At 68.4% G+C, this 45208-nt stretch carries 45 protein-coding genes, 1 tRNA gene and 1 pseudogene; 36 read left to right on the plus strand and 11 right to left on the minus strand.

The features are described from left to right. Positions 1 to 93 precede the first annotated feature (93 nt). Positions 94 to 852 (plus strand): 1-acyl-sn-glycerol-3-phosphate acyltransferase, encoded by a 759-nt coding sequence (locus A5736_RS03330; protein ID WP_076244511.1) that lies wholly within the window; start codon positions 94 to 96, stop codon positions 850 to 852. Between the two features lie 12 nt (positions 853 to 864). On the opposite strand, the gene A5736_RS03335 is transcribed toward A5736_RS03330, so the two are convergent. Next, entirely contained in the window at positions 865 to 2172 is a 1308-nt protein-coding gene (locus A5736_RS03335) for a glycosyltransferase 87 family protein (RefSeq protein ID WP_083667117.1), read from the minus strand. 111 nt (positions 2173 to 2283) lie between these two features. On the opposite strand from A5736_RS03335, the gene A5736_RS03340 reads away from it, so the two are divergent. From A5736_RS03340 to A5736_RS03350, 3 genes are read left to right on the plus strand one after another with little or no spacing between them, the layout of a single operon-like run. Next, positions 2284 to 3144 carry a hypothetical protein gene (locus A5736_RS03340; protein WP_170874504.1) on the plus strand — a complete coding sequence of 287 codons (861 nt, stop codon included), beginning with the start codon at positions 2284 to 2286 and terminating at the stop codon, positions 3142 to 3144. A 28-nt stretch (positions 3145 to 3172) separates the two neighbouring features. Continuing rightward, positions 3173 to 3682: a polyadenylate-specific 3'-exoribonuclease AS gene (locus A5736_RS03345; RefSeq protein WP_076124548.1), complete on the plus strand. Its 510-nt coding sequence runs from the start codon at positions 3173 to 3175 to the stop codon at positions 3680 to 3682. 44 nt (positions 3683 to 3726) lie between these two features. Beyond that, positions 3727 to 5112 carry a class II 3-deoxy-7-phosphoheptulonate synthase gene (locus tag A5736_RS03350; protein ID WP_076124546.1) on the plus strand — a complete coding sequence of 462 codons (1386 nt, stop codon included), beginning with the start codon at positions 3727 to 3729 and terminating at the stop codon, positions 5110 to 5112. 18 nt (positions 5113 to 5130) lie between these two features. Here the strand turns inward: A5736_RS03350 and A5736_RS03355 are convergent, their stop codons facing one another. After that, positions 5131 to 6375, minus strand: a complete 1245-nt coding sequence (locus A5736_RS03355) for a protein kinase (protein WP_139333110.1) — start codon at positions 6373 to 6375, stop codon at positions 5131 to 5133. Between the two features lie 91 nt (positions 6376 to 6466). On the opposite strand from A5736_RS03355, the gene A5736_RS03360 reads away from it, so the two are divergent. Further along, the gene (locus A5736_RS03360; RefSeq protein ID WP_076124563.1) at positions 6467 to 6871 is read left to right on the plus strand and encodes an Rv2175c family DNA-binding protein; all 405 of its coding nucleotides are present in this window, start codon (positions 6467 to 6469) and stop codon (positions 6869 to 6871) included. Here A5736_RS03360 and A5736_RS03365 read toward each other — a convergent pair. Together A5736_RS03365 and idsA2 are read right to left on the minus strand one after the other, a co-directional pair. Continuing rightward, complete coding sequence (locus A5736_RS03365; protein ID WP_076244513.1) at positions 6865 to 8397, minus strand: alpha-(1->6)-mannopyranosyltransferase A; 1533 nt, start codon at positions 8395 to 8397, stop codon at positions 6865 to 6867. The genes A5736_RS03360 and A5736_RS03365 overlap by 7 nt on opposite strands. 4 nt (positions 8398 to 8401) lie before the next feature. Beyond that, positions 8402 to 9451: a bifunctional (2E,6E)-farnesyl/geranyl diphosphate synthase gene (idsA2, locus tag A5736_RS03370; protein ID WP_076124540.1), complete on the minus strand. Its 1050-nt coding sequence runs from the start codon at positions 9449 to 9451 to the stop codon at positions 8402 to 8404. A gap of 181 nt (positions 9452 to 9632) precedes the next feature. Here idsA2 and A5736_RS03375 point away from each other — a divergent pair, with 181 nt between their 5' ends. Then, positions 9633 to 10553: a mycobacterial-type methylenetetrahydrofolate reductase gene (locus tag A5736_RS03375; RefSeq protein ID WP_076244549.1), complete on the plus strand. Its 921-nt coding sequence runs from the start codon at positions 9633 to 9635 to the stop codon at positions 10551 to 10553. Here the strand turns inward: A5736_RS03375 and A5736_RS03380 are convergent. After that, the gene (locus A5736_RS03380) at positions 10550 to 11194 is read right to left on the minus strand and encodes a DUF3153 domain-containing protein (protein ID WP_076124559.1); all 645 of its coding nucleotides are present in this window, start codon (positions 11192 to 11194) and stop codon (positions 10550 to 10552) included. The two genes, A5736_RS03375 and A5736_RS03380, sit on opposite strands and share 4 nt — an antisense overlap. 102 nt (positions 11195 to 11296) lie before the next feature. Further along, entirely contained in the window at positions 11297 to 11905 is a 609-nt protein-coding gene (locus A5736_RS03385; RefSeq protein WP_076124538.1) for an N-acetyltransferase, read from the minus strand. 320 nt (positions 11906 to 12225) lie between these two features. On the opposite strand from A5736_RS03385, the gene A5736_RS03390 reads away from it, so the two are divergent. The 20 genes from A5736_RS03390 to A5736_RS03485 all read left to right on the plus strand — a co-directional run bounded on the left by A5736_RS03390 (position 12226) and on the right by A5736_RS03485 (position 34686). Beyond that, positions 12226 to 12627 (plus strand): DUF3040 domain-containing protein, encoded by a 402-nt coding sequence (locus A5736_RS03390; protein ID WP_076124536.1) that lies wholly within the window; start codon positions 12226 to 12228, stop codon positions 12625 to 12627. 366 nt (positions 12628 to 12993) lie between these two features. Beyond that, positions 12994 to 13425: a division/cell wall cluster transcriptional repressor MraZ gene (gene mraZ / locus A5736_RS03395; RefSeq protein WP_076062437.1), complete on the plus strand. Its 432-nt coding sequence runs from the start codon at positions 12994 to 12996 to the stop codon at positions 13423 to 13425. Then, positions 13400 to 14614, plus strand: a complete 1215-nt coding sequence (rsmH, locus tag A5736_RS03400) for a 16S rRNA (cytosine(1402)-N(4))-methyltransferase RsmH (protein WP_139333111.1) — start codon at positions 13400 to 13402, stop codon at positions 14612 to 14614. The genes mraZ and rsmH overlap by 26 nt, the downstream gene beginning before the upstream one ends. Continuing rightward, the gene (locus tag A5736_RS03405) at positions 14611 to 15780 is read left to right on the plus strand and encodes a hypothetical protein (protein ID WP_076244515.1); all 1170 of its coding nucleotides are present in this window, start codon (positions 14611 to 14613) and stop codon (positions 15778 to 15780) included. Before rsmH ends, A5736_RS03405 begins: the two co-directional genes overlap by 4 nt. After that, positions 15777 to 17828 (plus strand): penicillin-binding protein 2, encoded by a 2052-nt coding sequence (locus A5736_RS03410; RefSeq protein WP_076244517.1) that lies wholly within the window; start codon positions 15777 to 15779, stop codon positions 17826 to 17828. Before A5736_RS03405 ends, A5736_RS03410 begins: the two co-directional genes overlap by 4 nt. 113 nt (positions 17829 to 17941) lie before the next feature. Beyond that, complete coding sequence (locus A5736_RS03415; RefSeq protein WP_076244519.1) at positions 17942 to 19489, plus strand: UDP-N-acetylmuramoyl-L-alanyl-D-glutamate--2,6-diaminopimelate ligase; 1548 nt, start codon at positions 17942 to 17944, stop codon at positions 19487 to 19489. Continuing rightward, complete coding sequence (murF, locus tag A5736_RS03420; RefSeq protein ID WP_076244521.1) at positions 19486 to 21048, plus strand: UDP-N-acetylmuramoyl-tripeptide--D-alanyl-D-alanine ligase; 1563 nt, start codon at positions 19486 to 19488, stop codon at positions 21046 to 21048. Before A5736_RS03415 ends, murF begins: the two co-directional genes overlap by 4 nt. Continuing rightward, a complete protein-coding gene (mraY, locus tag A5736_RS03425) occupies positions 21045 to 22124 on the plus strand; it encodes a phospho-N-acetylmuramoyl-pentapeptide-transferase (protein WP_076124522.1) in 1080 nt (359 codons plus the stop codon). Before murF ends, mraY begins: the two co-directional genes overlap by 4 nt. A 1-nt stretch (position 22125) precedes the next feature. Next, on the plus strand, positions 22126 to 23595 hold the full coding sequence (gene murD, locus A5736_RS03430; RefSeq protein WP_076244523.1) for a UDP-N-acetylmuramoyl-L-alanine--D-glutamate ligase: 1470 nt from the start codon (positions 22126 to 22128) through the stop codon (positions 23593 to 23595). 6 nt (positions 23596 to 23601) lie between these two features. Then, the gene (gene ftsW / locus A5736_RS03435) at positions 23602 to 25320 is read left to right on the plus strand and encodes a putative lipid II flippase FtsW (protein ID WP_076244525.1); all 1719 of its coding nucleotides are present in this window, start codon (positions 23602 to 23604) and stop codon (positions 25318 to 25320) included. Continuing rightward, positions 25317 to 26537 carry an undecaprenyldiphospho-muramoylpentapeptide beta-N-acetylglucosaminyltransferase gene (gene murG, locus A5736_RS03440; RefSeq protein WP_076244527.1) on the plus strand — a complete coding sequence of 407 codons (1221 nt, stop codon included), beginning with the start codon at positions 25317 to 25319 and terminating at the stop codon, positions 26535 to 26537. The genes ftsW and murG overlap by 4 nt, the downstream gene beginning before the upstream one ends. A 65-nt stretch (positions 26538 to 26602) precedes the next feature. Beyond that, positions 26603 to 28045 (plus strand): UDP-N-acetylmuramate--L-alanine ligase, encoded by a 1443-nt coding sequence (gene murC, locus A5736_RS03445; RefSeq protein WP_217695726.1) that lies wholly within the window; start codon positions 26603 to 26605, stop codon positions 28043 to 28045. Further along, entirely contained in the window at positions 28042 to 28995 is a 954-nt protein-coding gene (gene ftsQ, locus A5736_RS03450) for a cell division protein FtsQ (protein ID WP_076244529.1), read from the plus strand. Before murC ends, ftsQ begins: the two co-directional genes overlap by 4 nt. A gap of 237 nt (positions 28996 to 29232) precedes the next feature. Further along, entirely contained in the window at positions 29233 to 30390 is a 1158-nt protein-coding gene (gene ftsZ / locus A5736_RS03455) for a cell division protein FtsZ (protein ID WP_076244554.1), read from the plus strand. Between the two features lie 91 nt (positions 30391 to 30481). Further along, complete coding sequence (pgeF, locus tag A5736_RS03460; protein WP_217695725.1) at positions 30482 to 31210, plus strand: peptidoglycan editing factor PgeF; 729 nt, start codon at positions 30482 to 30484, stop codon at positions 31208 to 31210. 17 nt (positions 31211 to 31227) lie between these two features. Continuing rightward, positions 31228 to 32019: a YggS family pyridoxal phosphate-dependent enzyme gene (locus A5736_RS03465; protein WP_076244556.1), complete on the plus strand. Its 792-nt coding sequence runs from the start codon at positions 31228 to 31230 to the stop codon at positions 32017 to 32019. A gap of 67 nt (positions 32020 to 32086) precedes the next feature. Beyond that, positions 32087 to 32740 carry a cell division protein SepF gene (locus A5736_RS03470; protein WP_076124506.1) on the plus strand — a complete coding sequence of 218 codons (654 nt, stop codon included), beginning with the start codon at positions 32087 to 32089 and terminating at the stop codon, positions 32738 to 32740. A gap of 199 nt (positions 32741 to 32939) precedes the next feature. Continuing rightward, positions 32940 to 33230, plus strand: a complete 291-nt coding sequence (locus A5736_RS03475) for a YggT family protein (protein ID WP_067007636.1) — start codon at positions 32940 to 32942, stop codon at positions 33228 to 33230. Between the two features lie 274 nt (positions 33231 to 33504). Continuing rightward, complete coding sequence (locus A5736_RS27160) at positions 33505 to 34320, plus strand: DivIVA domain-containing protein (RefSeq protein ID WP_076244533.1); 816 nt, start codon at positions 33505 to 33507, stop codon at positions 34318 to 34320. An 84-nt stretch (positions 34321 to 34404) separates the two neighbouring features. Beyond that, positions 34405 to 34686: a hypothetical protein gene (locus A5736_RS03485; protein WP_076244535.1), complete on the plus strand. Its 282-nt coding sequence runs from the start codon at positions 34405 to 34407 to the stop codon at positions 34684 to 34686. Between the two features lie 16 nt (positions 34687 to 34702). Here the strand turns inward: A5736_RS03485 and A5736_RS03490 are convergent. Then, positions 34703 to 35395, minus strand: a pseudogene (locus A5736_RS03490) (phosphoribosyltransferase); the annotation flags it as partial. A gap of 127 nt (positions 35396 to 35522) precedes the next feature. Between A5736_RS03490 and A5736_RS03495 the strand changes: the two are divergent. Further along, complete coding sequence (locus A5736_RS03495; protein ID WP_076244539.1) at positions 35523 to 35729, plus strand: hypothetical protein; 207 nt, start codon at positions 35523 to 35525, stop codon at positions 35727 to 35729. Positions 35730 to 35815: 86 nt separating this feature from the next. Here the strand turns inward: A5736_RS03495 and A5736_RS03500 are convergent. Further along, positions 35816 to 35901 (minus strand) — tRNA-Leu (locus tag A5736_RS03500). Between the two features lie 124 nt (positions 35902 to 36025). Between A5736_RS03500 and A5736_RS03505 the strand changes: the two genes are divergently transcribed. The 5 genes from A5736_RS03505 (at position 36026) to A5736_RS03520 (ending at position 40317) form a co-directional block, all read left to right on the plus strand. Continuing rightward, a complete protein-coding gene (locus A5736_RS03505) occupies positions 36026 to 37408 on the plus strand; it encodes a M20/M25/M40 family metallo-hydrolase (protein WP_076244557.1) in 1383 nt (460 codons plus the stop codon). 54 nt (positions 37409 to 37462) lie between these two features. Next, positions 37463 to 37993 carry a YbhB/YbcL family Raf kinase inhibitor-like protein gene (locus A5736_RS03510; protein ID WP_076124607.1) on the plus strand — a complete coding sequence of 177 codons (531 nt, stop codon included), beginning with the start codon at positions 37463 to 37465 and terminating at the stop codon, positions 37991 to 37993. Between the two features lie 54 nt (positions 37994 to 38047). Beyond that, entirely contained in the window at positions 38048 to 38629 is a 582-nt protein-coding gene (locus A5736_RS03515) for an alpha/beta fold hydrolase (RefSeq protein ID WP_254848274.1), read from the plus strand. Positions 38630 to 38660: 31 nt separating this feature from the next. Next, positions 38661 to 38858: a hypothetical protein gene (locus A5736_RS25835; protein WP_139333113.1), complete on the plus strand. Its 198-nt coding sequence runs from the start codon at positions 38661 to 38663 to the stop codon at positions 38856 to 38858. Positions 38859 to 38925: 67 nt separating this feature from the next. Beyond that, positions 38926 to 40317 carry an HNH endonuclease signature motif containing protein gene (locus A5736_RS03520; protein ID WP_076244543.1) on the plus strand — a complete coding sequence of 464 codons (1392 nt, stop codon included), beginning with the start codon at positions 38926 to 38928 and terminating at the stop codon, positions 40315 to 40317. Between the two features lie 3 nt (positions 40318 to 40320). Here A5736_RS03520 and A5736_RS03525 read toward each other — a convergent pair whose 3' ends face one another. Genes A5736_RS03525 through A5736_RS03535 form a run of 3 tightly spaced genes read right to left on the minus strand, consistent with a single transcriptional unit; the run spans position 40321 to position 42754 of the window. After that, positions 40321 to 41403 carry a quinone-dependent dihydroorotate dehydrogenase gene (locus A5736_RS03525; protein ID WP_076244545.1) on the minus strand — a complete coding sequence of 361 codons (1083 nt, stop codon included), beginning with the start codon at positions 41401 to 41403 and terminating at the stop codon, positions 40321 to 40323. Continuing rightward, positions 41403 to 41681 (minus strand): DUF5703 family protein, encoded by a 279-nt coding sequence (locus A5736_RS03530; protein ID WP_076244546.1) that lies wholly within the window; start codon positions 41679 to 41681, stop codon positions 41403 to 41405. Before A5736_RS03530 ends, A5736_RS03525 begins: the two co-directional genes overlap by 1 nt. Further along, a complete protein-coding gene (locus A5736_RS03535; RefSeq protein ID WP_139333115.1) occupies positions 41678 to 42754 on the minus strand; it encodes a YncE family protein in 1077 nt (358 codons plus the stop codon). Before A5736_RS03535 ends, A5736_RS03530 begins: the two co-directional genes overlap by 4 nt. A gap of 110 nt (positions 42755 to 42864) precedes the next feature. Between A5736_RS03535 and A5736_RS03540 the strand changes: the two genes are divergently transcribed. From A5736_RS03540 to A5736_RS03555, 4 genes are all read left to right on the plus strand, one after another. Next, a complete protein-coding gene (locus A5736_RS03540; protein WP_076124595.1) occupies positions 42865 to 43167 on the plus strand; it encodes a hypothetical protein in 303 nt (100 codons plus the stop codon). A 94-nt stretch (positions 43168 to 43261) separates the two neighbouring features. Further along, positions 43262 to 44050, plus strand: coding sequence for a histidine phosphatase family protein (locus A5736_RS03545; RefSeq protein WP_076124593.1), 789 nt, complete (start codon positions 43262 to 43264; stop codon positions 44048 to 44050). A 63-nt stretch (positions 44051 to 44113) separates the two neighbouring features. Beyond that, entirely contained in the window at positions 44114 to 44701 is a 588-nt protein-coding gene (locus A5736_RS03550; protein ID WP_076124591.1) for a DUF3090 domain-containing protein, read from the plus strand. Further along, positions 44685 to 45208: SCO1664 family protein (locus A5736_RS03555; RefSeq protein WP_371328354.1), on the plus strand; the 524-nt coding region annotated here is incomplete at its 3' end. The genes A5736_RS03550 and A5736_RS03555, both read left to right, overlap by 17 nt.

Raw genomic sequence — 45208 nt, forward strand, 5'->3', positions numbered from 1 at the left:
GCGCCGAGAGTTCTTCGGGGGCATTGCTGCTCAGCTCGGAATCGGGGAACCGTCGATCCAGCGCCCCGACCACGTCGTGCGGGAGGGAGGGCCATGTGGTACTGGCTGTTCAAGTACGTCCTCCTGGGCCCGTTGCTGACGCTACTGGGACGGCCGAAAGTCGAAGGCCTGGAACATGTTCCAAGTTCAGGCCCGGTGATACTGGCCAGTAACCACTTGGCGGTGATGGACAGCTTCTTCCTGCCGCTCGTCGTGCGCCGCCGCATCACGTTCCTGGCGAAGTCCGAATATTTCACCGGCACCGGCCTCAAGGGCTGGCTCAGCCGGTGGTTTTTCACCGCCGTCGGGCAGGTGCCCATCGATCGTTCCAGCGCCGACGCCGCGCAGGCCGCGCTCAACACCGCCGAGCACGTACTGTCCCAGGGCAAGCTCCTGGGCATGTACCCCGAGGGCACCCGGTCGCCCGACGGCCGGCTGTACAAGGGCAAGACCGGCCTGGCCCGGCTGGCGTTGCAAACCGGCGTCCCGGTGATCCCGGTGGCGATGATCGGCACCAACGTCGTCAACCCGCCCGGCACCACGATGCTGCGTTTCGGCAAGGTCACCGTCCGTTTCGGCAAGCCCATGGACTTCTCCAGATTCGAAGGGCTGGCCGGCAATCGCTTCATCGAGCGCGCCGTCACCGACGAGGTGATCTACGAGCTGATGGGGCTGTCCGGCCAGGAATACGTCGACATCTACGCGGCCAGCATCAAGGAACGCGGCGATGGCTCGGCGGACGACTCGGATGATTCGACCGATCCGGAGTCGAACTCCGAGGCCGCCCGGATCCCCGAGACCGCCGTCGGCTAGCGGCCCCCTTGCTCAGCCGGCGGCCGTGGCCGGCGTGAGCGTTTTCGCCGCCGAGTCCCGCGAAGGCACCCGCGCGGTGACCGCGAAGCCGGCGGTGACGATGACCGCCAGCGCCCACCACACATAGGACGTCCCTACGAGCTGGCGCCACCAGTTCGCGGTCGTCTCGTGGTGCTTGGGCAGCAGATCGATCGGCGTCCACCTCATCAACGCGACGCCGACGAGGCTCACCACTGCCAGCGCGATGTTGCGGCGCCGCCAGCCCAATATCCCCGTCACCAACACCGCCGGCAGCACCCACACCCAATGGTGTGACCAGGAAACCGGCGAAACCACCAACCCGAACAGGGCGACGCAGATCAGCGCCAGCGTCGGCTCCCCGGCCCGCAGCACCCGCCGCATCGCCCAGATGGTCAGTCCCAGCACCACGATGCAGGCGGCCACCCACAGCGGAAACCGTTCGTGCTCACCGAGCCCCAGCCGGGCGAGCGCACCCGCGATGTTCTGGTCGGTGTTCAACGCCGTCTCGCCGATCCGGTCGGTGTGATGCACGGTGCGGGTCCAGTACTCCCACGAATCGCTCCACGCCAAGACGAAACCGAGCAGCGTCGCGCCCGCGAACGACGCCACCGCCGTCCACGCGGCGCGGTTGTCGCGGCGCAGCACGAAATAGAGGAGAAACACCGCCGGGGTGAGCTTCAGCGCCATCCCCACGCCGAGGAGCAGCCCCCGGGGCCAGGGTGTGCGGCGCGGCAGGCAGTCGGCGATCACCAGCGTCATCAGCACGACGTTGACTTGGCCGAAGGCGAAGTTCGAGGTGATCGGTTCCAGCCAGATGGTCGCCCCGGCCGCGATGACCACGGCCAGCCACAACCGGCGCAGCCAGGCCGGCCCGCCCAGCACGGTCGAGCGGCTCCACACGTCGAGGCTGCTCAGCAGGATCGCCGTGGAGGCGATCAGCAGCGCGGCTGTCAGCACCGTGATCGCCACGCTGGCCGCCGGCATGTGCAGCCAGGAGAACGGGCAAAAGACGATGGCGGCCAGCGGGGGATAGGTGAACGGCAGGTTCAGCCCGATCGGTGTGTGGAACAACACGTCGCCGCGGTACAGCGGGCGCCCGTCCAGCCAGGCCTGACCGCCCATCTGATAGATGTCGATGTCGATGCGGTACGGCGTGTGCCCGAACAGGCGCAGGCCCACGTAATACAGCGCCGCGGCGGCCAGCAGCCAGAGCAGGCACCACAGTGTCCACGACAGCAGCGCCCGCCGGGGGCCCCGTTCGCTTGTGAAGCCCACGCCGGGCGCCCGCCATCTACTCATGTCGCAGAACAGCGTAATCGGTGCGCACGGCGACGCGTCGCAGCGCGGCTCCAACTGCGCGGGCGCATCCGGGCGTAGGTTTCTAGGGTGCTCCACTGGTTCGTGCTCGGGGTGGGCCGCTGGTTCGCCGACGACATCGTCGACCGCGGCCGGCTGCCCCTGCTGTGCTGCCTGGTCGCGTTCATCCTGACCTTTTTCGTGACGAGAACGTTCGTGCGGGTTATCCGCCACCGCGCCGAAACCGGTCGTCCGGCCCGATGGTGGCAACCGCGCAACGTCCACATCGGGGGCATCCACATCCACCACGTGACGTTCGGCGTCGTGCTGGTGATGCTCTCCGGATTGACGTTGGTGACTCTGTCCGTCAGCGGGCAGGAGCCTGAATTCACTTTGGCCGCAATACTTTTCGGGATCGGTGCGGCGTTGGTCCTCGACGAGTACGCGTTGATTCTGCACCTGTCCGACGTCTACTGGGAGGAAGACGGCCGCACCTCGGTGGACGCGGTATTCGCGGCGGTCGCGGTGGCCGGGTTGTTGATATTGGGTCTGCACCCGCTGATGTTCTTCTTCCCGTTCTGGCACGCCGCCGATTCGGTGGCGCTGCGCGCCGGGGTGGGCGGCGCCCTGGTGGTGACCTTTCCGCTGGCCGTCGTGGTGGTGCTCAAGGGCAAGGTATGGACCGGCCTGCTCGGCATGTTCATCGTGGTACTGCTGGTGATCGGCGCGATCCGGTTGTCACGCCCACACGCGCCCTGGGCCCGCTGGCGCTACACCACCCAACCGGACAAGATGCGCCGCGCGCTGCAACGGGAACGCACGCTGCGCCGCCCCGTCGTCCGGGCCAAGCTGTGGGTGCAGTGCGCGATCGCGGGCACCCCGCGCCTGCCCGACGAACGCATGGTCGACGCCCAGCTCGACCATGACGTGCACGCGGCATCGGCGCCGACGGTGCCCATCCTGATCGGCCGATAGGCCAGAGGCTTTCCCATAGGCTTTCTGAGTGCGGTACTTCTACGACACGGAATTCATCGAGGACGGCCGCACCATCGAGCTGATCTCGATCGGCGTGGTCGCCGAGGACGGCCGCGAGTACTACGCCGTGTCCACCGAATTCGATCCCGAGCGGGCCGGAAGCTGGGTGCGCACCCACGTACTGCCCAAGTTGCCGCCCCCGGCCTCGCCGTTATGGCGCTCCCGTAAGCAGATTCGCCTGGACCTGGAGGAGTTCTTCGACGTCTTCGGGGCCACCGAACCGATCGAGCTGTGGGCGTGGGTGGGCGCCTACGATCACGTCGCCCTGTGCCAGTTGTGGGGCGCGATGCCGGGACTGCCGAAGGCGTTACCCCGCTTCACCCGGGAACTGCGGCAATTGTGGGAGGATCGCGGGTCGCCCCGGATGCCACCGCGCCCGCGCGAGGTCCACGACGCCCTCGTCGATGCCCGCGACCAGCTACGCCGATTCCGGCTGATCACGGCGGCTGACGATGGGCCCGGGGATCGTTCGCCCTGATCAGTCGAGATCAGCCGGGGGCCGTCCCCAGTTACCATGGACCGATGAACTGGACCGTCGACATTCCGATCGAGCAGCTGCCGGCGCTGCCGCCGCTGCCGCCTGACCTGCGCGCCCGCCTGGACGCCGCGTTGGCCAAGCCGGCCGCTCAGCAGCCCAGCTGGCCCGCCGACCGGGCCGAGGCGATGCGCACGGTCCTGGAGAGCGTGCCGCCGGTGACGGTGCCGTCCGAGATCGTCCGGCTGCACGAGCAGCTGGCCCAGGTCGCGCGGGGCGAGGCGTTCCTGCTGCAAGGCGGCGACTGCGCGGAGACGTTCGTCGACAACACCGAACCCCACATCCGGGGCAATGTGCGCGCCCTGCTGCAGATGGCCGTGGTGCTGACCTACGGGGCCAGCCTGCCGGTGGTGAAGGTGGCCCGCATCGCGGGCCAGTACGCCAAGCCCCGGTCCGCTGACATCGACGCGCTGGGCCTGAGGTCCTACCGCGGCGACATGATCAACGGCTTCGCCCCGGATGCCGCGGCGCGCGAACACGATCCGTCGCGGCTGGTGCGCGCGTACGCCAACGCCAGCGCGGCGATGAACCTGGTGCGGGCACTGACCTCGTCGGGGCTGGCGTCGCTGCACCTGGTGCACGACTGGAACCGCGAATTCGTCCGGACCTCGCCGGCCGGCGCGCGCTACGAGGCGCTGGCCACCGAGATCGATCGCGGGTTGCGGTTCATGAGCGCTTGCGGGGTGGCCGACCGCAACCTGCAAACCGCCGAAATCTATTCCAGCCATGAGGCTTTGGTGCTCGACTACGAGCGCGCCATGTTGCGCTTGTCGGATGTCGAGGGAACGCCGCAACTGTATGACCTGTCGGCGCACACCGTGTGGATCGGCGAGCGGACCCGCCAGCTCGACGGCGCGCACGTCGCGTTCGCCGAGGTGATCGCCAACCCGATCGGCGTCAAGCTGGGCCCGACGATGACCCCGGAACTGGCCGTCGAATACGTCGAGCGGCTCGACCCGCACAACAGGCCCGGACGGCTGACGTTGGTGAGCAGGCTGGGCAACAACAAGGTTCGCGATCTGCTGCCGCCGATCGTGGAGAAGGTGCAGGCCACCGGTCATCAGGTGATCTGGCAGTGCGACCCGATGCACGGCAACACCCACGAATCGTCCAACGGCTACAAGACCCGGCACTTCGACCGCATCGTCGACGAGGTGCAGGGATTCTTCGAGGTGCATCGGGCGTTGGGCACCCATCCGGGCGGCATCCACGTCGAGATCACCGGCGAGGACGTCACCGAATGTTTGGGTGGCGCGCAAGACATCTCGGACACCGACCTGGCCGGCCGCTACGAAACGGCGTGCGATCCGCGGCTGAACACCCAGCAGTCGCTGGAGCTGGCGTTCCTCGTCGCGGAAATGCTGCGCGACTAGGTCGCGCGGAAAAGCGAATCACAGCAGTCCGGTCAGATTGCTGCCGATCGTCCACGCCGCAGTCGCGACCAGCCCGGTGAGCGCCAGCACGAGCGCCACCCAGACCAGCACCATGCGGCGGGCGTGCTGACGCGCCCAGACGAAGTCGCTCATCGCGATGCCGGCGAATTCGCCTGAGACGGGCTGGTATTCGTAGTCGCCGTCGAGTTCGGAGTCGGACTGGGGGCTTGGCTTCGGTTCGGGCCAGTCTTCGGGCCCGCGGGTCAACTGGCGGGTGGGGTGGCGAACCGCGGCCTTGGCGGGCGCCTGCGGTTCCTGGCCGGTCGCCGGGCGCTCGCTCATCCGGCTCTGCTGCGCGGCCGCCGAACGGTGTTGCGCGGAGTTACGCGGGGCCGGCACCCGGAATTCGGGCAAGCCCAATTCGTCGGCGATAGCGTCGATGTCGGCGGCCATCTCGATCGCGTCGGCGTAGCGGCCGGCCGGGTCGCGGGCGGTCGCGCGCGCCACCAGCGCGTCGAATTGTGGTGGCACACCGTCGATCGCGGCGCCGGCCCGCGGCACGTCGGTATCCAGCCGCTGGTAAGCGATCGACAACGGCGAGTCGCCGGTGAACGGAGTGCGCCCCGTCAGCAGTTCATAGGTGAGGATCCCGACCGAGTAGACGTCGCTGCGCGGACTGCTGCTGCCGTTGCGCACCTGCTCGGGAGACAGGTAGGCCGCCGTGCCCAGAATGACGCTGGCGGAGGTGATTCCAGCGGCGGCGACGGCACGCACCAGGCCGAAGTCGGCGATTTTTACGTCGCCGTCGTCGGAGATGAGGACGTTCTCGGGCTTGACGTCGCGATGCACCAGGCCGGCCAGGTGCGCGGCCGCCAGCCCACCCAGCACTGGCCGCAGCACCGCCACCACCGCGTGGGGCGGCATCGGGCCGCGTTCGGCCAGCAGCTCGCGCAGCGTGCCGCCCTCGATGAGCTCCATCACCAGGAACGGGTGCCGGGCGTCGGTGCCCTGGTCGTAGACCGCGACGAGGCCGGGATTCTTCAGCCGCGCCACCGTGCGGGCCTCGAGCTGGAAGCGGGTCAGGAACTGCGCGTCGCCCGCGTAGCGGGAATCCATCACCTTCAACGCCACCGGACGGTCGAGCCGGGTGTCGAGACCCCGATAGACCGTCGACGTACCGCCGCTGGCGATCTTGGCCTGCACCAGGTAGCGGCCGTCCAGCAACGTGCTCTCCAACGGGTCGCCCGTGCCGGCTCGGCTCACGGGGCCATCGTAGGGGTGGCGGTCCGATTGGCGGCGAAACATTAGCTTGAACGCGCCCACTCGGTCGCGCACCAAGGCCTACACTTGCGCGGTGGGCAGTTTTCCGGCCGGCGACGATGTTCTAGAACCCGACGAGCCAACCTACGACCTGCCACGGGTCGCCGAGTTGCTCGGGGTGCCGGTAAGCAAGGTGCAACAGCAGCTGCGGGAGGGCCACCTGGTCGCGGTGCGGCGCGGCGGGGGTGTGGTGGTGCCGCAGGTCTTCTTCACCAATTCCGGCGAGGTGGTCAAGAGCCTGCCGGGGCTGCTGACGATCCTGCACGACGGCGGGTATCACGAGACGGAGATCGTGCGCTGGCTGTTCACCCCAGACCCGTCGCTCACGGTCACGCGCGACGGCAGCCGCGACGCCATGAACAACGCACGCCCCGTGGACGCGCTGCACGCCCACCAGGCCCGCGAAGTGGTGCGCCGGGCGCAAGCCATGGCTTACTGAGAGCTACTGACTCTGACCGGTTCGGGTGCCCGGTACAGCGTGCGCCACGCGATCAGCGCGGCCGCGAGCGCCAGGAAAACGTGCGGCCAGGAATACATCCCGTGCGATCCATCGGGTTTGAAGATCACCATCACCCAGGTGGAGAACCCGGCGATGGCCGCCAGTGCTCGTCGTGACTGGGTCAGCGGGGCCATGACCGCCAGCGGCCAGGAGTAGTACCACGGCAGGGCCGCGGGGACGAACAGCACCACGATCAGCATCGACCACGCGATGCCGGCGAGCGCGGCCCGGTCATCGCGCCGGAATCGCCACCACAACAGCGGCAGCGACACGGCGATGATCGCGATCCCGATGTAGCGGGTGATTCGTAGCGTGGCATAGAAATTGACCGGGAAAAACCCGCTCCCCAGGGCGTGGATCAGGTTCGCCGTCGCGGTCGGCACCGTGAGCCAGTTGATGATCTTCACCGACCCGGCCAGCGCGGTCAGCCACCCCAGCCCGACGCCCGCCACCGCGGACAAGATCGCGAAAACCACGGTGAAGATCAGCAACGACAACGCGGTCGCCGCCACGAACGCCCGCGCGGGCCGATATCCCCGTTCCTCGCGCAGATGCCGCATCCACACCCACACCAGAAACGGCAACGCGATACCGGCGGTGGCCTTGACGGCGATCGCGACCGTGATCAGGGTGACGCCGAGGGTGTGCCGGCCCTGAAATGTCAGCGCGATGCCGGCGGCCATCAGGCCGACCATCAGCATCTCGTTGTGCACCCCGCCCATCAGATGGATCAGGACCAACGGGTTGAGCACGCAGATCCACAGCGCGGCGGCGCCACTGGTGCCCAGATGGTGGGCCAGTCGGGGCGCGGCCCAGATCAGCAGCGCTAGCCCGGGCAGCATGCACAGGCGCAACAGCATGGTGCCGGCGATGACGTGATTGCCGACCGCCATCGTGACCACTTTGGCCACCAGAATGAACACCGGGCCGTAGGGCGCCGTGGTGATGCTCCAGATGGGGCTTACGTTGTCCAGCAACGCATTTGGATTGGCGACCGGGCCCACGGCGTACGGGTCGAAGCCGTCGCGCAGGAGCGCGCCCTGGGCCAGGTACGAGTAGGTGTCGCGACTGAAGACGGGCACCGAGACGAGCAACGGCGCCAACCAGAAGGCGGTGGTGGCTCGCATCGTGAACTCGGTTGCGGTGCCCGCCACCACGCGGCGGCCCAGCGCGAGCCACGCGACCAGCAGCAGAGCCACACCCGCCCACAACAGAATCGACGACAGCACTAGGCCGTGCCCGAAGCGCAGCCAGGACATGTGAATCGATTCGAGCACCGGGTCGTGCGGCTTGGTGCTGCCGGCGCCCAGCCCGCCGAGGGTGATCAGCACCGAGCCGACAAAGCCAAGCCGCGCCGGCCCGGCATCGGGAGTGGCAACGAAGGCACGCAACCGTGAAAAATATTGGACGAGTGAATGTTTCGTCGCCGACGGGCGATCGGCCGGGGTGTCCGTCGGGGTCGTCATCGGTTCAGGCGGCCCGGTCCGTGGCCATCTTGGCCAGTTCGGCCAGGCCCACCTTGGCCGCGGCGTTGATCGGTGCGGCCTCCAGCGTGGCCAGGGCCCGCTGGGTCAGCGCCGCGATGCGTTCCTCGGCCGCGGCCAGGGCACCCACCGACTCGATGATGTCGCGCAGGTTACCCACTTGCGTTTCGGTCAGGTGCTCGCCGATCGAGCCGCGTAATACGTTGGCCGCCAAGGGATCTGATTTGTCGGCCAACTCCACCGCCTCGGCCAGCAGCACGGTGCGCTTGCCGGATCTCAGGTCGTCACCGGACGGCTTGCCGGTCACCGCCGGGTCCCCGAACACGCCCAACACGTCGTCGCGAAGCTGGAACGCCACGCCGAGGTCGGTCCCGAACCGGTCGAAGACGGCCTGCACATCGGGTCTGTCGGCCGCGGCAGCCGCACCGAGCTGCAGCGGTCGGGTCACGGTGTAACACGCGGTCTTGAAGGTGTCGACGTTCATCGCCGACGCGATCGACTCCGCGGCGCTCGCCTCGGCGACGATGTCGAGGTATTGCCCACCCAGCACCTCGGTCCGGATCTCGGCCCACACGCGGTGCACGCGCCGCTGCGCCTCGGGCGATATGTCCGCCCCGAACACGATGTCGTCGGCCCAGGCCAGCGCCAGGTCGCCGAGCAGGATGGCCGCCGATTCGCCGAACTTCTCGGCCGAACCCCGCCAGCCGCGGTCACGGTGCAGCGCCGCGAAGTGGACGTGGGCCGTCGGCCTGCCGCGGCGCGTGGAGGAATCGTCGATCACGTCGTCGTGCACCAGCGCGCACGCGTGCAGCAGCTCCAACGCGGAAAACAGCAGCAGCACCTTGGAATCGGGCTCCGCGGTTGCCACCGCGCGCCAGCCCCAGTAGGCGAACGCCGGCCGCAGCCGCTTGCCCCCGCCGAGGACAAAATCTTCCAGGACGGCAATCAGATCGCGGTAGTCGTCACCGATGTAGGCGGTCTCGGTGCGCCGCTCGCGCAGGTACCGCCGAAGCCGGTCGGTCACGGCGCCGGTCAACTCGACGGTTGCCGCTGCTGCCGCTGCATCTAGGCTCAGCGCGGCGCCCCTTTCTTTCGATGGTTCGGTGCTCCACGGGCCCGACCAGTGTATTCGGCCTGGGCCGCGGGCCCCCAGTTGCTGCGCCCCTATGCTGGCGGGGTGCCTCGCCCTGGGCACTCGTCTGATGAAGAGGAGCCGCGTGACCCTCAACACCATCGCGCTCGAGCTGGTGCCCCCCAACGTGGAAGACGGTCGGGAGCGGGCGGAAGAAGACGCGCGAAAAGTGGTGCGGTACTCGGCCGAATCGGGTCTCGACGGCCGGATCCGGCACGTGATGATTCCGGGCATGATCGCCGAGGAGGACGACCGTCCCGTCGCGATGAAGCCGAAGCTGGACGTGCTGGACTTCTGGTCGATCATCAAACCCGGGCTGCCCAGGCTCGACGGCCTGTGCACCCAGGTCACGGCGTTCTCCGACGAGCGGTCCCTGCGCAAGCGGCTCACGCTGCTATCCGACGCGGGCATGCAGGGCGTGGTGTTCGTCGGAGTCCCGCGCACGATGAATGACGGTGAGGGCTCCGGGGTTGCGCCGACGGATGCTTTGTCGATCTACCGCGACCTGATCCCGAATCGTGGAGTGATCCTGATTCCGACGCGCGACGGCGAAGAGGGCCGGTTCAACTTCAAGTGCAACCAGGGCGCGACGTACGGCATGACGCAGTTGCTGTACTCCGACGCGATCGTGGGGTTTCTGACCGAATTCGCCAAGAACACCGATCACCGACCGGAGATCCTGCTGTCGTTCGGCTTCGTGCCGAAGGTGGAAAGCCGTGTGGGCCTGATCAACTGGCTCATCCAGGATCCGGGCAACGCCGCGGTGGCCGACGAGCAGGCGTTCGTCAAACGGCTGGCCGCCAGCGAGCCCGCGCAGAAGCGTCAGCTCATGGTGGATCTGTACAAGCGCGTGATCGACGGGGTCGGAGACCTGGGTTTCCCGCTGAGCATTCACCTCGAGGCCACCTATGGCGTCTCGGGTCCGGCGTTCGCGACCTTCGCGGAGATGCTGGCCTACTGGTCACCGGACCGGTCACCGGACCGGTCGCCCGACCGGCGGGTCTAGCTGGGCGGGTGATCCCGCGGCGCGGTGAACCGCTCGGAGCGGTCCCGGCCGACCCAGGCCAGTACCCCCACCACGGCAGCGGCCGCGAACGACGCGATTCCGAGCCAGACGCCCGCCCCGGTGAAGGACCGGGTATTGGGGTCGGTGTAGCGGGCCTGGGCGGTCATCGTGCTCACCACGCCCGGCTTGAGCTTCCACGACACGACGGTTGGCTCGATGTGATCGCCGTTCGTCGAGGTCACCACGCCGGGGAACGCGACGGTCAACTCGACGTCCGCGTCGTTGTCGGTCACCGACGTCAGATCCGCCCGGCCGTCCATGATCACCAGGTTGCCGCTTCTGCGCAGCGACAGATTCACGCCCTGGGCGTCGGCGTTCATATGAGCCAGCTGCGGCACCTCGGCGAACGTCAGATCGGAGAACACCGCCTGCGAGCCGACGTAGCCGTCGCTGTCGTAGTTCGACACCGCCACTTTTTGGCTGAACGGCAGGTCGCCGCCGAGCTGCGGGCCGGGGTCCTTGGGGCTTTTCGGCTTGGCCGCCGCGATGATCTCCCCGGACACCAGGTCGTCGGGTGAGATGGTCAGCGACGCTCGGACCCGCAGGCATCCCGTGGCCAGCGGGACAAGCAGCAGCAGCATCGCGATGACCAGCACGCGGCGCCGGCGGGCTGTGAATCCTCGGACTCTCAGTGATGCAGAGCTGGCGGGCACGAGGTCATCGTGCCAGATCCGGCATGTCTCCTATAGGGGCAGGGCGCGGCCCAGGATCGCGAACGCCCGTGGGTCACCGGCGAAGTGGTAGCGGCGGATAACGTCGGTGAATCCCAGCCGCCGGTACAACCGCCAGGCCCGGTTGGGCTCGCCGTTGGTTTCGGGCGTGGAGAGCAGGACGTTGCGCTCACCGCGGCCCGACAGCAGCCGCCGGGCAAGTGCCTCGCCCAGGCCGCGGCCCTGCGCGCGGGGGTGAATGTGCAATTCGGTCAGCTCGAAGTAGCTGGTCATCAGACGGGTGATCTCCTGAGACGGCAAGCCGCCGCGCTGCAGGCCCAGGACGACCTGCTGCTGCCACCACTGACCGGGGGCCCCGGGGTATCCGTAGGCCACGCCGAGCAGCGGTGCGTCGGTCAACTCCGCCGTCGAGGGTGCCGAGCCGGTTGCGTCGGCTTCGACGTCGGCTTCAACAACGGCGGCTCCCTGCCATCCCTGTCGCCGAATGTGCTCCAGCCACATCGCGGCGCGCTGGTTCCCGGTGCCTCTCGGGTAGCGCATCGCGTCGACGTAGACACCGAGGGCGTCACCGAGGCGGCGCTCCATATCGTCCGGCGGCAGATCGATGAGGAATATCGCCAACTCGCGGTGTCCTCCTCAGCCGTCCAGTGATTCGGTGTGGCGCCGTGCCGGGATCTCATCGGGGTGCCTCGGCCGTGCGCGCCTATCGCCATTATCGGACGCGGCGATGGGCGGCGGTCGAGCGGTCGCGCTAACGGGCTATCGCCGTTGCAGCCCACCTGATTGCCGGAATGATCGCCGGGCGGCGCGGGAGATAGAATCGCCGACGAACCAGTGGTACGCCGCAGATAGACCTCGTATCATCTGAGTTAGTTGCCCCCACAACGGGCATCCGCGTGATATCGATAGTTACGTGCCAAGCGGTCGGCAAGGAGGGACGAATGCCACTCTCCGATCATGAGCAGCGGATGCTCGATCAGATCGAGAGCGCGCTCTATGCCGAGGACCCCAAGTTCGCTTCGAGCGTACGTGGCGGGGGGTTCCGGGCGCCGACGGCACGGCGGCGGTTGCAGGGCGCGGCGCTGTTCATCATCGGTTTGGCGATGCTGGTGTCCGGCGTGGCATTCAGGGCGACGATGATCGGGAATTTCCCGATTCTCAGCGTCTTTGGCTTCATCGTGATGTTCGGCGGCGTGGTGTTCGCGATCACCGGTCCGCGGTTGGCCGGCAGGTCGGGCCACTCGGGTTCGATACCGGGAAGGCAGCAGCGTCGCGGCAAGGGTGGCGGGGGCTCGTTCACCAGTCGCATGGAGGACCGGTTCCGCCGTCGCTTCGACGATTAGCCGGATCGCCCGACACAGCATCACCTGACACAGCGGGGTAGCCGATGGCTACCCCGTTTTCGTGTTCGAGCCCAATTCGAGCCCGAAACGATCCGAAACCGAGCCCCACTTAGCCCCACCCGGGCGCCCCACTTGGCCCCACTGACCGACTTTGGCGCCTTGAAATGCGTGTTTCCGACGCCGCGATCGGGTCCCCGCGTGACCCCGGGCCGGCGTCGAGCGGCCCAACGTGGCGGATGACTCGGAAAACCCGGCGACGACACGGCAGTAATGGGGCGAAGTGGGGGATTGTGGGGTATGGTGGCTGAAGCGTTTGGGCGAGCGTTTGGGTGAGGCGAAAGCCGGGTCTCCATGGGAGGTGAGCTGGTGTTTCTCGGCACCTACACGCCCAAGCTCGACGACAAAGGGCGGCTGACGTTGCCCGCCAAATTTCGCGACGCACTGGCAGGGGGGTTGATGGTCACCAAGAGCCAAGATCACAGCCTGGCCGTGTACCCGCGGACGGAATTCGAACAGCTGGCCCGACGGGCGAGCAAGACATCGCGAAGCAACCCGGAAGCCAGGGCATTCCTGCGCAATCTGGCCGCCGGCACCGACGAGCAGCATCCCGACGCGCAGGGACGCATCACCTTGTCGTCCGACCATCGCCGCTATGCCAACCTCTCCAAGGACTGCGTCGTGATCGGGGCGGTCGACTACCTCGAGATCTGGGATGCGCAGGCCTGGCACGACTACCAGCAAACCCACGAAGAGAACTTCTCCGCGGCCAGCGATGAAGCACTCGGCGACATCATCTGAGGCGCATGCCCGTGCATCGTGGCCTCTGCCCGAACCGACCCTGGCGTACTTCCCCAACGCCAGGTTCGTGCGTTCGGACAGGGACCTCGGTGCCTGGGCATCCCGCCCGATCCGGGGAGGTGTTGCGGTGGTTGACGATCCAGAAGATTTGGGCCCACGAGACTTCGGCTCAGGGAAATTCGGACATGTGCCAGTCCTGGCGCAACGCTGCGTCGAGCTGCTCACCCCCGCATTGACCCGCAACCACGCGGACGGGTCGGGGGCGGTCCTCGTCGACGCCACCATCGGCGCGGGCGGGCATGCGGAGCGGTTCCTCACCGAATTGCCGGGCCTGCGGCTGATCGGGCTCGACCGTGACCCCAGCGCGCTCGACATCGCCCGGAATCGGCTGACGCAGTTCGAAGACCGAATCACGTTGGTGCACACGCGCTATGACGGGCTTGCCGCGGCGCTGGCTGAATCCGGTTACGCCCCAGCCGAATCGGTGGATGGTGTGTTGTTCGATCTCGGCGTTTCGTCGATGCAGCTCGATCGCGCGGAGCGCGGCTTTGCGTATGCCCAGGACGCGCCACTGGACATGCGGATGGACCCGGGCTCGCCGCTTACGGCGGCCGACATCGTCAACACCTACGACGAGCGCACCCTGACGGACATCCTGCGCCGCTACGGCGAGGAGCGGTTCGCGCGTCGCATTGCCGCCCACATCGTCCGGCAGCGTTCCCGCACCCCGCTGACGTCGACGTCCGAGCTGGTTGCCCTGATCTACCAAGCGGTTCCGGCACCTGCCCGGCGTACCGGCGGGCACCCGGCCAAGCGCACATTTCAGGCGCTGCGGATCGCGGTCAACGAGGAGCTGGACTCGCTGCGCGGCGCCATTCCCGCCGCGCTGGGCGCCCTCACCGCCGCGGGCCGCATCGTGGTGCTGGCCTACCAGTCCCTGGAAGACCGCATCGTCAAGCGCGTGTTCGCCGACGCGACCGCCTCGCGCTCGCCAGTGGACCTGCCGGTCGAGCTGCCGGGGCACGCGCCACGATTCAGGTCGTTGACGCGCGGCGCTGAACGCGCCGACGCCGCCGAGATCGAGCGCAACCCGCGCAGCGCCGCGGTGCGATTACGGGCCCTGCAACGGGTGCAGCCCGGGGTGGGACCGAATGCCGAAGCGCAGACAACCGGGAAGGGCGACGCATGAAGGCAAAGCGCGACACGCAGAAACGCCGCGCTGTCAATGACCGCCGGGATCGGCGCGACGGCGTCGCCCGCAAAGGCCGGCGCGCCGCCGCAGAGTCGGCATCGTCGCGGCGGACCCGGCCGGGCAGGAGCGCGGCGCCCGCCCGCGACGCCCGTGCGCCCAAATCGGGCCCGCAGACCAGCCCGATCGCCCGGCCGGTCGAGCGGGCGGCCCGTCCCAAGAGCACAAGCCAGGCCAAGGCCCGCGCAAAGGCGCGAAAAGCCAAGGCGCCCAAGGTTGTCCGGCCTCGTCTGAGCGAACGCTTGGCCAACCGGCTGGCATCGATTGACCTGCGGCCCCAGACCTTGGCGCGCAAGGTGCCGTTCGTCGTGCTGGTGATCGGGGCCCTCGGTCTGGGGCTGGGCCTGACGCTGTGGTTGTCCACCGATTCGGCGGAGCGCTCCTACCAGCTGAGCCACGCCCGGGAGAAGAACCGACTGCTGCAGCAGCAGAAGGAGTCGCTGGAACGCGATGTGCGCGAGGCGGAGTCGGCGCCGGCGCTCGCCGAGGCGGCCCGTAAGCAGGGCATGATCCCGACGCGGGACACCGCCCACCTGGTCCAGGATCCGGCCGGCAATTGGGTGGTGGTGGGCACGCCCAAGCCGGCCGACGGCGTTCCGCCGCCGCCGCTGAACACCAAGCTGCCCGAGCCGGGCCCACCGCCACCCGCGAAGCCGGCGGCGCTGCCCCCGGAGGTCCCGGTCCGGGTACAGCCCGCCCCAGCCGGCCCCGCCGGTCCTGGCGCTCCTAGTGTTCCTGGTGTTCCGCCGGCGCCGGTCAGGTCAGGGCCGGAGGCGTTGCTGCGGGCGCCCGACGGCTCGACGACGGTCGGCGGCCAGCACCTGACGCAGCCCGCTTCGCCGCTGCCCGGCATGCCCGGGGGGCCGGCCATCGGGCAGTTCCCCGGTGTGCTCCCGATGCCGGGCTTGCCGGCGCCCGCGAGTCCGGCGCCCCAAAGTCCCGCGACCGGGCCCCCCGAAGTGTCAATTCCGTTGGGCGGGCTGCCGATCCCGGCTGCGCCCCGGGTTCCCGCGCCGCTGCCCGCGGAAGTGCCGGTTCCGGTGCAACCGGGGGCGCTAGCGCCCCAGGCCGTGATGCCGGCACCGGCGATGGGTGTGCCCCGGTGACCCGCGGCGAGTCCCGGCGCGCCCGCCGGTCGCCGACGACCCGCGGTCCCGGTAGTGCGCGGGGAGCCAAGGAGATTGGGAAAACGAGGCGATCCCGCAAGCCGGAGAAAGCTCAGAAAACTCAGAAAGCCCAGAAAGCCCCGAAAGCCAAGGAGGCCAACAAGTCCCGCGCGGCGGGACGGTCCGATGCGCCGGGTCGCTCCGCACGGGAGCGACGGACCCGTCAGCTGGTGGACGCCGGCACGCGCGGCGCGTCGTTCGTTTTCCGGCATCGAGCCGGCAATGCGGCCATCTTGGCGCTGATGCTGGTGGCAGTGGTGCAGCTGTTCGTCCTGCAGGTGACGAACGCCCCGACACTGCGGGCGCAGGCGGCCGGCCAGCTCAAGGTCACCGACGTCGAAAAGGCCGTCCGCGGCAGCATCGTCGACCGCAACAACGAACGCCTGGCGTTCACGATCGAGTCGCGGGCGTTGACGTTCCAGCCGAAGCGGATTCGCAAGCAATTGGAAGAGGCCAAGAACAAGAACTCGGCCGCCCCCGATCCGCAGCAGCGGATGCGAGACATCGCCAAGGAGGTCGCGGCCCGGCTGAACAACAAGCCGGACTATCAGACCGTCCTGAAGAAGTTGCAGGGCAACGACAACTTCGTCTACCTGGCTCGCGCCGTCGACCCCGCCGTCGCCGGCGCGATCTCCGACAAGTATCCCGAAGTCGGTTCGGAGCGACAGGATCTGCGCCAGTACCCGGGCGGATCGCTGGCGGCCAACATCGTCGGCGGCATCGACTGGGACGGGCACGGCCTGCTCGGGCTGGAGGATTCGCTGGACGCCGTATTGTCGGGAACCGACGGCTCGGTCACTTACGACCGGGGCTCGGACGGCGTGGTCATCCCCGGCAGCTACCGCAACCGGCACCGGGCGGTCAACGGTTCGACCGTCCAGCTCACCATCGACGACGACATCCAGTTCTACGTTCAGCAGCAGGTCCAGCTGGCGAAGGATGCGTCTGGGGCGCACAACGTTTCGGCCGTCGTGCTGGACGCCAAGAACGGCGACGTGCTGGCCATGGCCAACGACAACACCTTCGACCCGTCGCAGGACATCGGGCGTCAGGGTGACAAGCAGTTGGGCAACCTGGTGGTGTCCTCGCCGTTCGAGCCGGGGTCGGTGAACAAGGTGATCACCGCGTCCTCGGTCATCGAATACGGCCTGTCCAACCCTGACGAGGTGCTGCAGGTACCCAACTCGATCCAGATGGGCGGGGTCACCGTGCATGACGCCTGGGAACACGGCGTGATGCCCTACACCACCACCGGCATATTCGGAAAGTCGTCGAACATCGGCACCCTGATGCTGGCGCAGCGTGTTGGCCCGGAACGCTTCTACGACATGCTCCGCAAGTTCGGGCTGGGTCAGCGCACCGGCGTCGGGCTGCCCGGTGAGAGTGCCGGGGTGGTGCCGCCTATCGACCAGTGGTCGGACAGCACCTTCTCGAACCTGCCTATCGGCCAAGGGCTTTCGATGACCCTGCTGCAGATGACAGACATGTACCAGACCATCGCCAACGACGGGGTGCGGGTACCGCCGCGGATTATCAAGGCCACTATCGCGCCCGACGGCACTCGCACCGAAGAATCCCGCCCGGAGGGGATTCGGGTGGTGTCGCAGCAGACGGCGCAGACCGTGCGGGGCATGCTGCGCGCCGTAGTGCAGCGCGACCCGATGGGGTACCAGCAGGGCACCGCGCCGGCGGCCGGTGTACCCGGCTATCAGATTGCCGGCAAGACGGGCACCGCCCAGCAGATCAACCCCGGCTGCGGTTGCTACTTCGACGACGTCTACTGGATCACCTTCGCGGGGATGGCGCCCGCCGACAATCCCCGTTACGTCATCGGCATCATGATGGACAACCCGCAGCGCAACGCCGACGGCACGCCGGGACACTCGGCGGCCCCGCTGTTCCACAACATCGCCGGCTGGCTGATGCAGCGGGAGAACGTCCCGTTGTCACCCGACCCGGGCCCCCCGCTGACGCTGCAGGCCATGTAGCGGCCGACCACCCCCGCAAATACCCAATCGAACGCGACGACACCTCACGGCCCGGCTGCGCCTAGGTAGGGTGTCATGGCTGATCATGGGGATCACGCGGCGTCTTCAGGGAGGTGACACAGGTGGTGGCCACTGGGTTGCGTCCCCGCGACACCGCGGGCGTGCGGCTGCCCGCACTGGCCGCCCAGGTGGGCGCCGTTCTCGCGGGCCAGGCCGCGACCGTGCCGGACGTGGCGATCACCGGCGTGACGCTGCGTGCTCAGGATGTTCAGCCCGGTGACCTGTTCGCCGCCCTGCCTGGCTCGTCCACCCACGGCGCGCGGTTTGCCGGTGAGGCGATCGAGCGCGGCGCCGTCGCGGTGCTCACCGACGCCGCCGGGCTCACCGAGATGAGCACCAGCAAGGGCACCAGCGTGCCCACCCTGGTCCACCCCGCGCCGCGCAGCGTGCTCGGTGGCATTGCCGGCACGGTGTACGGAAACCCGTCCGACAAGATGACCATCGTCGGCATCACCGGAACGTCGGGCAAGACCACCACCACTTATCTCGTCGAGTCCGGTCTGCGGTCGGGCGGGCGCACCCCGGGGCTCATCGGCACCGTCGGCATCCGCATCGACGGCGTCGACGTCCCAAGCACGCTGACGACGCCGGAGGCGCCCGCGCTGCAGGCGATGCTGGCCGCCATGGCCGAGCGCGGGGTCGACACCGTGGTCATGGAGGTATCCAGCCACGCGCTGACGCTGGGCCGGGTGGACGGCACCGGGTTCGCGGTGGGCGGTTTCACCAACCTGTCCCGTGACCACCTCGACTTTCACCCCACGATGGCCGACTACTTCGAGGCCAAGGCGTTGCTGTTCGACCCCAGCTCCGCGCTGCGCGCCCGGACCGCGGTGGTGTGCATCGACGACGACGCCGGGCGCGCGATGGCCGCCCGGGCGGGGGCCGCGATCACCGTCAGCGTCGAAGACCAGCCCGCCGATTGGCGAGCCGTCGACGTCGCGCCGATGGGAGCCGGGGGACAGGAGTTCACCGCCGTCGACCCCGCCGGCGTCCGGCACCGGGTCGGCATCCGGTTGCCCGGGCGTTACAACGTCGCCAATTGCCTTGTCGCGCTGGCCATTCTCGACACCGTCGGGGTCTCCGTCGAACGGGCGTCGCCGGGACTGCTCGAAACCCGGGTCCCGGGGCGGCTGGAAGAGATCGACTGCGGCCAGGATTTTCTCGCGCTGGTCGACTACGCGCACAAGCCGGGCGCGTTGCGGGCCGTGCTGACCACGCTGCTGCGGCCGGGTCGACGGCTGGCGGTGGTGTTCGGTGCTGGCGGCGACCGCGACCCGGGCAAACGGCGGCCGATGGGCGAAATCGCCTCCGAGCTCGCCGATTTGGTCGTCGTCACCGACGACAACCCGCGCGACGAGGACCCCGCGGCAATCCGGCGCGAGATCCTCGCGGGAGCGGCCGCGGGCAAGGCCCAGGTCGTCGAGATCGGCGACCGCCGCGCGGCCATCGACCACGCCGTCGCCTGGGCCGGCCCGGGCGACGTCATCGTGATCGCCGGCAAGGGCCACGAGACCGGGCAGCGCAGCGCGGGCCAGACCCGCCCCTTCGACGACCGGGTGGAGCTCGCCGACGCGATACGGGCCCGCGGGGCCGCGCGATGATCGACCTGACCGTCGCCCAGATCGCCGAGATCGTCGGCGGCACGCTGGCGGACATCTCACCGGAGACCGCTGCGCAACTCCGCGTCACCGGGAGCGTCGAATTCGACTCGCGTGCAATCGGTCCCGGTGGGCTGTTCTTGGCTCTGCCCGGCGCCCGATCGGATGGGCACGACCATGCCGGCTCGGCGGTCGCCGCCGGCGCGGTCGCCGTGCTGGCCGCCCGGCCGGTCGGGGTCCCCGCCATCGTGGTGCCGCCGGCGGACCCCGCGGACTCGCGCGCCGGCGTCCTCGAACATGACGCCGACGGGTCGGGCGCCGCGGTCCTGGCCGCTTTGGCCAAGCTGGCCACGGCGGTGGCCGCGGAACTGGTCGCCGGCGGGCTGACCATCATCGGCATCACCGGCTCGTCGGGAAAGACCTCCACGAAAGACTTGGTGGCCGCCGTGCTGCGGCCGCTGGGCGAGGTGGTGGCCCCGCCCGGATCGTTCAACAACGAACTGGGCCATCCCTGGACGGTGTTGCGCGCGACGCGGGGCACCGACTTCTTGATCCTGGAGATGTCGGCGCGTCATCCCGGCAACATCGCCGAGCTGGCGCGCATCGCCCCGCCCGCGATCGGGGTGGTCCTCAACGTCGGCACCGCCCACCTGGGTGAGTTCGGCTCGCACGAGGCCATTGCCCGCACCAAAGCCGAACTGCCACAAGCTATTCCGGAATCTGGCGTGGTCATCCTCAACGTCGACGACCCGACGGTGGCCGCGATGGCTCATGTCACAGCGGCCTGGGTGGTCCGGGTGAGTCGAGTCAGCCAGACCGAATCCGGGCCCAGCGACGTCTGGGCGGAAAACGTGTCGCTGGACGAATTGGCCAGGCCGCGTTTTACCCTGCACGCGATGAACCCGCAAGGCGCCGTCGAGGCCGAGGTGCAACTCGGCGTGTACGGCGATCACCAGGTCACCAACGCGCTGTGCGCCGCCGCCGTCGCGCTGCAATGCGGCGCCAGTGTGGAACAGGTGGCCGCCGCGCTTGCCGAAGCCGGGCCGGTGTCGAGCCACCGGATGCAGGTGACCACCCGCCCCGACGGGGTGACGGTGATCGACGACGCCTACAACGCCAACCCCGACTCGATGCGAGCCGGGCTGCAGGCGCTGGCCTGGATCGCCCACGGCGGCGAAGAACACCGGGCGCGGCCCCGGCGCAGCTGGGCCGTCCTGGGCGAAATGGCCGAGCTCGGCGACGACGCGATAACCGAGCACGATCGCATCGGCCGGCTGGCGGTGCGCTTAGATGTGTCTCGACTCGTTGTGGTGGGAATGGGGAGGTCGATGAGCGCCATGCACCACGGAGCGGTCATGGAGGGCTCGTGGGGCTCGGAGACCGGTCCGGGGGCCGATAGAGGGGCCGTGAACGTCGCCGACGGCGACGCCGCCCTCGCGTTGCTGCGGGCCGAACTGCAACCCGGCGACGTGGTGCTGGTCAAGGCCTCGAACGCGGCCGGACTCGGTGGCCTCGCCGACGCGCTCGCCGCTGAAGACACGGCCGGCGGGGCTCGCCCATGAGACAGATCCTCATCGCCGTCGCCGTCGCGGTGGCCGTCTCAATCCTGTTGACTCCAGCGCTGATCCGGCTGTTCACCAAGCAGGGCTTCGGCCACCACACCCGCGAGGACGGGCCGCCCAGCCACCACACCAAACGCGGCACGCCGTCGATGGGCGGGGTGGCGATCGTGGCCGGCCTCTGGGCCGGCTATCTGGGCGCACACCTCGTCGGGCTGGCCTTCGACGGTGCGGGGATCTCCGCATCCGGCCTGCTGGTGCTGGGCCTGGCCACCGCGCTCGGAGGCGTCGGATTGGTCGATGACCTGATCAAGATCCGCCGGTCGCGCAACCTCGGGCTGAACAAGACGGCCAAGACGGTCGGGCAGATCACCGCCGCGGTGTTGTTCGGCGTTCTGGTGTTGCAGTTCCGCAATGCCGACGGCTTGACACCGGCGAGCGCGGATTTGTCCTACGTCCGCGAAATCGCCACCGTCACACTGGCTCCCGGGCTTTTCGTGCTGTTCTGCGTGGTCGTCGTCAGCGCCTGGTCCAACGCGGTTAATTTCACCGATGGCCTGGACGGGCTGGCCGCCGGAACCATGGCGATGGTCACCGGGGCCTACGTTCTGATCACCTTCTGGCAGTACCGCAACGCATGCGTCACCGCGCCAGGGCTGGGCTGCTACAACGTGCGCGATCCGCTGGATCTGGCGATCATCGCGGCCGCGACCGCGGGCGCGTGCATCGGCTTTCTGTGGTGGAATGCCGCGCCGGCCAAGATCTTCATGGGGGACACCGGGTCGCTGGCGCTCGGTGGCATCATCGCGGGGTTGTCGGTCACCAGCCGCACCGAGATCCTCGCCGTCGTGCTGGGTTCCCTGTTCGTCGCCGAGGTCACCTCGGTTGTCCTGCAAATCCTGGCTTTTCGCACCACCGGGCGCCGGGTGTTCCGAATGGCGCCCTTCCATCATCATTTCGAGTTGGTCGGCTGGGCCGAAACCACGGTGATCATCCGCTTCTGGCTGCTCACCGCGATCACCTGCGGTCTGGGCGTGGCCCTTTTCTACGGTGAGTGGCTGGCCGCGATCGGTGCCTGACATGTCCGGGCTCGAGCCGCTGACGCCGGGCGCGCCGGTGCTGGTCGCCGGTGGCGGCGTCACGGGCAGGGCGGCTCTGGCGGCCCTGAAGCGGTTTGGTGCGGCCGCGACGCTGTGTGACGACGATCCCGCCACGCTGCGCGGCTACGCCGAGAGCGGGGTGGTCACCATGGCCACATCGACTGCCACGCAACGGATCTCAGACTTCGCCTTGGTCGTCACCAGCCCCGGCTTCGCGCCGACGACGCCGCTGCTGGCCGCCGCCGCGACTGCCCAGGTGCCAGTCTGGGGTGACGTGGAGCTGGCCTGGCGGCTGGAGGCGGCGGGCTACTACGGGCCGCCGCGCCGCTGGCTGGTCGTCACCGGCACGAACGGCAAAACCACGACGACGTCGATGCTGCAGGCCATGTTGATGGCGGCGGGCCGGCGCAGCCTGCTGTGCGGCAACATCGGCACCCCGGTGCTGGATCTCCTCGAAGAGGATTCGGCCGAGCCCGCCGAGCTGCTGGCCGTCGAGCTGTCCAGTTTCCAGCTGCACTGGGCGCCGTCGTTGCGGCCCGAGGCGGGCGTGGTGCTCAACATCGCCGAAGACCACCTGGACTGGCATGGCACTTTGGCCGACTACGCCGCGGCCAAGGCCCGCGTGCTGAACGGCCGGGTCGCGGTCGTCGGCCTGGACGACGCCCGGGCCGCCGCTCTGCTGGACACCGCGGCGGCGCCGGTGCGGGTCGGCTTTCGGCTCGGTGAGCCGGCCGCCGGCGAACTCGGCGTGCGCGGTGGCCAGCTGGTCGACCGCGCCTTCGCCGACGATCTGACGCTGTTGCCGGCCGAGTCGATACCGGTGCCGGGCCCCGTCGGGGTTCTCGACGCCCTGGCCGCCTCAGCGCTGGCCCGCAGCGTCGGTGTGCCCGCCGAGGCGATCGCGGCCGCGATCGCCTCGTTCCAGGTGGGCCGGCATCGGGCGGAGGTGGTGGCCGTCGCCGACGGGATCACCTATGTCGACGACTCGAAGGCCACCAACCCGCACGCCGCCGAGGCGTCGGTGTTGGCCTACCCACGGGTGGTCTGGGTGGCGGGTGGTTTGCTGAAGGGCGCATCGATCGACGCCGAGGTCGCGAGGATCGCATCTCGGCTGGTCGGAGCGGTGCTCATCGGCCGAGATCGCGGAGAGGTTGCAGAGGCGTTATCGCGACACGCGCCGGATGTCCCCGTCGTCCACGTTGTGACAGGCGAGGATGCTGATATGTATGCGACTGCTGTGGTCTCTGATACCCATGTGACAGAAGTGAAACTTTCGAGCGACGACCTCGGCATTCGCGTCATGACCGCGGCCGTGGACGCGGCCCGTGACATGGCAAAGGCCGGCGACACGGTGCTGCTGGCGCCGGCCGGCGCATCGTTTGACCAGTTCACCGGCTACGCCGACCGTGGCGACGCGTTCGCGGCCGCCGTGCGCGCGGCGCTCCGGTAGGCGGGTATGGGTCACGCGCTGAACCGGTTCTTACGCCGGGACAAGGGAAAGAACGCAACCCCGGCCGAGCGGGCCGAGGCCGAAGAGCCGGACGCCGCGAAGGACGCACCCGCGCCCGACGCCATGGTCGACGAGGAACTCGACGACACGGGTCCCAACGACGAGGCCTCCGAGGTTCCGGCCGAGCCCGAAGCGAAGTCCGAGGCCAAGTCCGATGCCGACGCTGAAGACGCAAAGCCGCGGGCTCAGGCTTCCGGAAGCGAAGACGGCGGCCCGCGCAAGCGCTTCGGCGCCTGGCTGGGCCGCCCGATGACCTCGTTCCACTTGATCATCGCGATCGCCGGTTTGCTGACCACGCTCGGCCTGATCATGGTGCTGTCGGCGTCCGGCGTGCGGTCCTACGGCGACGACGGCTCGGCCTGGGTGATCTTCGGCAAGCAGGTCCTGTGGACGGTCATCGGGGTCATCGGCGCCTACTTCGCGATGCGGATGCCGGTGCGGTTCATCCGCCGTGTCGCGTTCCCCGGATACGTGGTCACCATCATCTTGCTGGTGCTGGTGCTGGTCCCGGGAATCGGCAACCTGGCCAACGGCTCTCGCAAGTGGTTCGTGATCGCCGGCTTTTCCATGCAGCCATCCGAGTTGGCGAAGATCGCGTTCGCCATCTGGGGCGCGCACCTGCTGGCGGCGCGACGAATGGAGCGGGCCTCGCTGCGCGAGATGCTGATCCCGTTGGTGCCCGCGGCGGTCATCGCGCTGGCGCTGATCGTGGCCCAGCCCGACCTCGGGCAGACGGTCTCGCTGGGCATCATCCTGCTGGCCCTGCTCTGGTATGCCGGCCTGCCGCTGCGGGTCTTCGTCACGTCGCTGTTCGCGGTCTTCGTCGCGGGCGCGATCCTGGCGATGTCGGCCGGTTACCGCTCGGACCGGGTGCGCTCGTGGATGAACCCGGAAACCGACCCGCAGGACACCGGTTACCAGGCGCGACAGGCGAAATTCGCGCTGGCCCACGGCGGCATCTTCGGCGACGGTCTGGGCCAGGGTGTGGCGAAGTGGAACTACCTGCCCAACGCGCACAACGACTTCATCTTCGCGATCATCGGCGAGGAGCTCGGCTTCGTCGGGGCGTTCGCGCTGCTGGTGCTGTTCGGGTTGTTCGCCTACACCGGCATGCGGATCGCGCGCCGCTCCGCCGACCCGTTCCTGCGGCTGCTGACCGCCACCACCACGATGTGGGTGCTGGGCCAGGCGTTCATCAACATCGGCTACGTGATCGGCGTGCTGCCGGTCACCGGTTTGCAGCTGCCGCTCATATCTGCCGGCGGAACATCAACGGCCGCAACACTTTTCATGATAGGAATCGTCGCCAACGCGGCGCGCCATGAGCCCGAGGCGGTCGCCGCGCTGCGCGCCGGCCGCGACGACAAGATGAACCGGCTGCTGCGGTTGCCGCTGCCCCAGCCGTATGTGCCCACGCGCATCGAGGCGTTCCGCGATCGCAAGCGGACCCGACCCGCTGCCGGGGGCCGAAAGGCCGCCCAGGGGCCGGCCCGGAAGGCTGCCCGGAACCCCGAGCCGCCGCTGCGGCCGGCTTTCCCCCGTACGGCTGCCCGCGCGGCCCGGCGCTCAGGGCATCATGGATCTGGCCAGCGCCGCGCCAGTCAGGCTGCCGGCCAGCGTCAACCACGGCGCGCTCGTGCATTGGAAGGTCAGCGTTACGGGTGAACAACACGGTCAGGAAGGCGACCGGCGGGCGGGGGAAAAATTCCTCGCCCGCCGGTGCCGCTTTGTCGGTCGTCCTGGCCGGTGGTGGCACCGCGGGGCACGTCGAGCCGGCGATGGCCGTCGCCGACGCGCTGTCCGCACTGGATCCGCAGGTCCGGATCACCGCGCTGGGCACCGCGCGCGGGCTGGAGACCAGGCTGGTGCCCGAGCGCGGCTATCACCTCGAGCTGATCACGCCGGTCCCGCTGCCGCGTAAGCCCACGGGCGATCTGGCGCGGCTGCCGACGCGGGTGTGGCGCGCCGTCCGAGAGACCCGGGCGGTGCTCGACGCCGTCGACGCCGACGTGGTCATCGGATTCGGCGGTTACGTAGCCCTGCCCGCCTACCTCGCCGCGCGCGGCATCCCCGGGCCCTTCGGTCATTTACGTCGCCGCAGGCGCCGGATTCCGGTGGTTATCCACGAGGCCAACGCCCGCGCCGGGCTGGCCAATCGCGTCGGCGTGCGCAGCGCGGACCGGGTGCTGTCGGCGGTGCCGGATTCCGGGCTGCCGCGCGCCGAAGTGGTCGGCGTCCCGGTACGCGCGGCCATCACCGCGCTGGACCGCGCGGCGCTGCGGGCCGAAGCACGCCAGCACTTCGGCTTCGCTCCCGACGCGCGCGTGCTGCTGGTTTTCGGGGGTTCCCAGGGCGCCGTCTCGCTCAACCGCGCGGTCTCGGGCGCCGCCGCCGAGCTGGCCGCCGCGGGCGTGTCCGTGCTGCATGCGCACGGCCCCAAGAACACCCTCGAACTGCGCACACCCGAGCCCGGCGATCCGCCCTACGTGGCGGTGCCATATCTGGACCGGATGGACCTGGCCTACTCCGCCGCGGACCTGGTGATCTGTCGTTCCGGCGCGATGACGGTCGCCGAAGTGTCGGCGGTGGGCCTGCCGGCCATCTACGTGCCGTTGCCGATCGGCAACGGCGAGCAGCGGCTCAACGCCCTGCCGGTGGTCGACGCCGGCGGCGGCGTGCTCGTCGCCGACGCGGATCTGACGCCGGGCCTGGTCGCTCGGCGGGTGATCGGGTTGCTGACCGATCCGCCGCGGCTCGCGGCGATGACCGCGGCGGCCGCCCGGGTGGGGCATCCGGATGCGGCGCGGCAGGTGGCCCAGGCGGCGCTAGACACCGCACGCCAGGCCCGAAGGGCGCGGCTGGCGGCCGGGGGCCGGCGGTGAGCGGCACCGAGCCGTTGCCCCGCGAGCTGCCTCCCCAGCTACCTCCCGAGCTGCAGCGGGTGCACATGGTGGGTATCGGGGGCGCTGGCATGTCCGGCATCGCGCGCATCCTGCTGGACCGGGGCGGCCAGGTATCCGGCTCGGACGCCAAGGAATCGCGCGGCATCCACGCGTTGCGGGCCCGCGGCGCGCTGATCCGGATCGGACATGACGCGTCGTCGCTGGATCTGCTGCCCGGCGGCGCCACCGCGGTCATCACCACCCACGCCGCCATCCCGAAGACCAACCCGGAGCTCGTCGAGGCCCGGCGCCGCGGCATTCCGGTGGTGCTGCGACCGGTGGTGCTCGCCAAGCTGATGGCTGGGCGCACCACGCTGATGGTCACCGGCACGCATGGCAAGACCACGACGACGTCGATGCTGATCGTGGTACTGCAGCACTGCGGGCTGGACCCCTCGTTCGCGGTCGGCGGCGAACTCGGCGAGGCCGGCACCAACGCCCACCACGGCAGCGGCACTTGCTTCGTCGCCGAGGCCGACGAAAGCGACGGCTCGCTCCTCGAGTACACGCCCAACGTCGCGGTGGTCACCAACATCGAGACCGACCACCTGGACTTCTACGGCAGCGCCGATGCCTATGTCGGGGTGTTCGACACCTTCGTGGAGCGGCTCGCCCCGGGCGGAGCGCTGGTGGTGTGCGCCGACGACCCCGGGGCGGCGGCGCTGGCCCAACGCAGTGCCGAGTTGGGCCTCCGTGTGCTGCGATACGGGTCCGGGTCGGCGGGGGAGTCGGACCCAGACCTGGCCGGCGCGCTGCTGTCGTGGGAGCAGCAGGGCACCGGGGCCGTCGCGGACATCCAGTTGGCCGGCGAATCGCAGCCGCGGGTGATGCGGCTTTCGGTGCCCGGGCGGCACATGGCGCTCAACGCGCTGGGCGCGCTGCTCGCGGCGGTCGAGGTCGGCGCCCCCGCCGACGCTGTGCTCGACGGGCTCGCCGGCTTCGAAGGGGTGCGGCGCCGATTCGAACTCGTCGGGTCGGCGAGCGTCGGCAAGGGGTCGGTGCGGGTATTCGACGACTACGCCCACCATCCGACCGAGATCAGCGCGACGCTCGCGGCGGTGCGCACCGTGCTCGAGCAGAGCGGTGAGGGCCGCTCGCTGGTGGTGTTCCAGCCCCATTTGTATTCGCGGACAAAGGCTTTCGCGGCGGATTTCGGGCACGCGCTGGATGCCGCCGACGAGGTGTTCGTGCTCGACGTCTACGGGGCACGCGAGCAACCCCTCGCCGGTGTCAGCGGGGCCAGCGTCGCCGAGCACGTCAGCGTGCCGGTGCGCTACCTTCCGCATTTCTCGGCGGTGGCCGAGGAGGTGGCGGCCGCCGCCGGGCCCGGCGACGTCATCGTGACGATGGGTGCCGGCGACGTGACGCTGCTGGGGCCGGAGATCGTGACCGCGCTGCGGGTGCGGGCCAACCGCGCCGCGCCCGGCCAGCCCGGGGTGCCGCAATGAGCGAACCCGACGACGCCACACCGACTGCCCCGCCGACCGACCTGGCGGCCGGCTCGGACGGTTCGGACGCCGAGAACGCGGTCACCGAACCGCTGGAGGCGCAAAACGGTGAAACTCAAGCGGAGGAGCCCGAATTCGAGGGGCCGCGGCGGCGTGCCCGCCGCGAACGCGCCGAGCGCCGAGCCGCGCAGGAGCGCGCCCGCGCGATCGAGGAAGCGCGCCGCGAGGCCAAGCGCCGCGTCAGTGGGCGCATCGCCAACCAGCCCAAACCCGTTGCGCGGGGCGTTGTTCGAGGCCTGAAGATGTTGTTGGCGTCGGTGGTGATCGCCGTCGTCGGGGTCGGGCTCGGGCTGATTCTGTACTTCACGCCCGCGATGTCGGCCCGCAACATCGTGGTCACCGGGCTTTCGGTGGTGACCCGCGAGGAGGTCCTCGACGCCGCGCGGGTGCGGCCCGGCACCCCGCTCTTGCAGATCAACACCAACCAGGTCGCGGACCGGGTCGCGACGATCCGCCGGGTGGCCAGCGCGCGGGTCCAACGGCAGTACCCGTCGGCGCTGCGGATCACCATCGTCGAGCGAGTCCCGGTGGCAGTGAAGGACTTTGCGGACGGTCCGCACCTGTTCGACCGCGACGGCGTTGACTTCGCGACGGCCCCGCCGCCGCCGGCGTTGCCGTACCTGGATGTCGCCAATCCGGGGCCGACGGACCCGGTGACCAAGGCCGCGCTGCAGGTTTTGTTGGCGCTGCGTCCCGAGGTCGCGGGTCAGGTCGCTCGGGTCGCGGCGCCCTCGGTGGCGTCGATCACCCTGACCCTGGGCGATGGGCGGGTGGTGATCTGGGGTACCACCGACCGCACCGAGGAGAAGGCCGAAAAGCTGGTGGCGTTGTTGACGCAGCCCGGGAAGACCTACGACGTGTCCAGTCCCGACCTACCGACCGTGAAGTAGCAGCGCACGCACGAATGTGCGGCCAGCCGCACGCTCGGCGCCGAATGTGCGGCCAGCCGCACGTTCGATGTCACAAAAATTTGCGCGCCGCGCGTCGGCGCGCCTGCGAGATTCGCGCGCGTCATGCCCATACTGTTCTGGTTGCGCGGAACTACTTGACATAACTCTAAATCTATGGTTGAGGTTGAGAGTTTGCCAGGCGGAGACACCGAGTCCCACCAGGGAGGAAGAGAAATGATGACCCCCCCGCACAACTACTTGGCCGTCATCAAGGTCGTGGGTATCGGTGGCGGCGGCGTCAACGCCGTCAACCGGATGATCGAGCAGGGCCTCAAGGGCGTGGAGTTCATCGCGATCAACACCGACGCGCAGGCGTTGTTGATGAGCGATGCCGACGTCAAGCTCGACGTCGGCCGCGACTCCACCCGTGGATTGGGCGCCGGCGCGGACCCCGAGGTGGGACGCCGGGCCGCCGACGACGCCAAGGACGAGATCGAGGAACTGCTGCGCGGGGCCGACATGGTGTTCGTCACCGCCGGCGAAGGCGGCGGCACGGGCACCGGCGGGGCACCCGTCGTCGCCAGCATCGCCCGCAAACTCGGTGCGTTGACCGTCGGCGTCGTCACTCGGCCGTTCTCGTTCGAGGGCAAGCGGCGCAGCAATCAGGCCGAAACCGGCATCAACTCGCTGCGCGAGAGCTGCGACACCCTGATCGTGATCCCCAACGACCGGCTGCTGCAGATGGGGGATGCCGCGGTGTCGCTGATGGACGCGTTCCGCAGCGCCGACGAGGTACTGCTCAACGGCGTGCAGGGCATCACCGACCTGATCACCACGCCGGGGCTGATCAACGTCGACTTCGCCGACGTTAAGGGCATCATGTCGGGCGCGGGTACGGCGCTGATGGGCATCGGTTCGGCACGCGGCGAGGGCCGCTCGCTCAAGGCCGCCGAGATCGCCATCAACTCGCCACTGCTGGAGGCGTCCATGGAGGGCGCGCAGGGCGTGCTGATGTCGATCGCCGGCGGCAGCGACCTGGGTCTGTTCGAGATCAACGAGGCGGCATCGCTGGTGCAGGACGCCGCCCACCAGGACGCCAACATCATCTTCGGCACCGTCATCGACGACTCGCTGGGCGACGAGGTGCGGGTCACCGTCATCGCGGCGGGCTTCGACGCGTCCGGCCCCGGTCGCAAGCCGCTGCTCGGCGGCAGTGCCGACAAGGGGGAGAAGGCCGGCGCGCACCGCATCGAGTCGGCCAAGGCCGGCAAGCTGACCTCGACGCTGTTCGAGCCCGTCGACGCCGTCAGTGTGCCGGTGCACACCAACGGTTCGACGCTGAGCATTGGTGGCGACGACGACGACGTCGACGTGCCGCCGTTCATGCGCCGCTGAGGGTCTCAATTTGCTTGCCAGTCCGCGACAAACCGGCCGCGGCGGGACGTCGCTGACACCTGAACGGCAACGGCGTCCGGATACTGGGCATGTGAGCGTTCGCATCCGGCGGGTGACCACCACCCGCGCGGGCGGCGTCTCGGTGGCGCCGTTCGACTCCTTCAACCTCGGCGACCACGTCGGCGACGACCCGAAGGCCGTCGCCGCCAACCGCGCCCGGCTGGCCGCCGCCATCGGCCTGAGCGTTAAGGGGGGCACCGACCGGGTGGTGTGGATGAACCAGGTGCATGGCGATCGAGTCGAGGTGGTCGACGAGCCACAGAGAGCCGCCGTCGGCGGCGGGGTGGGCACCGACGCGTTGGTGACCACCACGCCCCGACTGGCGCTCGCGGTGGTCACCGCCGACTGTGTGCCGGTGTTGCTGGCCGACGCGCGCGCGGGCGTGGCCGCGGCGGTGCATGCCGGCCGCGTCGGGGCTCAGCGCGGCGTGGTCGCCCGCGCGGTGGAGACGATGCTGCGGCTGGGCGCGCACGCGGTCGACATATCGGCCCTGCTCGGCCCGGCGGTCAGCGGCCGTCACTACGAGGTGCCCGAGGCCATGGCCGACGAGGTCGAGGCGGCACTGCCGGGCAGCCGCACCACGACGGCGGCCGGGACGCCCGGACTCGATCTCCGCGCCGGAATCGCTTGCCAGCTAAAGGATTTGGGTGTCACGTCGATCGACATCGATCCGCGCTGCACGGTGGCCGACCCGACACTCTTCAGCCATCGCCGGGGTGCGCCGACCGGGCGGCTGGCATCACTGGTCTGGATGGAGTGACCGCTGTGGCGGTGGACATGGGGGCGGCGGGGTCGAGTCAAGGAAACCGCGAATCGGAATTGACTCATGCGTTGGCGGCGGTGCGTTCGCGACTCGCGATGGCCGCGGAAGCGGTGGGTCGCAATGTCGGCGAAATTGAACTTCTCCCCATTACCAAATTCTTTCCAGCAACCGATGTTGCGATTTTGTCTCGATTGGGTTGTCGGTCCGTTGGCGAATCGCGCGAGCAGGAAGCCGCGGCAAAGGTGGCCGAACTCACTCGATTGTCAGAAGCTGCGGGTCGAACTGATACGGGGCACGCGGATTGGCGGGAACTGCACTGGCACATGGTTGGGCGGATTCAGCGGAAGAAAGCCCGTTCCCTGGCTCGCTGGGCCCACACCGCCCACTCGGTCGACAGCGCGCAGCTGGTTACCGCGCTCGACCGGGCCGTCGCAACGGCCCTGGCCGAGGGCAGCCGCCACAACCCCTTGCGGGTCTACGTGCAGGTGAGCCTCGACGGCGACGCGTCGCGCGGCGGGGTGGACGTCCGGGCGCCGGGGGCCATCGACGACCTCTGCGGCCGGGTTCAGCAGTCGAAATGCCTGGAGCTGGTCGGACTGATGGGCATCCCGCCGCTGGACTGGGACCCGGACGAGGCCTTTGGCCGGCTGCAATCGGAGCACCGTCGGGTCCTCGAATCGCACCCGAACGCGGTAGGCCTGTCCGCCGGCATGTCCGACGATCTGGAAATTGCCGTCAAACATGGTTCGACGTGTGTGCGTGTCGGTACCGCGCTATTGGGTCCGCGGCGGTTACCGTCACCGTGAGTAGTCACTGTAGTCACACCTTCATCACAGACACCAATAATCCCAGGGGCTAGAAGGGGTCAACGCAATGAGCACACTGCATAAGGTCAAGGCCTACTTCGGTATGGCCCCCATGGACGACTACGACGACGAGTACTACGACGACCACGCTCCCTCGCGCGGCTTCCCGCGCCCCCGCTTCGACGACGGGTACGGCCGCTACGAGGGACGCGACTACGACGATCCACGCGGGGACCTGCGCGGTGACCCGGACTACCCGCCGCCCGGTGGCTATCGCGGCGGCTACGGCGACGAACCGCGATACAGCCCCGTCCATCCCCGCGACTTCGACCGGTCCGAGATGAGCAGGCCGCGCCTGGGGTCGTGGTTGCGCAATTCCACCCGCGGCGCACTGGCGATGGACCCACGCCGGATGGCGATGATGTTCGAAGAAGGCCACCCGCTGTCGAAGATCACCACGCTGCGACCCAAGGATTACAGCGAAGCCCGCACCATCGGCGAGCGGTTCCGGGACGGTACCCCGGTCATCATGGACCTGGTGTCGATGGACAACGCCGACGCGAAGCGGCTGGTCGACTTTGCGGCCGGCCTGGCCTTCGCGCTGCGCGGCTCGTTCGACAAGGTTGCGACCAAGGTGTTCCTGCTGTCGCCCGCCGACGTCGACGTCACCCCGGAGGAGCGCCGCCGGATCGCCGAAACCGGCTTCTACGCTTACCAGTAACCCTCACCAATAACCCGTAGACCAACAGCCAGGCGACCCGCTTGAGCTGCGATGCGGCCCACACTTGGTGTGTGACTGTGCGAGCAGTCGGTACGCTGGCCATTGCCGCGCTAGCGTGCGGCGACTGACATCAGGCGACTGACACCGTCAGTTACGGTCAGTCACCGTCAGTCTTCTTATCGGTAAGGTCGGGCTCTCGTTGGTGCTGTTCTTTCAGATCCTTGGGTTTGCGCTGTTCATCTTCTGGCTGCTGCTCATCGCTCGGGTCGTCGTCGAGTTCATCCGCTCGTTCAGCCGTGACTGGCGGCCCACCGGCATCACCGTGGTGATCCTCGAGATCATCATGTCGATCACCGATCCACCAGTGAAGCTGCTACGTCGGCTGATCCCCCAACTCACCATCGGAGCCGTGCGCTTCGACCTGTCCATCATGGTGCTGCTGCTGGTCGCGTTCATCGGCATGCAACTGGCGTTCGGCGCCGCGGCATGACCCACCCGCATGCAACACCTACCCGCATGCCACACCTACCCGCATGCAACGGGCGACGGTTCGGCCACGGTTCGACGTCGGTTTGATGCGCGCAATTTTAAAATTTTAAGGATTGGGATTTTATTGCTCTTAGTCTGTGAAATTGGTTCTTATTTATCGGCCTAATCGGCAACCGCCGAGTCTGGTGTGACAGGATGGGCGGCAGTTGCACAACGGCTACCACTCCGTTCTACACTTTCCAGAACGTTTGACAGGAACTTGAGGGGAACGAACAATGCCGCTTACACCAGCCGACGTCCACAATGTGGCGTTCAGTAAGCCACCAATCGGCAAGCGCGGTTACAACGAGGACGAGGTCGACGCCTTCCTCGACTTGGTGGAGAACGAGCTGACGCGGCTCATAGAAGAGAATTCGGATCTGCGCCAGCGGATCGAGGAGCTCGACCGGGAGCTGGCCGCCGGGGGCGGCGCCGGTGCCGGTCCCTCCGTTGCGGCTCAGCCCACTCAGGCGATTCCTGTCCGCGAACCCGAACCCGAGCCGGTCAAGCCGGCGCCCGTGGCGGCGCCCGAACCAGCGGCGTTCGCGGGAACCACCGAGGAGCAGGCCATGAAGGCCGCCCGGGTGCTGAGCCTCGCTCAGGATCTGGTCGGCGTTGGCGCGGGCATCGGCGAGCATCTTGTCCGACTCGGCCTTGGCGGTGCTGGTGAGGCGGTCGGCGGTGTCCTGAGCGAGGCCCGCAGCACCGCCGACAGCACTGTCGCCGAGGCCCGGCAGCGTGCGGACGCGATGCTGGCCGACGCCCAAACCCGCTCCGAGACGCAGTTGCGCCAAGCCCAGGAGAAGGCCGACGCGCTGCAGGCCGACGCGGAACGCAAGCATTCCGAGATCATGGGAACCATCAACCAGCAGCGCACGGTGCTGGAAGGCCGGCTCGAGCAGCTGCGTACTTTCGAACGCGAGTACCGGACCCGACTCAAGACCTACCTGGAATCTCAGCTCGAGGAACTCGGCCAGCGCGGCTCGGCGGCGCCCGTCGACTCCAGCGCGGATGCCGGCGGGTTCGACCAATTCAATCGGGGTAATAACTAGCCCGCCATCCGTGCCGGACTGCAGGGTTGGCAGACTGGACCCGCACTAGACCTGGCAGTCCCGCCCGTTGCTGGAGGATGACCGATGCTGATCATTGCGCTCGTATTGGCCCTGATCGGGCTCGTCGCGCTGGTGTTCGCGGTCGTGACCAGCAACGAGCTGGTGGCGTGGGTGTGCATCGGTGCCAGCGTCCTTGGCGTGGTGCTGCTGATCGTGGACGCGTTGCGGGAGCGTCAGCGGCGTGACTCGGGCGAGCAAGCCGTTGCCGAAGAAGAGACCGCGGACGACGAGGACGCCGCCGTCGACTACCCGGAGGAAGTCCCCGAGGAGGCGGCCAAGGACGCCGGTAGCGACGAAGCTAAGTAGAACTCAGCCGGTTGGCTCAGTTCGTTGGTCTTGCGAGCAGCTCGCGCACCTCGTCGTCACTGACCTGATGAAAATCGTCGTAGACCTGTCCGACGGCCTCGAACGCGGGCGGCATAGTCGCACACACGACGTCGTCGGCTTCGCGCGCGAGCTCCTGGCAGACTGACTCCGGCCCAACCGGGACCGCGACGACGATCGATCGCGGTTTGGCCGCACGTATCGCGCGTACCGCCGCCATCATGCTGGCGCCGGTGGCGATGCCGTCGTCGACCAAGATCACGATCTTGCCCGCTGGATCGGAGAGCGGGCGCCCGCCCCGGTATGCGCGTTCGCGGCGCTCGAGCTCGGCCGTCTCGCTGTCGATCACCTCGCGCACCTGCTCGTCGGTGATGTGCAGGCTGGAAATCACGTTGTCGTTCATCACCACGCCGCCGCCGCTGGCCAACGCGCCCATCGCCAGTTCGGACCAGCGCGGCACCCCGAGTTTCCGAACCAGGAATACGTCCAGCTCGGCGTGCAGGGCCGAAGCGATTTCCCAGGCGACCGGCACGCCGCCCCGAGCCAGCCCAAGGACCAGCATGTTGTCTTTATCGCGGTAGGAGGTCAGCTCGCCGGCGAGCGCGCGACCGGCCTCGCGGCGGTCGCGGAACGTCCGCATCGCCGTTCGCCGAAGAAAGCCACTAGGTGGGTTCATCGGTTGCACTCCAGGGTCAGCACTCCCGGCCATTGGGCTCTTTCCAGCCTACGTGTGCCCGCAAGCTCGACGAAGTGTCTTCCGGCCAGTCATCAGAAACCGGATAGCGTTGTACCCGAACAAGATCGAGAGGATTTGTGGGATGAAACGGCGTTTCCACACGTACACGGCGTACAGCATTGGTTGTGCGATGGTCTGGGTCCTGATCCTGGCCAGTGTTTCCGCGACGGCCGACAGCGGTACCAGGCACAAGATCGTCATGGTGTTCGGCGGATGGGTTATCGGGTGGCTGTCGGCGACGATCGCCCGCGCCGTCTACCCACCGCCGAAGCGGCACATCGACTCGTAAAACGGTGTGATCGCGGCTTCGCCGCTCAACACACTCCATGGGTTCGGAAATGAACGCGAGCGTACATTTCGCTCGCCTCAGTCGTGTGTCCGAGGGGGGACTTGAACCCCCACGCCCATTAGTAGGGCACTAGCACCTCAAGCTAGCGCGTCTGCCATTCCGCCACTCGGACCGGCCAACGAGAGTTGGCAGCTAAGGCTATCGGATCGGCCCGCGCGCTCCCAACCCAGCTCGTGGCTCCGCGTCGCGCCCGCCGGCCCGGCCAATGGTGAGAGGCAGTGGTAGGAAAGGTGGTTGTGACCGGTGAGACCGAGGTTCCTCGCGCCGCGCCCGACGAGGCCACCGATAGGGCTAGCGATAGGGCCGCCGATGATGTGGTTGAAGTTGTCAGCAGGTTGATCCGGTTCGACACCACCAATACCGGTGATCCCGAGACCACGCAAGGCGAGGCGGAGTGCGCGCGCTGGGTCGCCGAGCAGCTCGCGGATGCCGGCTATCGGCCCGAATACCTGGAATCCGGCGCGCCCGGACGCGGAAATGTGTTCGCCCGACTCGAGGGCGCGGACCGCTCGCGAGGCGCGCTGCTCATCCACGGGCATCTCGACGTGGTCCCGGCCGAACCGGCCGAGTGGAGCGTGCACCCGTTCTCCGGAGCGGTTGAGGACGGCTATGTCTGGGGCCGCGGCGCGGTCGACATGAAGGACATGGTCGGCATGATGATCGTGGTCGCTCGCAAGCTGAAGCGCGACGGCATCGTGCCGCCGCGCGACCTGGTGTTCGCGTTCGTCGCGGACGAGGAGCACGGTGGCCAGTACGGCGCGCGCTGGCTGGTCGACAACCGGCCCGATCTGTTCGACGGGATCACCGAGGCCATCGGTGAAGTGGGCGGGTTTTCCCTGACGGTGCCACGTCCCGACGGAGGCGATCGCCGCCTGTACCTGATCGAGACCGCCGAGAAGGGCATCCAATGGATGCGCCTGACCGCCCGAGGCAAGGCCGGGCACGGCTCGATGGTGAACGATCAGAACGCGGTGACCGTCCTCGCCGAGGCGGTCGCGCGGGTGGGTCGCCACCAGTTTCCTCTGGTGCTCACCGACACCGTCGTCGAGTTCCTGGGCGCCATCAGCGAGGAGACGGGCCTGACGTTCGACACCGACTCGGCCGACCTGGAGGGAACGATCGAAAAGTTGGGCCCGATGGCCCGCATGCTGAATGCGGTGCTGCGCGACACCGCAAACCCGACGATGCTCAAGGCCGGGTACAAGGCCAACGTCGTCCCGGCGACCGCGGAAGCGGTGATCGATTGCCGCGTGCTGCCCGGCCGGCAGGCGGCGTTCGAGGCCGAAGTCGACGAGTTGATCGGCCCCGACGTGACTCGCGAGTGGATCAGGGATTTGCCGGCGTATCAGACCAGCTTCGACGGGGACCTGGTCGACGCGATGAACGCAGCCGTGCTCGCGGTCGACCCGGACGGCCGGACGGTTCCCTACATGCTTTCCGGTGGTACCGACGCGAAATCCTTCGCGCGCTTGGGTATTCGCTGCTTCGGGTTCAGCCCCTTGCGACTACCGCCGGATTTGGACTTCTCTTCGTTGTTCCACGGCGTCGACGAACGGGTACCCATCGACGCGTTGCGGTTCGGCACCGACGTGCTGACCCACTTCCTGACACATTGCTAGGACACATTGCTAGGACACATTGCTAGGACACATTGCTAGACGAGAGGATCGCTCATGAGCTTGCCGACCGACCCGTACGACGCGCTGCCCAAGCTGCCGTTTTTCAGCCTGAGCTCGAATTCGATTACCAACGGCCAGCCGCTCGCCACACCACAGATCAGCGGGATCATGGGCGCCGGGGGCGAAGACGTCAGCCCGCAGTTGAGCTGGTCTGGATTCCCCGACGAGACGCGCAGCTTCGCGGTCACCGTCTACGACCCCGACGCTCCGACGCTGTCCGGGTTCTGGCACTGGGCCGTGGCCAACCTGCCCGCCGACGTCACCGAATTGCCCGACGATGCCGGTAACGGAGGCGAGTTGCCCGGCGGCGCTCTGCAATTGGTCAACGACGCCGGGATGCGGCGCTACGTCGGTGCGGCGCCGCCCCCCGGTCACGGCGTGCATCGCTACTACGTTGCGGTGCATGCGGTCGACGTCGACAAGCTGGACCTTCCCGAGGACGCCAGCCCCGCGTTCCTCGGGTTCAATCTGTTCCAGCACGCGATCGCGCGGGCCTACATCTACGGGACGTACGAACAGACTTAAGGATTTTGCAGCCGGGAATCGTGTCCGCGTCGACATCGGCTCCGAATAACGATTGTGGAACCGCGCGGGTGCGTATTGGTCCTGCCGGGCGGCAAGGCGCGAAGCGAAGAGGCCTCCCGGTGGTGGCAACTGGCCAACGTCCGGATGATGTTGGTGGCCAAGGCGTTGCGGCGCCGGCTCGGGCCCGACGTCGAGGTGCGGCGCGTCCAGGCGGGGCCCATTCCACCCGCGATACCGATACTGGACGCGCTGCGCGACGCCAAGCATGTGCTCGACGCGGTGCGCAACCGGTTTGAGCCGAAAAGCATTGTGTTGGTGGGGCATTCGATGGGCGGGCGGGTAGCGGCGCACCTGGCGGGCGGTGCCGACGTGGGCGCGGTGGTGGCGCTCGCGCCGTGGTGGGTCGGCGGCGATGGTGAGCTGATTCCGCCGGCCACTCGACTGCTGGTGCTGCATGGCACCGCAGATACCTGGACCGACCCGGGTGCATCGCGCACGCAGACGTTGCGGGCCGGTGAGCGCGGGCTGGCCGCTCAGTGGGTGGGCGTCGAGGGCGCCGGCCACTACATGGTCCGGAGGTGGGCCGAGTGGCATCGCCGAACCGTCGATTTCGTCGCCGATTACCTGCGGCGGTGATCGTGTCGGTGGGCGCCGATAGCATTCGAACATGCGTTCTAATACCGGCCCACGCGACCACGTGGACACGCTTTTCGGCGAACTCAGGGCGGCGCTGCGGCGTTGCGTCGAACTGCCCTTGGACGCCCTGACAGAGCCGGAGTTGTGGGCGTTGTTGGAGCACTACGACTTCCTCATGGGAAGGTTGGCGGTGGTCAAGTATGAACTCACCAGCCCGTTCAAGCCCTAAAGCAGCCGAATGCGGCTCGGTTGTTTCGGGCGAGGATCCTGTCGGTGGGCAGCGATAGTATTCGAACATGCATTCGAGTAGTCGCGAGGAGATCGAGGCGGACTACGCCGCCTTGCGTGAGGTGATGTCGCGGATTGTCGCTCACCGGTACGACGCGCTCACCACGCCGGAGCGGTTGACCTTGCTCGAGCAACTTGAGCGCGAGACGCGGAGGCTTCGGGTGCCGGGGCATGAGTTGATCAATCAGGTCGCCGTGCAAGCCGGCCCAGAAGAACTCGGAGGCAAGCTGTCCCGTGTGCTCGCCGACCGGCTGCGCATTACCCGCGCCGAGGCGGCCCGGCGGGTGGCCGAGGCGGCCGATCTGGGTCCGCGGCGGGCGCTAACCGGCGAACCGCTGCCCGCCTTATTGACCGCGACGGCCGCGGCCGAGCGCGAAGGCAAGATCGGCGCCGGCCATGTCGACGTGATCCGGCGATTCTTCAACCAGTTGCCAAGCTCCGTAGACGTCAATACCCGCGCGTGTGCCGAAGCCCAGCTGGCTGGTCTAGCGGCACAGTTTCGCCCCGACCACCTCACCAATCTCGCGAGGCAGCTCGCCGCCTACCTCAATCCGGACGGGAACTTCAGCGACGAGGATCGCGCGCGACGCCGTGGGCTGAACCTCAGCACACAAGACATCGACGGGATGTCGCGGCTCAGCGGCTGGTTGACGCCTGAGGCCCGCGCCACCCTCGAGGCGGTGCTGGCGAAACTCGCCGCCCCCGGCATGGCCAACCCCGACGACGACACCCCGACGGTCGACGGGCCACCCGCCGAGGAAGTGGCACGGCGCGACATTCGCAGCACCGCGCAACGCAACCACGACGCTCTCAATGCCGCGCTGCGCGCGCTGCTGGCATCGGGAAAACTTGGCCAGCACAACGGGTTACCGGCATCCATCATCGTGACCACCACGCTGAAAGACCTCGAGTCGGCATCCGGTCGGGGGCTCACCGGCGGCGGCACCCTGCTGCCCATGTCCGACGTCATCCGCCTGGCTCGTCATGCGCATCAATACCTTGCGATCTTCGACAAGGGCGAAGCCCTGGCCCTGTATCACACCAAACGGCTGGCGTCGCCCGCTCAGCGAATTGTGCTGTACGCCAAGGATCGTGGTTGCACGCGTCCCGGCTGCGATGTGCCCGGCTACCTGTGCGAGGTGCATCACGTCGAAGACTGGGCGACCACCCACCGCACCGACATCAATGGGCTCACCCTGGCCTGCGGCCCCGATCACAAACTCGTCCAGCCGGGCGGCTGGACCACCCGAAAACGCAAAAATGGTGACACCGACTGGATCCCGCCGCCCCACCTCGACTACGGCCAACCCCGGACCAACACCTTCCACCATCCCGAGAAGGCGCTCTACGAGGAAGGCGGCGCGGCAGAGGACGAAGATGACGAGGACGGCGCGGCCTGAGATCTAGCCCGGCGGCCGCTCCGGCTTTCTCGCCGCCGAGCCGACCGCGTCGGCGAGCGAGGCGAACCCGCCGTCGCGCAGCCGCCGGGCGATGCCGTCGTGAATGTGCTTGGGCCACAGGCCCCCGCCGTAGATGAAGCCGGTGTAGCCCTGCAGCAACGACGCGCCCGCGGTGATCCGCTCCCAGGCGTCGTCCGCCGTCTCGATGCCCCCAACGCTGATCAGCACCATGCGGTCGCCGACTCGCGTGTAGAGCCGACGCAGCACCTCGGCGGCGCGGGCCGCGACCGGCGGCCCAGAAATGCCGCCGCTGCCCAGCTCGTCGACGCCCGGCGTGGCCAGGCCGTCACGCGACACCGTCGTATTGGTGGCCACGATGCCGGCCAAGCCCAATTCGACTGCCAGGTCGGCGATGTCGTCGATGTCGGAATCCGAGACATCGGGCGCGATCTTCACCAGCACCGGGGCCGACGTCTCGGCGAGCACGCCCGACAGGATGGGCCGCAGCGACTCGACCGCCTGCAGATCGCGCAGCCCCGGGGTGTTCGGCGAGCTGACATTGACCACCAGATACGACGCCAGCGGGCCGACCAGCCGCGCGCTTGCCCGATAGTCGTCGACGGCATCGGCGCTCGGGGTGGCCTTGGTCTTGCCGATGTTCACCCCGATCGGCACCTCGGGCCGCTGACGGGCCAGCCGGATCGCCAGCTGTCCGGCGCCGCGGTTGTTGAACCCCATCCGGTTCAGCAGGGCCCGGTCGGCCGGCAGCCGGAACAGGCGCGGGGCCGGATTGCCGGGTTGCGGGTGGGCGGTCACCGTCCCCACTTCGGCGTAGCCGAAGCCCATCGCCCCCCACGTCAACAGCCCCATGCCGTCCTTGTCGAACCCGGCGGCCAGGCCCAGCGGTCCGGGAAAGCGCACCCCGAACACCGTGCTGGCCAGCACCGGGTCTCGAGGCCCCAGCAGCCGGTGCAGCAATCGACGGGTCAAGCCAAGCGCGGTGCCGGCGCGCAGCACGGCGAAAACCAGCGTGTGGATGCGCTCCGGCGGCACCACGAAAAACAGCCGGCGCACAAGGCGATACATCACAGCTCAGGCTGGTCGGGCCGCCGACCCGGGGAGCCCGCACCGTCGAAACGAGATTTCTTGCGGCGCAACAAAACCCGCCTACTGCCGTCGTTATACAGCCGCACCCGGGTGAGTTCCCAGCCGCGGTATTCGGCCTCGATGGACAGCCGAATGGACGCGCTGAGTCGGGTCACCTCGGGCGGCAGGCGCAACGGTATCCACTCGTACTCGTCGGACATCTCGGCGACCCAGCCCGCCGGCAGCCGACTCCACCGCGGCGCGGCCCGACTCGTCATGGGGCGCCCGCCGCGCGCTCGATGATCTGGACGCCCGCTCCCGACCCCGACACCACGTACAAGGTGTCCGACGCTTCGTCAAAGCTCAGCGAGTTGGGTTGCTGCACGGTTGGGTATCGCACCCTTTCGACGGGAATTCCGGTTGACAGATCGTAACCAATGACCGTGTTCGACGCGGTTTGGGACACCCACGCCAACGCGCGCGAGCCGGCCAGACCGTAGGGGGCCTGGCGCACCGGATAGGCCTGACGCAGGATCAGCGGATCCACACCGTAAACCAGGAGTTCGCCGCCGCGCGTATCGGCGACCAGGACCCGGCCCAGCGGATCCGCGGCAAGCGTCGTTGCGCCCTGGCCGGCCCGCAGCGCGAGCTGGGGGCGACCGTCGGCGCCGATCGTCGTCACCGAGGTTTGCCCACGATCCAGAACGACTGTCGTATTGCCTTGTGTCACAAGGGAATCGACACGCGCGAAGATCTTGTTGCGGCTTTCGACCTTCGCGGTGCTAAAGGTGCCGCCACTGCGTGGCGCGGCGGGTGTGGAGGCGAGTATGTAGACGGCGCCGTCGGCACTGCCCAACACCAGCTTGCCGTCGGCGCGCCGCGCGATCGCGGTGAAGTCGACCTGCTCGGCACCGCCGACATCCACCTGCGACGCGTGCCCGGCGGCCAGATCGACGGCGAAATAGCCGCCGCGGGTTGCCAGGTAGGCAGCGCCATGGCCGTCGCCGGTCAGGGCGGTCGCTGGCCCCGGCAGCGCGATCGCACGGCCGGCGACCTGCGCGGGACCGAACACCGCGACGCTCGCGGGTGCCGCCGGATCGGCTCCGGGGACCAGGACCGCCAGCTGGCGTGTGTCGCCGTCGAAGACCGCCACTTGGGCGTTACCGGGCAGCGGTCGCACCGCGCCGGCTGGAGTCGCCGACACCGGCGGCGATTCGGCGGCCCGCGCCGGCTCGATCGTGGGCGGCGTCGGTGACGTGAGCGGGTTCGACGAACACCCGGCGACCAGCGCCAGCAAAAGCGACAGACCGGCAAAGCGGCAGTTGTTTAAGCAGCTATGCCGTGACAGCAACGATCGACCTTCGAATGGCGAGCATTGAGTTCACATTTTAAGGAACGGTTTCGCATCCAATATGGCCATGCCGCCCACATGCGGTCGTTCTGGAGAGGTATGGTCGCGATATGACCGTCATCGTTGACCGGCATACCGCAGACAAAGAGTTTGCTATCGAAGACATTTCGACAGGCATTTTCGCCAGCGGGTATGGACAAGTCGGTGATGGACGCAGTTTTTCCTTCCACATTGAGCATCGTTCGCTCGTCGTAGAAGTTTACCGGCCGCGGCTTTCCGGGCCGGTTCCGCAGGCCGAGGACGTGGTCGCGAGGGCGGCTCGCAGCCTGTTCGACATCGACGTCACCGACGTGCGCAGCCTGACCGCGGCGGTCCGCGACTCGGTCGCCCACGCGGTGCCCGTCCCGCGCTAAGCACGTCAGCTAGTCACTCAACTAGTCACTCAACTAGGCACTCAACTAGTCATATCCCGTCGCAGTCACCCGCAGCGGGTACGGTCGTCGTGACATGACCGTCATCCTGTTGCGCCACGGCCGGTCCACCTCGAACACCGCCGGGATTCTGGCGGGCCGCTCCGAGGGCGTCGACCTCGACGAGAAGGGCCGCGAGCAAGCCGCGGGATTGATCGACCGGATCGGCGACCTGCCGATCCGCGCGATCGTCACGTCCCCGCTGCTGCGTTGCCGACGCACCGTCGAACCGCTCGCCGAATCGCTGTGCCTCGAGCCGGTCATCGACGAGCGGATCGCCGAAGTGGACTACGGCGAATGGACGGGCCGCAAAATCGGCGATCTCGCGAAAGAGGCGTTGTGGCGGGTGGTTCAAGCCCACCCCAGCGCGGCGGTGTTCCCCGGCGGTGAGGGTTTGGCGCAGGTGCAGGCCCGCGCCGTGGCCGCCGTTCGCGAACACGACAAGCGACTCGCCTTGGAATATGGGGGAGAACACGGCGGCGATGCGTTGTGGGTGGCATGTACCCACGGCGACGTCATCAAGTCGGTGATCGCCGACGCCTACGGGATTCATCTGGACGGGTTCCAGCGGGTCACCGCAGACCCCGGGTCGGTGAGCGTGGTCAGTTACACCCCGCTGCGCCCGTTCGTGTTGCACGTCAACCACACTGGGGCGCGGTTATCGTCGGCGTTGCGCGCCGCGCCCCAGAAGGACGAACAGCCGAAGGACGAGTCCCAAAAAGACGAGCCCCAAAAAGACGAGCCCCAAAAGGACGAGCCCCAGAAACACGAGCCGGTCAGCGAACTGCCGCCGAGCGATGCGGTGGTGGGCGGCTCCACCGACTAGTTCGGCGGGGACAACCGAATCGGATCGCACGGCCAGGGCAACTGCCGGTATTTTGGAAGTGCCATGTCCCGCGCAATTCACGTCTTCCGCACTCCCGACCGTTTCGTGGCCGGCACCGTTGGCCAGCCCGGAAACCGCACGTTCTACATCCAAGCGGTCGGTGACTCGCGTGTGGTGTCGGTGGTGTTGGAGAAGCAACAGGTCGCGGTCCTCGCCGAGCGCATCGGTGCGCTACTGCTCGAGGTGAACCGCCGGTTCGGCACGCCGGTGCCACCGGAGCCCGCCGAGGTCGACGACCTCAGCCCGCTGATCACCCCCGTCGACGCGGAGTTTCGCGTTGGGACCATGGGCTTGGGCTGGGACTCGGAGGCGCAGACCGTGGTGGTCGAGTTGCTGGCCGTCACCGACGCGGAGTTCGATGCCTCGGTGGTGCTCGACGACACCGAAGAGGGGCCCGACGCGGTCCGGGTGTTCCTGACGCCAGAGTCGGCGCGGCAGTTCGCGACCCGCTCCAATCGGGTGATCTCGGCGGGGCGCCCGCCCTGCCCGCTGTGCGACGAACCGTTGGACCCGGAGGGCCACATCTGCGCGCGCACCAACGGCTATAAGCGCAGCGCGCTGCTCGGGCCCGACGATGAACCCGAGCAATGACGACGCGGTGGCCGAACGTGAGGTGCTGCGGGACGGCGAGCTGACGGTCCTCGGACGCATCCGTTCGGCCAGCAACGCCACCTTTCTGTGCGAGTCGACGCTCGGTGAGCGCAGTGTGCATTGCGTCTACAAGCCGGTCGCAGGTGAGGCGCCGCTGTGGGATTTTCCGGACGGGACGCTGGCCGGCCGCGAACTCGGCGCATATCTGGTGTCGACGCAGCTGGGTTGGAACATCGTGCCCTACACCGTGATTCGTCACGGGCCCGCGGGCCCCGGCATGTTGCAGCTGTGGGTAGAGCAGCCGGGCGACACGCCCGAATCCGAATCGGAATCCGACGCCGGGCCCGGGCCCGATCTGGTCGACCTGTTTCCCGCCGGCAAACCGCAGCGGGGTTACCTGCCAATCCTGCGGGCCTACGACTACGCCGGGGACGAGGTCGTCCTGATGCACGCCGACGACATCCGGTTGTGGCGGATGGCGGTCTTTGACGTGCTGATCAACAACGC

This window comes from Mycobacterium sp. SP-6446 (assembly GCF_001954045.1).
Lineage (GTDB): Bacteria > Actinomycetota > Actinomycetes > Mycobacteriales > Mycobacteriaceae > Mycobacterium.

Bases quoted from the DNA above. Each gene is read 5' to 3' on its own strand.
- A5736_RS03330 (WP_076244511.1), top strand. From the start codon at position 94: ATGTGGTACTGGCTGTTCAAGTACGTCCTCCTGGGCCCGTTGCTGACG.
- A5736_RS03335 (WP_083667117.1), bottom strand. From the start codon at position 2,172: ATGAGTAGATGGCGGGCGCCCGGCGTGGGCTTCACAAGCGAACGGGGC.
- A5736_RS03350 (WP_076124546.1), top strand. From the start codon at position 3,727: ATGAACTGGACCGTCGACATTCCGATCGAGCAGCTGCCGGCGCTGCCG.
- A5736_RS03365 (WP_076244513.1), bottom strand. From the start codon at position 8,397: ATGACGACCCCGACGGACACCCCGGCCGATCGCCCGTCGGCGACGAAA.
- A5736_RS03380 (WP_076124559.1), bottom strand. From the start codon at position 11,194: ATGCTGCTGCTGCTTGTCCCGCTGGCCACGGGATGCCTGCGGGTCCGA.
- A5736_RS03390 (WP_076124536.1), top strand. From the start codon at position 12,226: ATGCCACTCTCCGATCATGAGCAGCGGATGCTCGATCAGATCGAGAGC.
- rsmH (WP_139333111.1), top strand. From the start codon at position 13,400: ATGAAGCACTCGGCGACATCATCTGAGGCGCATGCCCGTGCATCGTGG.
- A5736_RS03405 (WP_076244515.1), top strand. From the start codon at position 14,611: ATGAAGGCAAAGCGCGACACGCAGAAACGCCGCGCTGTCAATGACCGC.
- murF (WP_076244521.1), top strand. From the start codon at position 19,486: ATGATCGACCTGACCGTCGCCCAGATCGCCGAGATCGTCGGCGGCACG.
- mraY (WP_076124522.1), top strand. From the start codon at position 21,045: ATGAGACAGATCCTCATCGCCGTCGCCGTCGCGGTGGCCGTCTCAATC.
- murD (WP_076244523.1), top strand. From the start codon at position 22,126: ATGTCCGGGCTCGAGCCGCTGACGCCGGGCGCGCCGGTGCTGGTCGCC.
- ftsW (WP_076244525.1), top strand. From the start codon at position 23,602: ATGGGTCACGCGCTGAACCGGTTCTTACGCCGGGACAAGGGAAAGAAC.
- murC (WP_217695726.1), top strand. From the start codon at position 26,603: ATGGTGGGTATCGGGGGCGCTGGCATGTCCGGCATCGCGCGCATCCTG.
- ftsQ (WP_076244529.1), top strand. From the start codon at position 28,042: ATGAGCGAACCCGACGACGCCACACCGACTGCCCCGCCGACCGACCTG.
- ftsZ (WP_076244554.1), top strand. From the start codon at position 29,233: ATGACCCCCCCGCACAACTACTTGGCCGTCATCAAGGTCGTGGGTATC.
- A5736_RS03465 (WP_076244556.1), top strand. From the start codon at position 31,228: ATGGGGGCGGCGGGGTCGAGTCAAGGAAACCGCGAATCGGAATTGACT.
- A5736_RS03470 (WP_076124506.1), top strand. From the start codon at position 32,087: ATGAGCACACTGCATAAGGTCAAGGCCTACTTCGGTATGGCCCCCATG.
- A5736_RS27160 (WP_076244533.1), top strand. From the start codon at position 33,505: ATGCCGCTTACACCAGCCGACGTCCACAATGTGGCGTTCAGTAAGCCA.
- A5736_RS03485 (WP_076244535.1), top strand. From the start codon at position 34,405: ATGCTGATCATTGCGCTCGTATTGGCCCTGATCGGGCTCGTCGCGCTG.
- A5736_RS03495 (WP_076244539.1), top strand. From the start codon at position 35,523: ATGAAACGGCGTTTCCACACGTACACGGCGTACAGCATTGGTTGTGCG.
- A5736_RS03510 (WP_076124607.1), top strand. From the start codon at position 37,463: ATGAGCTTGCCGACCGACCCGTACGACGCGCTGCCCAAGCTGCCGTTT.
- A5736_RS25835 (WP_139333113.1), top strand. From the start codon at position 38,661: ATGCGTTCTAATACCGGCCCACGCGACCACGTGGACACGCTTTTCGGC.
- A5736_RS03520 (WP_076244543.1), top strand. From the start codon at position 38,926: ATGCATTCGAGTAGTCGCGAGGAGATCGAGGCGGACTACGCCGCCTTG.
- A5736_RS03525 (WP_076244545.1), bottom strand. From the start codon at position 41,403: ATGTATCGCCTTGTGCGCCGGCTGTTTTTCGTGGTGCCGCCGGAGCGC.
- A5736_RS03530 (WP_076244546.1), bottom strand. From the start codon at position 41,681: ATGACGAGTCGGGCCGCGCCGCGGTGGAGTCGGCTGCCGGCGGGCTGG.
- A5736_RS03540 (WP_076124595.1), top strand. From the start codon at position 42,865: ATGACCGTCATCGTTGACCGGCATACCGCAGACAAAGAGTTTGCTATC.
- A5736_RS03545 (WP_076124593.1), top strand. From the start codon at position 43,262: ATGACCGTCATCCTGTTGCGCCACGGCCGGTCCACCTCGAACACCGCC.
- A5736_RS03550 (WP_076124591.1), top strand. From the start codon at position 44,114: ATGTCCCGCGCAATTCACGTCTTCCGCACTCCCGACCGTTTCGTGGCC.